The 57,671-nt window shown below is 68.7% G+C and carries 48 protein-coding genes (1 of these 48 running past the window's edge); 37 read left to right on the top strand and 11 right to left on the bottom strand.

What is annotated here, in order from left to right:
- Both fabG and JOD27_RS11250 read left to right on the top strand, forming a co-directional pair.
- Nucleotides 1-46, top strand: partial view of a 3-oxoacyl-ACP reductase FabG gene (fabG, locus tag JOD27_RS11255; protein ID WP_204762129.1) — the end only. 659 nt of this gene lie to the left of the window's left edge; the window shows 46 of its 705 coding nt (coding positions 660-705); its start codon lies off the left edge, out of view; its stop codon occupies nt 44-46.
- Nucleotides 46-678: a LuxR C-terminal-related transcriptional regulator gene (locus tag JOD27_RS11250; RefSeq protein WP_204762128.1), complete on the top strand. Its 633-nt coding sequence runs from the start codon at nt 46-48 to the stop codon at nt 676-678. The genes fabG and JOD27_RS11250 overlap by 1 nt, the downstream gene beginning before the upstream one ends.
- Here JOD27_RS11250 and JOD27_RS11245 read toward each other — a convergent pair.
- On the bottom strand, nt 662-1,942 hold the full coding sequence (locus JOD27_RS11245) for a beta-ketoacyl-[acyl-carrier-protein] synthase family protein (protein ID WP_204762127.1): 1,281 nt from the start codon (nt 1,940-1,942) through the stop codon (nt 662-664). The genes JOD27_RS11250 and JOD27_RS11245 overlap by 17 nt on opposite strands.
- Before the next feature lie 145 nt (nt 1,943-2,087).
- Here JOD27_RS11245 and JOD27_RS11240 point away from each other — a divergent pair, with 145 nt between their 5' ends.
- The 3 genes from JOD27_RS11240 (at nt 2,088) to JOD27_RS11230 (ending at nt 6,280) form a co-directional block, all read left to right on the top strand.
- A complete protein-coding gene (locus JOD27_RS11240) occupies nt 2,088-3,770 on the top strand; it encodes a fatty acyl-AMP ligase (protein WP_204762126.1) in 1,683 nt (560 codons plus the stop codon).
- The gene (locus JOD27_RS11235) at nt 3,770-5,539 is read left to right on the top strand and encodes a fatty acyl-AMP ligase (RefSeq protein ID WP_204762125.1); all 1,770 of its coding nucleotides are present in this window, start codon (nt 3,770-3,772) and stop codon (nt 5,537-5,539) included. Before JOD27_RS11240 ends, JOD27_RS11235 begins: the two co-directional genes overlap by 1 nt.
- A 126-nt stretch (nt 5,540-5,665) precedes the next feature.
- Nucleotides 5,666-6,280 carry a cysteine hydrolase family protein gene (locus tag JOD27_RS11230; protein WP_204762124.1) on the top strand — a complete coding sequence of 205 codons (615 nt, stop codon included), beginning with the start codon at nt 5,666-5,668 and terminating at the stop codon, nt 6,278-6,280.
- A 65-nt stretch (nt 6,281-6,345) separates the two neighbouring features.
- Here JOD27_RS11230 and JOD27_RS11225 read toward each other — a convergent pair whose 3' ends face one another.
- Nucleotides 6,346-7,293: a LysR family transcriptional regulator gene (locus tag JOD27_RS11225; protein ID WP_204762123.1), complete on the bottom strand. Its 948-nt coding sequence runs from the start codon at nt 7,291-7,293 to the stop codon at nt 6,346-6,348.
- Nucleotides 7,294-7,375: 82 nt separating this feature from the next.
- Here JOD27_RS11225 and JOD27_RS11220 point away from each other — a divergent pair, with 82 nt between their 5' ends.
- Genes JOD27_RS11220 through JOD27_RS11210 form a run of 3 tightly spaced genes read left to right on the top strand, consistent with a single transcriptional unit; the run spans nt 7,376 to nt 10,276 of the window.
- Nucleotides 7,376-8,650, top strand: a complete 1,275-nt coding sequence (locus JOD27_RS11220) for a CitMHS family transporter (RefSeq protein WP_204762122.1) — start codon at nt 7,376-7,378, stop codon at nt 8,648-8,650.
- Between the two features lie 17 nt (nt 8,651-8,667).
- The gene (locus JOD27_RS11215; protein WP_204762121.1) at nt 8,668-9,954 is read left to right on the top strand and encodes an acyclic terpene utilization AtuA family protein; all 1,287 of its coding nucleotides are present in this window, start codon (nt 8,668-8,670) and stop codon (nt 9,952-9,954) included.
- Nucleotides 9,941-10,276, top strand: coding sequence for an AtuA-related protein (locus JOD27_RS11210; RefSeq protein ID WP_204762120.1), 336 nt, complete (start codon nt 9,941-9,943; stop codon nt 10,274-10,276). Before JOD27_RS11215 ends, JOD27_RS11210 begins: the two co-directional genes overlap by 14 nt.
- On the opposite strand, the gene JOD27_RS11205 is transcribed toward JOD27_RS11210, so the two are convergent.
- Nucleotides 10,256-11,602, bottom strand: coding sequence for an alpha/beta hydrolase-fold protein (locus JOD27_RS11205; protein ID WP_204762119.1), 1,347 nt, complete (start codon nt 11,600-11,602; stop codon nt 10,256-10,258). The genes JOD27_RS11210 and JOD27_RS11205 overlap by 21 nt on opposite strands.
- Nucleotides 11,603-11,793: 191 nt before the next feature.
- Between JOD27_RS11205 and JOD27_RS11200 the strand changes: the two genes are divergently transcribed.
- Nucleotides 11,794-13,380: a carboxylesterase/lipase family protein gene (locus JOD27_RS11200; protein ID WP_204762118.1), complete on the top strand. Its 1,587-nt coding sequence runs from the start codon at nt 11,794-11,796 to the stop codon at nt 13,378-13,380.
- Nucleotides 13,381-13,568: 188 nt separating this feature from the next.
- Here the strand turns inward: JOD27_RS11200 and JOD27_RS46545 are convergent, their stop codons facing one another.
- Nucleotides 13,569-16,670: an RICIN domain-containing protein gene (locus JOD27_RS46545; protein WP_204762117.1), complete on the bottom strand. Its 3,102-nt coding sequence runs from the start codon at nt 16,668-16,670 to the stop codon at nt 13,569-13,571.
- A gap of 673 nt (nt 16,671-17,343) precedes the next feature.
- On the opposite strand from JOD27_RS46545, the gene JOD27_RS11190 reads away from it, so the two are divergent.
- Genes JOD27_RS11190 through JOD27_RS11180 form a run of 3 tightly spaced genes read left to right on the top strand, consistent with a single transcriptional unit; the run spans nt 17,344 to nt 22,664 of the window.
- A complete protein-coding gene (locus tag JOD27_RS11190) occupies nt 17,344-18,624 on the top strand; it encodes a family 43 glycosylhydrolase (protein WP_204762116.1) in 1,281 nt (426 codons plus the stop codon).
- A 16-nt stretch (nt 18,625-18,640) separates the two neighbouring features.
- A complete protein-coding gene (locus JOD27_RS11185) occupies nt 18,641-20,692 on the top strand; it encodes a family 43 glycosylhydrolase (RefSeq protein WP_204762115.1) in 2,052 nt (683 codons plus the stop codon).
- 28 nt (nt 20,693-20,720) lie between these two features.
- The gene (locus JOD27_RS11180) at nt 20,721-22,664 is read left to right on the top strand and encodes an alpha-L-fucosidase (protein WP_204762114.1); all 1,944 of its coding nucleotides are present in this window, start codon (nt 20,721-20,723) and stop codon (nt 22,662-22,664) included.
- Between the two features lie 227 nt (nt 22,665-22,891).
- Here the strand turns inward: JOD27_RS11180 and JOD27_RS46540 are convergent, their stop codons facing one another.
- The 3 genes from JOD27_RS46540 to JOD27_RS11165 form a co-directional block, all read right to left on the bottom strand.
- Nucleotides 22,892-24,319 carry a glycoside hydrolase family 43 protein gene (locus tag JOD27_RS46540; RefSeq protein ID WP_204762113.1) on the bottom strand — a complete coding sequence of 476 codons (1,428 nt, stop codon included), beginning with the start codon at nt 24,317-24,319 and terminating at the stop codon, nt 22,892-22,894.
- A 12-nt stretch (nt 24,320-24,331) separates the two neighbouring features.
- Nucleotides 24,332-25,768, bottom strand: a complete 1,437-nt coding sequence (locus JOD27_RS46535) for a glycoside hydrolase family 43 protein (protein ID WP_204762112.1) — start codon at nt 25,766-25,768, stop codon at nt 24,332-24,334.
- 893 nt (nt 25,769-26,661) lie between these two features.
- Entirely contained in the window at nt 26,662-26,823 is a 162-nt protein-coding gene (locus JOD27_RS11165) for a hypothetical protein (protein WP_204762111.1), read from the bottom strand.
- A gap of 58 nt (nt 26,824-26,881) precedes the next feature.
- On the opposite strand from JOD27_RS11165, the gene JOD27_RS11160 reads away from it, so the two are divergent.
- The 5 genes from JOD27_RS11160 (at nt 26,882) to JOD27_RS11140 (ending at nt 30,776) form a co-directional block, all read left to right on the top strand.
- Nucleotides 26,882-27,043: a hypothetical protein gene (locus JOD27_RS11160; RefSeq protein WP_204762110.1), complete on the top strand. Its 162-nt coding sequence runs from the start codon at nt 26,882-26,884 to the stop codon at nt 27,041-27,043.
- A 44-nt stretch (nt 27,044-27,087) separates the two neighbouring features.
- A complete protein-coding gene (locus JOD27_RS11155) occupies nt 27,088-28,128 on the top strand; it encodes a glycosyltransferase family protein (RefSeq protein WP_204762109.1) in 1,041 nt (346 codons plus the stop codon).
- Between the two features lie 3 nt (nt 28,129-28,131).
- Nucleotides 28,132-28,530: an STAS domain-containing protein gene (locus JOD27_RS47410; RefSeq protein WP_504739938.1), complete on the top strand. Its 399-nt coding sequence runs from the start codon at nt 28,132-28,134 to the stop codon at nt 28,528-28,530.
- A 660-nt stretch (nt 28,531-29,190) separates the two neighbouring features.
- Nucleotides 29,191-29,937: an endo alpha-1,4 polygalactosaminidase gene (locus tag JOD27_RS11145; RefSeq protein ID WP_204762107.1), complete on the top strand. Its 747-nt coding sequence runs from the start codon at nt 29,191-29,193 to the stop codon at nt 29,935-29,937.
- Nucleotides 29,938-30,380: 443 nt separating this feature from the next.
- Nucleotides 30,381-30,776, top strand: coding sequence for a nuclear transport factor 2 family protein (locus JOD27_RS11140; protein ID WP_204762106.1), 396 nt, complete (start codon nt 30,381-30,383; stop codon nt 30,774-30,776).
- A gap of 295 nt (nt 30,777-31,071) precedes the next feature.
- On the opposite strand, the gene JOD27_RS11135 is transcribed toward JOD27_RS11140, so the two are convergent.
- Nucleotides 31,072-31,905, bottom strand: a complete 834-nt coding sequence (locus tag JOD27_RS11135; RefSeq protein WP_204762105.1) for an endo alpha-1,4 polygalactosaminidase — start codon at nt 31,903-31,905, stop codon at nt 31,072-31,074.
- Nucleotides 31,906-32,069: 164 nt separating this feature from the next.
- On the opposite strand from JOD27_RS11135, the gene JOD27_RS11130 reads away from it, so the two are divergent.
- The 13 genes from JOD27_RS11130 to JOD27_RS11070 all read left to right on the top strand — a co-directional run bounded on the left by JOD27_RS11130 (nt 32,070) and on the right by JOD27_RS11070 (nt 45,635).
- Nucleotides 32,070-33,338: an ABC transporter substrate-binding protein gene (locus JOD27_RS11130; RefSeq protein ID WP_204762104.1), complete on the top strand. Its 1,269-nt coding sequence runs from the start codon at nt 32,070-32,072 to the stop codon at nt 33,336-33,338.
- The gene (locus JOD27_RS11125; protein WP_204762103.1) at nt 33,335-34,225 is read left to right on the top strand and encodes a carbohydrate ABC transporter permease; all 891 of its coding nucleotides are present in this window, start codon (nt 33,335-33,337) and stop codon (nt 34,223-34,225) included. The genes JOD27_RS11130 and JOD27_RS11125 overlap by 4 nt, the downstream gene beginning before the upstream one ends.
- Nucleotides 34,222-35,028: a carbohydrate ABC transporter permease gene (locus JOD27_RS11120; protein ID WP_204762102.1), complete on the top strand. Its 807-nt coding sequence runs from the start codon at nt 34,222-34,224 to the stop codon at nt 35,026-35,028. Before JOD27_RS11125 ends, JOD27_RS11120 begins: the two co-directional genes overlap by 4 nt.
- Nucleotides 35,029-35,051: 23 nt before the next feature.
- The gene (locus tag JOD27_RS11115; protein ID WP_204762101.1) at nt 35,052-35,969 is read left to right on the top strand and encodes an SIS domain-containing protein; all 918 of its coding nucleotides are present in this window, start codon (nt 35,052-35,054) and stop codon (nt 35,967-35,969) included.
- On the top strand, nt 35,966-36,847 hold the full coding sequence (locus tag JOD27_RS11110; RefSeq protein WP_204762100.1) for a 1-phosphofructokinase family hexose kinase: 882 nt from the start codon (nt 35,966-35,968) through the stop codon (nt 36,845-36,847). Before JOD27_RS11115 ends, JOD27_RS11110 begins: the two co-directional genes overlap by 4 nt.
- Before the next feature lie 4 nt (nt 36,848-36,851).
- Nucleotides 36,852-37,673: a class II fructose-bisphosphate aldolase gene (locus tag JOD27_RS11105; protein ID WP_204762099.1), complete on the top strand. Its 822-nt coding sequence runs from the start codon at nt 36,852-36,854 to the stop codon at nt 37,671-37,673.
- A 3-nt stretch (nt 37,674-37,676) separates the two neighbouring features.
- Nucleotides 37,677-38,963: an alpha-galactosidase gene (melA, locus tag JOD27_RS11100; protein WP_204762098.1), complete on the top strand. Its 1,287-nt coding sequence runs from the start codon at nt 37,677-37,679 to the stop codon at nt 38,961-38,963.
- Entirely contained in the window at nt 38,963-39,883 is a 921-nt protein-coding gene (locus JOD27_RS11095; RefSeq protein ID WP_204762097.1) for a carbohydrate kinase family protein, read from the top strand. Before melA ends, JOD27_RS11095 begins: the two co-directional genes overlap by 1 nt.
- A 61-nt stretch (nt 39,884-39,944) precedes the next feature.
- Nucleotides 39,945-40,703 carry a DeoR/GlpR family DNA-binding transcription regulator gene (locus tag JOD27_RS11090; RefSeq protein ID WP_204762096.1) on the top strand — a complete coding sequence of 253 codons (759 nt, stop codon included), beginning with the start codon at nt 39,945-39,947 and terminating at the stop codon, nt 40,701-40,703.
- A gap of 208 nt (nt 40,704-40,911) precedes the next feature.
- Nucleotides 40,912-41,595 (top strand): response regulator transcription factor, encoded by a 684-nt coding sequence (locus JOD27_RS11085; RefSeq protein WP_307830076.1) that lies wholly within the window; start codon nt 40,912-40,914, stop codon nt 41,593-41,595.
- Nucleotides 41,592-43,031 carry a HAMP domain-containing sensor histidine kinase gene (locus JOD27_RS11080; RefSeq protein ID WP_307830075.1) on the top strand — a complete coding sequence of 480 codons (1,440 nt, stop codon included), beginning with the start codon at nt 41,592-41,594 and terminating at the stop codon, nt 43,029-43,031. Before JOD27_RS11085 ends, JOD27_RS11080 begins: the two co-directional genes overlap by 4 nt.
- A 231-nt stretch (nt 43,032-43,262) precedes the next feature.
- On the top strand, nt 43,263-44,468 hold the full coding sequence (locus tag JOD27_RS11075; protein ID WP_204762094.1) for a monooxygenase: 1,206 nt from the start codon (nt 43,263-43,265) through the stop codon (nt 44,466-44,468).
- A gap of 213 nt (nt 44,469-44,681) precedes the next feature.
- Nucleotides 44,682-45,635: a Rieske 2Fe-2S domain-containing protein gene (locus JOD27_RS11070; RefSeq protein ID WP_204762093.1), complete on the top strand. Its 954-nt coding sequence runs from the start codon at nt 44,682-44,684 to the stop codon at nt 45,633-45,635.
- 201 nt (nt 45,636-45,836) lie between these two features.
- Here the strand turns inward: JOD27_RS11070 and JOD27_RS11065 are convergent, their stop codons facing one another.
- Nucleotides 45,837-46,502, bottom strand: coding sequence for a response regulator (locus tag JOD27_RS11065; RefSeq protein WP_204762092.1), 666 nt, complete (start codon nt 46,500-46,502; stop codon nt 45,837-45,839).
- Between the two features lie 2 nt (nt 46,503-46,504).
- Between JOD27_RS11065 and JOD27_RS44755 the strand changes: the two genes are divergently transcribed.
- Nucleotides 46,505-47,026 carry a KR domain-containing protein gene (locus JOD27_RS44755; RefSeq protein ID WP_239566946.1) on the top strand — a complete coding sequence of 174 codons (522 nt, stop codon included), beginning with the start codon at nt 46,505-46,507 and terminating at the stop codon, nt 47,024-47,026.
- Nucleotides 46,969-47,679, top strand: a complete 711-nt coding sequence (locus tag JOD27_RS11060) for a thioesterase domain-containing protein (protein ID WP_307830074.1) — start codon at nt 46,969-46,971, stop codon at nt 47,677-47,679. Before JOD27_RS44755 ends, JOD27_RS11060 begins: the two co-directional genes overlap by 58 nt.
- A gap of 83 nt (nt 47,680-47,762) precedes the next feature.
- Here the strand turns inward: JOD27_RS11060 and JOD27_RS11055 are convergent, their stop codons facing one another.
- Nucleotides 47,763-48,371: a hypothetical protein gene (locus JOD27_RS11055; protein WP_204762091.1), complete on the bottom strand. Its 609-nt coding sequence runs from the start codon at nt 48,369-48,371 to the stop codon at nt 47,763-47,765.
- 365 nt (nt 48,372-48,736) lie between these two features.
- Nucleotides 48,737-49,126, bottom strand: coding sequence for a hypothetical protein (locus JOD27_RS11050; protein WP_204762090.1), 390 nt, complete (start codon nt 49,124-49,126; stop codon nt 48,737-48,739).
- 828 nt (nt 49,127-49,954) lie between these two features.
- Between JOD27_RS11050 and JOD27_RS11045 the strand changes: the two genes are divergently transcribed.
- The 5 genes from JOD27_RS11045 to JOD27_RS11025 all read left to right on the top strand — a co-directional run bounded on the left by JOD27_RS11045 (nt 49,955) and on the right by JOD27_RS11025 (nt 57,170).
- A complete protein-coding gene (locus JOD27_RS11045) occupies nt 49,955-50,998 on the top strand; it encodes a hypothetical protein (RefSeq protein ID WP_204762089.1) in 1,044 nt (347 codons plus the stop codon).
- A 66-nt stretch (nt 50,999-51,064) separates the two neighbouring features.
- A complete protein-coding gene (locus JOD27_RS11040) occupies nt 51,065-52,162 on the top strand; it encodes an alpha/beta fold hydrolase (protein ID WP_204762088.1) in 1,098 nt (365 codons plus the stop codon).
- A gap of 2 nt (nt 52,163-52,164) precedes the next feature.
- A complete protein-coding gene (locus JOD27_RS11035; RefSeq protein WP_204762087.1) occupies nt 52,165-53,748 on the top strand; it encodes an FAD-binding oxidoreductase in 1,584 nt (527 codons plus the stop codon).
- Nucleotides 53,745-56,168: a GMC oxidoreductase gene (locus tag JOD27_RS46530; protein WP_204762086.1), complete on the top strand. Its 2,424-nt coding sequence runs from the start codon at nt 53,745-53,747 to the stop codon at nt 56,166-56,168. Before JOD27_RS11035 ends, JOD27_RS46530 begins: the two co-directional genes overlap by 4 nt.
- A gap of 3 nt (nt 56,169-56,171) precedes the next feature.
- A complete protein-coding gene (locus JOD27_RS11025) occupies nt 56,172-57,170 on the top strand; it encodes an NAD-dependent epimerase/dehydratase family protein (protein ID WP_204762085.1) in 999 nt (332 codons plus the stop codon).
- Nucleotides 57,171-57,671: the final 501 nt, after the last annotated feature.

Genomic DNA, 57,671 nt, shown 5'->3' with positions numbered 1-57,671 from the left:
CGGGGCCGTCATCCCGGTCGACGGCGGCCTGGGAATGGGGCACTGATGCCCGCCTCCGTGCTGCTGATCGATGACGAGGTGCTGGTCCGCAGAGGGTTCCGGCTCGCATTGGAAGAAGCCGCGGACGTCGTCGTGGTGGGGGAGACGGCCCGGGCGGCCGACGGATTGCCTCTCGCGCAACGACATCGGCCACACGTGGTGATCACGGCGGATGTCACGGAACTGGCGCGGCTGCGGACGTGCGTCGGCGGCGGCGTCATAGTGCTTGCCGCGGAAGGCACTGACGAGCAGCTGCACCGGGTGCTGACCGACGGTGCCCGCGGCTTCCTGCTCAAGCGGTCGAGCCACGAGGAGCTGCTCGCCGCGGTGTACGCGGTGGCGCGGGGCCACGCTTACCTGTGCGCCGAGATGACCGGGCGCCTGCTCGACCGGTTCGAGATCCTGCCCCCGCCCGAGGAGGCCGACCGCGGGCTGGGGCTGCTGAGCGAACGGGAACGCCAGGTGCTCGTCAGGATGGCGCGCGGCCGCAGCAACGACGAGATCGCGCGGGAGCTCTATCTCACCTGTGCGACGGTCAAGTCCCATGTCTCGCACATCCTCGCGAAGCTGGGCCAGCCCAACCGGATGCACGCGGCGCTTCTGGCGCAGCGGCTCGGACTGCTCAGCCGGACCGCGTGAAGGCGAGCACGACGTTGTGACCGCCGAACCCGAAGGAGTTGGAGATCGCCGCCCCTATCCGCGCGTGCCGCGGCCGGTCCGCGACGATCTCCAGCTTCACGTCGGAGTCCTGGTCGTCGAGGTTGCGGGTCGGCGGGATGACCCCGTCGCGCACGGCGAGCACGGTGAAGATCGCCTCGACGGCTCCCGCGCCGCCGATGAGGTGACCGGTCACCGACTTCGTCGCGGTGACCAGCGGGTGCGGGCCCAGCGCCTCGAGCACGGCGGCCGCCTCGACGCGGTCGCCGACCGGGGTGCCCGGTGCGTGGGCGTTGACGTGCGTGACGTCGTACGGACTCAGGCCCGCGGACCGCAGCGACTGCCGGATGGCGCGGATCTGGCCGTCCGGTGACGGTGCGGTCATGTCGTGGGCATCGGAGCTCATGCCGACGCCGGCGAGCCGGGCGGCGATCCTGGGCCCATGCGCACGTGCGAACGAGCCGCGTTCCAGTACGAGCGCCCCCGCGCCCTCACCCATGACGAAGCCGTCGCGGCCGGAGTCGAACGGCCGGGACGCGTCCTCCGGCCGTTCGTGCCTCCGGGACAGCGCCCCCATCCTGGCGAACGCGGCGATCGACAACCTGCCCAGACACGCCTCGGTGCCTCCTGCGACGACGACGTCGGCGAGTCCTCGTTGCAGGAGCGCGGCACCCAGGGCGATGGCTTCAGCGCCGGACGCACACGCGCTGGTTGGCGCGTGCGCACCGCCTCGCGCACCGAGATCCATGCTCACCGCGGCCGCCGGGCCGTTCGGCATGAGCATGGTGACGGTGAACGGCGACACGCGGTCGGGACCGAGCTCCTGGCACCGGTCGTACTGCTCGACCAGCGTGCCGCCACCGCCCAGCCCGGTGCCGAACACGACCGCCAGCCGGTCCGGCTCCACCTGCGGCGCTCCGGCGTCCGCCCACGCCTGCCGGGCGGCGACGACGGCGAGCTGCTGGCAGCGGTCCATCCGCCGGCGGGCCACGCGGTCGAGGAACGTCCCGGGATCCTCGCGGACCGGCGCGCCGATCCGCACGGGCAGGTCGGCCGCCCACGGCGCGTCGAGCAGCCGCACACCGGAGGTGCCCTCCAGCAGCCCGTCCCAAGTGGACTGGACGTCGCCGCCCTGAGGAGTCGTCATGCCGAGGCCCGTGACGACGATCTCCTCCTCTCTGCCCGGCAGTGGCGGCAGGGACGGGTGGAGCACGGAGAAGTCGAGGAACGTGTGTTCATGAGGCATGTGTCGAGAAGAACACCGCGACGTCCCCGGCGGCAGCGGTCGCGGGACTGATTCGCACCTCCGTCGCACGACCGATTACGTCGCCGCTTGATCTCCGTAACGTCCGCACCGCAAGGAAACCGGGATGAGCGGGAGTTGATGCGCGGTGTCAGCGGAAACGGCGGCGGACGTGGCGAACCTGGCGGACCTGTGCCGCACACAGGTGGCCCGCAGAGGCGGGGAACGCGCGTTCGTGTTCCTGGAAAGCGGTGTGGTGGAGTCGGCCTCGCTCACCTACGCGGAGCTGGATCGCCGGGCGCGCGCGATCGCCGTGCGGCTGCGGTCGCTCGCGATGCCGGGATCGCGTGCTCTGCTGTGCCATCCACCCGGACTGGAGTTCGTCGCGGCGTTCCTGGGTTGCCTGTACTCCGGCGTGATCGCGGTTCCGGCACCACCGGTGCGCCGAGCCGCCGGGGACGCGCGGCACGCCCGGTTGCTCGCCATCGCCGAGGACTGCGATCCCGAACTCCTGCTGTCCACATCGGACACCGTCGCCGGTGTGCACGCCGTGCTCGGAGACCGGCCGATCGTTGCGCTCGCGACGGACACCGTCGTGGACGGCGACACCGAGTGGACCGAACCGGGTGGGCGGCACGAGATCGCCTACCTGCAGTACACCTCCGGCACCACGGGCAGGCCCAAGGGCGTTGTGCTGACGCACGCGGGAGTGCTGCACAACCTCGAACTGATCGTCCGGGGCGGCTCGCGGCCGGACGAGGACTACGGGCGGCTCGCACCGACCGTCTCGTGGCTGCCGGTGTTCCACGACATGGGCCTCATCGGCGGTGTGCTGCAACCGCTCTTCCTCGGCCAGCTGTCGGTGCTGATGTCCCCGCAGTCGTTCGCGCGGGTGCCGGCGAACTGGCTGCGCGCGATCTCCCGTTACGGCGCGGAGATCGCGGCCGCGCCCAGCCTCGGCTACGAGCTGTGCCTGCGCCGAGTGACCGACGACCAGCGGGACGGCCTGGATCTGAGCCGCTGGCGCATCGCCGCGATCAGCGACGAGCCGCTGCGGGCGGCGACGATCGACCGGTTCGCCGCGCGGTTCGCCCCGTGCGGCTTCCGTCGGCAGGCCTTCTTCCCCAGCTACGGCATGGCGGAGTCCACCGTGCTGGTGAGCGGTGGCCCGCTGGAGGGTCAACCGGTGGTCCGGCCGTTCGACTCGGCCGAACTGGAACGCGGGCGAGTCGTCCGCGCGTCGAGCGGAGCCGGTGCGCGCAGCCTGGTCGGCTGCGGTGAGCCGGATCCGTCGCTACGGGTCGTCATCGTCGATCCGGAGACCTGCGTGCCGGTCAGGCCGGACGAGGTCGGTGAGATCCTCGTGTCCGGGCCGAGCATCGGTGCGGGGTACTGGAACGACCCCGCCGGCACCGAACGCACCTTCGGCGCGCTGGTGGACGGCCGCCGATTCCTGCGCACCGGCAACCTGGGATTCCTGTTCGAGGGTCAGCTCTTCGTCACCTGCCGGATCCCCGATCTGCTCGAGATCGACGGCCGTCAGCTCTACCCCTACGACATCGAGTCGACCGTGGTGAGCAGTCATCCCGCGGTACGGGCGGCGTGCGCGGTGATGGACGGCGCGGACGTCGTCGTGTTCGCCGAGGTCGATCACCGGCACCGCACCACGTCCCAGGAAGACATCAGGTACGCCGTCTCGTCGGCGGTGCACGCGGAGAACGGTGTCGTGCTCAGCCGGGTCGGGCTGATGTCACCGGGCACGCTGCCGCTCACGACGAGCGGCAAGCTCCGTCGCGCAGCCTGCCGTGCGCTCATGTTGGGAGGCCAGTGATGCACATCCAAGACGGAGTCAGGCTGCCGAAGGGCGTCGCGGGCGGCAGGCGCAAGTTCACCACCCTGGTCGACCTCTGCCGGGCCAGGGCCCAGGCCGAACCCGAGATGCGGGCGTACTCCTTCTACGCCGACGGCCGAACGGAGTGGGAAGCGCTGACGCTGGCCGACCTCGACCGCCGGGCGCGGGCGCTGGCGGCGCAGCTCACCGAGCTGGCGCCGCGCGGCACCCGCGCACTGCTGTGCTTCGAACCCGGCCTGGACTTCCACATCGCGTTCCTCGGCTGCCTGTACGCGGGCCTGATCGCGGTCCCGGTCGCACCCCTCGACGGCACCCGCACGAGCCTGAAGGTCGGCCGCATCGAGTCGATCGTGGCCAGTTGCGGGCCGGAGTTGCTGCTGTCCACCGGCCTCACCTTCGCCAAGTGCCTCGCGGTGGTCGAGGAGTCGCCCGCGCTGGCCGACCTGGTGCGCGTCGCGGTCGACGAGATCGATCCGGCACTCGCCGAGCGGTGGAGCCCTCCCGGCATCGGCATCAACTCGCCCGCGTACCTGCAGTACTCCTCCGGCTCCACCGGTGAGCCCAAGGGCGTGACGCTGACCCACGGCAACGTCCTGCACAACCTCGCGCTGATCCACCAGAACCTTTACCGCCCGTCCGACGAGGACGGGTTGCCCCGCCCGCCGAGCGTGTCCTGGCTGCCGTCGCACTACAACATGGGCCTCATCGGCGGTGTGCTCGACCCGCTCTACGCCGGCCGGTCCGCGCTGCTGTTCCCGGCCGGGGTGTTCGTCCGCAGCCCGATCAGCTGGCTGCGGCTGATCTCGCAGCTCGGCAGGGCCGACAGCTGCGCGCCGAACTTCGCGCTGGACCTGTGCGTGCGGCGCATTCCGGAGGTGCAGCTCGCGAACCTCGACCTGAGCGGCTGGGAGATGGCCCTCATCGGCGGCGAGCCGGTCCGCGCGGAGACGCTGGACCGGTTCTGCGAGGTGTTCGCCCCCGCGGGCCTGCGCAGGGGCACGCTGGTGCCGGGCTACGGCCTCGCGGAGGCGACGGTGATGGTCACCAGCGCGGTCGTCGGGGAAGGACCGGTGATACTGCGCTGCGACGCCGACGCGCTCACGAAGCAGCGGGTCCGGCCGGTCGATCCTCCCGGCGGCAGGCGACTGGTGAGCAGTGGCCCGGTCTCGCCCTCGATCACCGTGGTGGTTGCGGATCCCGGCACGTTCCAGGAGTGCGCGGACGGCGAGATCGGCGAGATCTTCGTGCAGGGCCCGAGCGTCGGCACCGGCTACTGGAAACGTCCGGACGAGGTCTTCCACGCCGAGCTGCCCGGCCGACGCGGCACCTTCCTGCGCACGGGCGACACCGGGTTCCGGTGGGACGGCGAGCTGTTCGTCACCGGACGCGCCAAGGAGGTGATCATCGTCGCCGGGGCGAACCACCACCCGCACGACCTCGAGACCACCGCGGAGGCCGCACATCCCGCAGTGGTCGCCTGCTGTGTGCTGGGCGTCGAGGACGGGCAGCGCGAACAGGTCGTCGTGCTGGCGGAGGTGCTGGGCGAGGTCGATCGCGAGGAGATCGCGATGGCGGTGCGCCGGACCGTCCACACCGGACACGGTGTGCGAGTGGACGAGGTCCTCGTGGTCGCGCCCGGATCGCTGCCGCGCAGCTCCAGCGGCAAACTGCAACGCGGGGGATGCCGGGACGCCTACACCGCGGGTGCGCTCGGCTCGGCCGGCATCGAGTCCGGGAGTGGGCGTTGACGTAGCCGTGGTCTGGTCGACGGCACGCCAGGCTTCGCAGACTGACACCCTCCAATGTCCAGGCCGAGGTGCTGAACACCCGGTCTGGTGATTGCGGCGGGTGTGTCGCGGACGTTGGATGAGCGGATGAGCGAGCTGACGCTGGACCCGAAGACGACCGCAGTGGTGCTGATCGAGTATCAGAACGACTTCACCAGCGAGGGCGGTGTGCTGCACGGCGCGGTGTCCGAGGTGATGGACAAAACCGGGATGCTCGACAAGACCGTCGCGGTCGTCTCCGCGGCCCGTGCGGCCGGGGCGACGATCATGCATGCGCCGATCACGTTCGCGCAGGGCTACCACGAGATCTCTGCGCACCCGTACGGGATCTTGAAGGGGGTCGTGGACGGCAACGCGTTCGTCAAGGGCAGCTGGGGCGCGGCGATCACCGACCAGCTCGCCCCGCAGGACGGCGACATCGTGGTGGAGGGCAAGCGCGGGTTGGACACGTTCGCCAGCACCAACCTCGACTTCATGCTGCGCAGCAAGGGCATCACGACGATCGTGCTCGGCGGGTTCCTGACGAACTGTTGCGTCGAGTCGACCATGCGCACCGGTTACGAGAACGGCTACCGCGTCATCACGCTGACCGACTGCGTGGCAGCCACCTCACAGGCCGAACACGACAACGCGATCACGTTCGACTACCCGATGTTCTCCCTCCCGGTCAGCGCTGATCAGGTCATCGCCGCACTGACCTGACCATCGTCGAACACCAACCGGTGCGGACGGTCGTTCGCGGCCGGTGCCGCCGCACAGGAGCCATTTCACCCCTGTGGCAGCCAACTGCTCTCCGGGGGCAGCGCAACGCGTTGGCGACCGGCGTCGGTGATCGCGGCGCGGAACGCCGTCGCGGCAGGGGAGAGCGGCCGGTGGGGCACGCGGACGATCGCGATCCGCCGTTCGGTGCGTGGTGTGCCGAGCGGCCGGTGTGACAGCCCGGCGAACCGGGTCAGCGGCAGCACCAGGCCGGGCACGGCCGACACGCCCAAGCCCGCGGCGACCAGGCCCGCCACGGCGCTGATGTTGCGTGCCTCGATCGCGTTCCTCGGGTGGGAGCCGGACTCGGCGAACGCGAGGTCGAGGTGCTGGCGGATGCTGGTCGTGCGGTCGAACGCGATGAAGGCCTCTCCGGCGAGATCCGCCCAGGCCACCTCGTGCAGGCGTGCGAAGGCGTGGTCGGGTGGGAAGACGCAGCAGAATCTGTCCGTGGCCACCGGGGTGACGTCGAGATCGTCGGTCGGCTCGGCCACCGCGGACACGACGGTGACCGCGAAGTCGACGACGCCCGCGCGCACCCGGTCCAGCACCTCGGTCGCCAGAGTGTCCTCGATGGACAGTTCGACGTCCGGACTGGCCTGCTGGTAGGTCGACACGATGGAGGGCAGCAGGATCGCGGCGAGCGACGGCAGCGCGGCCACGCGCACCCGTCCTCGCCGCCCGTCCAGGAATCCCGCGAAGTGCCGGAGGTTCGCGTCGAACGTCGCGAGGGTCGAGCGGGCGATCGCCACGAACTCGATGCCCTCCGCGGTCGGTTCCAGCCGGCGGGTGGTGCGCTCGAACAGCGCGACGCCGAGCTTGCGCTCGACCTCCAGCACCGAACGGCTCAGTGACGACTGGGCCAGCAGAAGTGTGTCGGCGGCCGTGGTGAAGCTCCCGGCGTCGTGCACGGCGACGACGACGCGGAGCTGCTGGACGGTCAAATCCATGCGCACAACGCATCAAACTATCGAAAACCGATGCTTGATCGCGATAGCGGTCCGCCAGAGGGTAAGGAGCACGTGAAGGAGGTGGACGATGCTCGCCGCGAGTGGCTTCATCACGATCGCCGTGTTCCTGGTCGCCGTGCTGTCCCGGCGGGTGTCGGTGCTCATCGCGTTGACCGCGTTGCCGATCCTGGCCGCGCTGGTGACGGGGTTCGGCGGCCGGCTGGGCTCGCTGATCGGCGACGGTCTGGTGAAGGTCGCCCTGGTCGCCATCATGATCACATTCGCGGTCCTCTACTTCAGCCTGATGGTCGACGTGGGCCTGTTCGATCCCGCGGTGCGGCGGGTGCTGCGCTGGGCGAAGGGGGATCCGCTCAGGATCACGGTCGGCACGGCGGTGCTGACCCTGCTCGTCGCGCTCGACGGGGACGGCGCGTCGACGTTCCTGATCACCATCTCGGCGTTGCTGCCGATCTACCACAGGATCGGCATGCGTCCGCTGGTGCTGGCCGGGGTGGTCTGCCTCGGGGCGGGCGTGATGAACATGGTGCCGTGGGGCGGTCCGACCGCGCGGGCCATGGCGGCGCTCAAGCTCGACAGTGCGGACGTGTTCGTGCCCGCTGTCCCCGCCATGGCCGCGGGTATCGTGTGGGTGCTCGTCGCCTCCGTCCTGATTGGACGGAGGGAACGCAGGCGGCTCGGCGTGGTGGAGCTGGAACCCGACGAGAACGAGACCAGCAGGACCCGGCCGGAGAGCGTTCGCTTCTGGTTCAACGTGGTGCTCACGCTCGCGTTGATCGCGGTGCTGCTCGGACAGTTCGCGAAGCTCGAGGTCGCCTTCGTGATCGCCTTCGTGGTCGCGGTGATCGTGAACCGGCCGACCTGGGCCCAGCAGCAGGAGTTGTTCGCCAAACACGGCGGCAACGTCGTGCTGGTCACCTCGATGATCTTCGCCGCGGGCGTGTTCACCGGCATCCTCACCGGCACCGGGATGATCCCCGCGATGGCGCGTGCCCTGGCCGGTGTCATCCCGGACGGCGCGGGCGGGCTGCTGCCGGTCCTGGTCGCCGTCACGAGCATGCCGCTCAGCCTGGTGTTCACGCCGGACGCCTACTACTTCGGTGTGCTGCCTGTGCTCGCGGAGACGTCGTCGGCGTTCGGTGGCAGTGCGGCCGAGATCGGCACTGCGGCGATTCTCGGGCAGATGACGACCGGTTTCCCGCTGAGTCCGCTGACCGCGTCCACGTTCATCCTCGTCGGGATGAGCGGGGTGGACCTGGGCGCGCACCAGAAGTTCGTCTTCAAGTGGGCGTTCGGCACGACGATCGTGATGACCGTCGTGGCCCTGCTCACCGGCGCGATCTAGGGCGTGAGGGGAGAGGTGTGCAGACGACCAGGATCGGTTGCGGGGCGGGGTTCGCCGGTGATCGGATCGAGCCGGCGGAGGACCTGCTGCGCCGCGCCGGGCTCGCCGACCTCGTGCTGGAATGCCTGGGCGAGCGCACGATCGCGCTGGCCCAGCTGCGCAGACTGGCCGACCACACCGCCGGGTACGACCACAGGTTGCCCGCCCGGTTCGCCCGGCTGCTGCCGCCGGCGGTCGAGCACGGCGTACGGGTGCTGACGAACATGGGCGCGGCCAACCCGCTCGCCGCGGGCCGGGTGACCAGGGCGTTGCTGGACCGGATCGGCGCACGGGCCGCGGTCGCCGTCGTGACAGGGGACGACGTGCTCGCCGAGATCGATCTGGACGCACCCGCCTGGGAGAACGGCATTCCGCTGCGCGAGCACGGCGAGATCGTCTCCGCGAACGCCTATCTCGGCGCGGACGCGATCGCGATGGCGCTGGAGACGGGCGCGGACGTGGTCATCACCGGACGGGTCGCGGACCCGTCGCTGTTCCTCGCGCCGCTCGCGCACCGGCTCGGCTGGGACCCCGGCGACGTCGCGACGACCGCCGCCGGAACCCTCGTCGGGCACCTGCTGGAGTGCGCGGGCCAGCTGACGGGCGGCTACTTCGCCGATCCCGGCTACCAGGACGTGCCGGACCTCGCGCACCTGGGTTTCCCGTTCGCCGACGTCGCCGCGGACGGGACCGCGGAACTGGGCAAGCTGGCCGGCACCGGCGGAGTGCTGTCCCGTGCGACCGTGCGGGAGCAACTGCTGTACGAGATCACCGATCCGGCCGCGTACCGGACACCCGACGTCGTCCTCGACGTCCGCGCCGTCACCGTCGACGAGCACCGGGGCGGCGTGCGGGTCGCGGGCGCGCGCGGGGCCCCGCGGCCTGACCGGCTCAAGGTGAGCGTCGGGTACCGGGCGGGCAAGAAGATCGAAGCCGAGATCTCGTACGTGGGCCCGAACGCCGCCGCGCGGGCCGCGCTGGCTGGGGAGATCGTCACCACCCGGCTGTCCGGCCGGCCGCTGCGGGCCGAGGTGCTCGGCGGCGAGACGGACTGCCGGCTGCGGGTGGCCGCGATCAGCCGTGACGACGCGGTGCTCGACGCGATCGGTGACGAGGTCGAGTCGTTGTACACCAACGGGCCCGCCGGCGGTGGCGGGGTCCGGGTGCACATCGGTGAGGTGCTCGGGATCGCGTCGACCCTCATCCCGCGGGACCTCGTGCGACCCGTGGTCACCGTGGTGGAGGCCGCCGATGCTGCTCCATGATCTCGCCCACTGCCGCGCCGGTGACAAGGGCAACGTCGCCACCCTGTCGGTTTTCCCCTACGAGGAACACCTTTTCCCGTTGTTGTCGCGCGAGGTCACCGCCGAGCGGGTCCGCGAGCACCTGGCGGAGTTCGTGGCCGGTGAGGTGGTCCGCCACGAACTGCCGCTCCTGTCGGCCCTGCACTTCGTGTGCCACCAGGTCGTCGACGGCGGTGTGACGACCTCGCTGGCACTCGACACGCACGGGAAGTCGTTGAGCTCCAGGCTGTTGTCGTTGCCCATCGACGTGGCCTGGACGCCGTTACCGCGGGCGGCGACGTGACTGGGCGAACAGCCAGTCGAGGACAACGTCGTTCTCGTAGGTCTGCGCCCACGCGAAGTGCGGGTTCACCGCCGTTGTTCCAGGTGAGTAGCTGGTGAACAGGACATGACCGCCTGCCGCGGTCGCCGTGCGCAGCAGCTCCCGTGACCGTGCCTCGAACTCCGCCTTCGGCAGGTTGTTGGCCCACTCGCCACGGGTCACCTTCGCGCCCGCCGCCTCCAGCGCGTTCATGAGCGTCCAGGTGCCGGGTTTGCCGAATCGGCCCTCGCGATACGGGACGGTCGCATCGTCGACCGAATGGTCCGCCCACAGCGGGACGTCCACCATCCGGTCCATTGTGGAGGGATCGCCCCAGCCTGCGGTGGGCACGGCCGCGGCGAACTTGCCTGGGTACTTCGGCAACAGGCTGAACACGCCACGACCGCCGGACGACAGACCGACGAGGTAGATCCGATCGGCGTCGACCGGGTACAGGGCCGTGACCGTGTCCATGAGCTCGACGGTCGCCTTCTGCACCCGCGGGTCGGTCCAGTCCGTGCCGTCGGGACCCTGCATGGGGCGTGGCAACGGGATCTGCGGCGCGAGCACGAACGCCGGGTGGCTGCGGCGGCGCTCCGGCGTGGCGAACGTGACCGCGACCCGGTTGGCGGTCAGCTGGGTCATGTTGTTGTCGGCGACTTCTCCGCCGCCGTGCAGGGTGACGACCAACGGATACCTGGTGCCGGCCAGGACATCCGGCGGCTGGCAGAGCCGGAAGCCGAGTTCGAAACCGGTGGAGTCGACGAACGAGCCTGCCGTGAAGTCGTCGACCACCGGGTTGAGCACGCCGTCGTTGCGAACGGCGAGTGGGTTGGACGGCAGGACGACGTCGCCCGCGGGGGTCGTCAGGTCCGCCACCTGCCGGATCGCGTATTTCCGGTCGAGCGGGAACGGGTCGGTGCCGGCCGCGAGCGCGTTGGCGTCGTCCACGGCCAGTTCGATGATCAGGTACTCGCCCGGCCGGCCGCGATCGGCCACCTCGGGGGAGGTGTTCGGATAGACCCTGGTCACGGTCCGCGGCGCGGTCTGCCGGTTGACGGTGGCGGTGACCTTGAACGCGGCCACCGGGATCGTGCCGCCGCGCAGGTCGATGCGTGCCGCGTACCGGATGGCCACGGCGGTCACCCGCCAGTTGCCGCTCGGTGTCACGGTGGTGATGAGGTCGGCGTGCACGACGGGGTTCCGCCCGGACGCCGTGTGTGCCGCGGACGCCGTGGTGCCCACGGCGGGAGAAGCTGCCACGCTCGCGGCCAGGGTGAGTGCGGTGCGCCTCGAAATCGCTCTCATGGGCCCTCGTCTCGTCGTCGAGCGGCGGCGTGACCTGAGTGTGTGACCGGACGATGCGCGTGGTCCAACAGCAATGTTCGATGTATTGATGCGTTCAGATCATCAGTGCGTGCGGCATTGATGTTGGACACGGCCATGCCGGGCGCAGAACGATCAGGTAACGCCGCCGGTCGAACTTCCAGGAGGCGAGGATGCGAAACCGGATCATAGCGGGACTGATCGCGGCAATGCTCGCAGCGCCGATGTCCGACGCCGCCGCGGCGGCGCCGGACACGGATGTCGAGGCGGCCCACGGGGCACCCGTCGCACGGGTCGACACCGGAGTCCTGCGCGGCGCCCGAAGCGGCGGAGTGGACAGCTTTCTCGGTGTGCCCTATGCGGCCCCACCTGTCGGCTCGCTGCGATGGCGACCACCGCAGCCTGCCCGAACCTGGCCGGGAATGCGCTCGGCGACGTCCTACGGCAACCGGTGCCCGGCCGCGGCGAGTTCCAACGGGCCGCGGTCGGAGAACGAGGACTGCCTGTTCCTCAACGTCCAGCGCCCCTCTTCGGTCCACAGTGGACGAAACCGGCCGGTGTACGTCTGGATCCACGGCGGCGGCCTGCGCAACGGCAGCTCGAACCAGCACGACGGCAGCCTGATCGTCAGCCGCACCGGAGCCGTCGTGGTGACGATCAACTACCGGCTGGGCGCGTTCGGTTTCCTGTCCCATCCCGGTCTGACCGCCGAAGGTCGCGGGCAGTCCGGCAACTACGGCCTGTTCGACCAGCAGGCCGCGCTGCGCTGGGTACAGCACAACATCGCCGCCTTCGGCGGAGACCCGCGGCAGGTGACCATCGGCGGTGAGTCGGCGGGCGGCTGGTCGGTCTGCACTCACCTCACCGCGCCCGGTTCCCGCGGCCTGTTCCGCGCCGCCATGATCCAGAGCGGTTCGTGCTACAGCCAGACCCTCGCCCAGGCCGAGACGTCCGGCACCGCGGCCGCGCGGGCACTCGGCTGCACCGACCCCGCGACCGCCGTCACCTGCCTGCGCGCACTGCCGCCCGGCCGTCTGGTCGACACCCAGGTGAACGCCGGGTTCGTCGACGGTGTCCCGGCGCTGCCGCAGGCCCCGGACGCCGCCGTGCACAGCGGAGCCTTCGCCAGGGTCCCGATCGTGATCGGGGCGACCCGCGACGAGGGACGCTCGTTCGCACTGGGGTTCGCGGGCCAGGACCGGAACGCGTACGAGGCGTTCGTACGGGCGAGTTTCCCGAACCAGGCGGAAGCGGTGCTCGCGCGCTATCCCTGGCCGGCGGGCGCCGACAGGTTCACACCGGTGTACCTGGTCGGCGCGATCATGACCGACGCCGGTCTGATCGCCCGCGTCGGCGGCTGCCCCAACCTGGAGCTCACTCGCGTCTTCGCCCGGTACACCCGCACGTTCGCCTACGAGTTCGCCCACCGCACCGGGCCCGGCCTCACTCCCATCCCCGGCTTCGTCTGGGGCGCAGGCCACGCCGCCGAACTCGCCTACCTGTGGCCCAGCTTCGACAACGGCACTCCGATCGCGCCCACGTTCACCGCCGCCGAGCGGCGCCTGGCCACGACCATGGTCGACGCCTGGGGCAACTTCGTGCGCACCGGCCGGCCCGGCACGGCGGGACGAACACCCTGGCCCGCCTTCACCGGCACGGCACGGGTGATGTCACTCGACGCCGGCGGCTCGACTCTCGTCTCCGCCCGAACCCTTGGTGCCCAGCACAACTGCGACCTGTGGGTCCAGGGCACGACCTGACGATCCCGTTCGGGCTGCTTCCGGGCCCATCGGCTGCTGCGTCACTGCTTCGGAGTCGAGGCGAACGGGTCAGCCGGACGGCTGTGAACGCCCCCATCGAGGCCCTGTCGTCAACAAGGTCGAGCAACGCTCATGATGTAGGGCGCCTTCATCCACCACAGGTGGATGAAGGCGCCCTACATCCCGAGCTAGTTCACCCGGACGATCTGCCACTGCTGGTTGTTCGCACCGGTGTCGGTGACCTGGACGATCCGGCCACCCGCTGTCGTCGACGAGCCGGACACGGCGAGAACCTTGCCGCTGTTGGCGTTTGTCAGCTTGCTGTACCCGTTGCCGGCGTCGACCAGCTGCCAGCGCTGGTTGCTTTCGTTCTTGTCGGTCCACTGCACCACGGCCGCGTTGTCGGCGGTGGAAGCACCGTAGACGTCGATCAGCTTGCCGCTGCGGCGGCAGGAGATCTCGAACACGCCCTCGCTCACGGGCTCGAACTTCCAGTTCTGGTTGTCAGCGTTGTTGTAGGTCCACTGGATGACGCTCGCACCGTCCGAAGTGGAGCCGGAGGACACGTCGGCCGCCAGCCCGCTGTTCCTGTTCACGATCTTGTAGTAGCCGTTCGGCGCGAACCCCACGCTGGAGAAGGCGTCCAGCGCGCACACCGCGCTACTTGCGGCCGGGTTCTTCGTTCCCTTGCACACGACCTTTATCGTGTGTGATCCGACGGACAGGTCCGTCTTGCGGAACAGCGCGACCTGCTTCGTCACGGACGGCGCATAGGCGTCGATGTCGGACTGCACGAGCGTGCCGTCGAGATAGACGTCGACCTTGCCCATGTTGGGCTGGGTCATGCTGACGTACTGGACGTCGGTTCCGGTGAACGTGTACTCGGCGGAGTTGCCGGCCTGCGCGGTGTAGCTCTCCGACCCGTGGAAGTCCTGCGTGTCGTTCCAGTTGTTCCACGTGCCCGTGTACGTCACGCGGGCGTCCTTGTCGTCGACGTGGGTCCACTGCTGCCGGACGACCGACGCCGACTCCGCGGACCGGTTGCCCTGAGCGTCCACGACGTACAGCTTGTAGTCGCGGGCCTGCTCCGGGATGGCGATGGTGGTCGCGGTGCCGCTCGCCCTGGTCATCGTCGGGCCGGGGGTGAAGCTGGTCGTGCCCGGCGGGGCCAGCCAGATCGTCTTGGTCGCGTCGCCGGTGCTCCTGATCGGAACGGACGATGCGCCGGTGTCGTTGAACGTGCTGGCCGGCAACACCCGGTCGGGAGAGGATGCGCCGTTGCCGGGCAGGATGTCCCGGTACGCCGGTTCGATGCCGGAGTTCACCGTGATCCGGTACGCCGCCGACGGCCAGACGTTGTCCGGGTAGGCACGCACGTCCTCGATGGTGCTGTTCGGCACGTTCTTGTTGGCGATCTTGCCGATGGTGCCGTAGGTGTTCCTGATGGTCAGGTCGTGCTGGCGTCCCCAGGTGCCCGAGTTGATCGCGTACGCCGTGTCCGGTGACAGGTGCAGCACGTTGTCGTGGTGGTTGATGAACGCCGAGCCCTCGTCGGGGTGCATCCCGTACTTGTGCCCGGCTGGAACTCCCTGGAGGTAGTTGTTGCCGATGGTGGTGTTGGGCTGGCTGCCCAGCGTGTAGATCGGCGCCGAGTCGTTCAGGCGCTGCATCGTGTCGACGATGTGGTTGTAGCTGATGTTGTTGTTCCTGGCCGTGGTGGTCGGCACGTTCGGCATGACGGAGTTCGTGGAACCGTCGAAGTTCCACCAGCCCCAGCCGAGTGTGATGCCGTTCCACGGCGCCTTCTCGATCAGGTTGTGGTGCGCGGACAACGTGTCGACGAAGTAGGCCGAGATCGGGCTGCTCCCGTTGAAGAGCACCGCGCTGTCGTGCAGGTAGTTGTTGCTGATCTCGATGTTCTTGCAGAGACCCTCGGCCGAAGCCGGGTACTTCTCGTTGTTCGTGCCGGTGTGGTCCCCGATGTAGATGTGCTGCGGATGTCCGACGTTGACCGCCGAGCCGCCGATGTCCTCGGTGTGGTTGCCGATCAGCTTCGAGTCCCGGACGTCGTTGTTCAGGGTGATGCCGTCGGCTCCGGTGTGCTGCACCTTGTTGCGCTCCAGCACAATGCCGTCCGCGTTCTCGAGCTGGACGATCCCCGGCGGCAGTTCGATGTTCCGGTAGAGGTAGGCGTGGAAGTTCTTCTTCCCGTAGAAGCGGTCACCGCCGTTGCCCTGCTGAGCCTGCTTGAACGACGAACCGGCTACGTCGAACAGGTTCCAGTCCGAGTGCTGGACCGTGATGCCGCTGAAGGTCAGGTTGCGGACGTGGCTGGAGGTGGAGGTGCCGGCGATCTTGAGCACCGTGGCCACGTTGTTGGGCGCCCAGACCGACGCGGTCGCCATGTTCTCGTTGTCGGCCTTGTAGTAGTAGACGGTCTGGTTGGCCCGGTCGAAGAAGAACTCGCCCGGCGTGTCCAGGAACTCGCGGGCGTTCATGATCTTCTGACTGCCGGTGGCCTGGAAGTCGCCGTTGTACGCGCCCTGGGCGATGGCCGCGCCGGGCTGCTGGAACAACGCGACGCGGCCGGTGCCGTCAGCGGTCGTGGTGACCTGCCGGACGCCCACGATGGCAGTCGTCCACGTCGTCGCCGTCTCGATCTCGATGTCGTCCTGGTTCGCCGCGATCACGGGCAGGTCGGACAGGTTGTACCGGGACCCGTCGCACTCCGACCCGGACTCCCACGCCCACGGCGCCTGCCCGGCGGTGACGGTGTAGGTCCCTTGGCAGCCGAGTGAGTTGATCGTCTTCGAGGCCATGGACGCGCGCTTGTCGTTGACGTAGAGCGCGCGGAGCTTGTTCGCGCGGCTGAGCGGAGCCTTCCAGATGTTGCCGCTCTGCTGCGTCCACCCGGTCACCCTGACGCCGGCGTTGAGAACCGGCGTCTCACCTGGATAGGCGGAGTAGAGCACCCGGTGGCCGTTCGTCCCCGAGTCGTCCGGCGCGAACTCGATCGCGCTCGTCACCGGGTAGTTGCCGCCGCGCAGATACACCTGGATGTCGCCGGTCATGGTGTCGTTGACCGTGCGGACGACGTCCCTCGCGCGCTGCACCGTCCGGAACGGCGCGGCGATGGTCCCCGCGTTGGTGTCGTTGCCGGACGGTGAAACGTAGAACGTCGCCTGGACGGCGGCTGCCGCCGACTGCGCGGAACCCACAAGCAAGAGCGCGAACAACGTCAACGCCAGCGAGCACGACAGTGTTCGCCGGGCAGCACGAAGTGAAGCCACACTGGTTCCTCTCGTCGATCTACGTTGATCGGGCAACCGCAGGCATCCCAGGGGTGACAGCTGCGCTGAAACGTAAGACGTATTACGTACCAATGTCAATGGCGGGGATCGTCGGCCGTGTCGTCCGAGGCGAGCTGGACCATCGCGTTCTGTCCATAGTGGATGGATGTCGGTTCAGGGGTGAAAAGCGTTGACACACTTCGGGTTCGGTGTCGGACCTCGGTGATCGAGAGCGGTTTTGGACGCCTCAGGCCTGCTTTCTCATGGTTCACAAGAGTTGCCAATCGGCGATCGCCTACCTGCTCGAACGGAGATGTTAGCGCTAACATTGGTAATTGCCGACCTGAATCGGTGGAGTTGTGACCGACGAAGTCCCTGCCCTGATCATCAGGCGCGACACGGCGTCCGGTTTCACAGAAGTGCTGCTCCAGTAACGATACTTGCGGCGCACGGGCGTTCCGGGTGCGGACATCGTGTCCCCCGAATCGAGGTATTGGGCTTCTCGCCGTCGCCTGTTAGCGTTAACGTGCCCTGCGTTCGATCAGTGCTTCGGAGTCCACAATGGACACAACTCGCACATCGCAGATGGGGAGTGATCAGCATCGAGACTTCACGCGTTGGGAGCCGGAATGTCCTGCGCGGCGTCCTGGCCACCGGTGTGCTCGTGGGTTCAATGGTGATAGGTGTACAGCAGGCGAGCGCCGCGAACCCGATCATCCCCGACCGTTTCGTCGCGGACCCGTCCGCACACGTGTTCAACGGACGGGTGCACCTCTACCTCACCGATGACCAGACCAACAGCGGCACGTACTGGGACTCGAAGTCGTGGCGGTCCTACTCGTCGTCGAACCTGGTGGACTGGACCGACCACGGCGACATCTTCTCGATCTCCGGCTTCTCCTGGGCGAGCCAGTACGCGTGGGCGCCCGGCGCGACGGAGCGCAACGGCCGCTACTACCTCTACCTCCCCGTGGACCGCACCAAGATCGGTGTGGCGGTCTCGTCCTCGCCGCAGGGCCCGTTCACCGACGCGCGGGGCAGCGCGCTGGTGGACAAGGCCAGGGACGCCAACACCGGCGAGGAACCCATCGACCCGATGATCTTCACCGACGACGACGGGTCGTCCTACATGTACTTCGGCACGCGCACACCGAAGGTGGTCCGGCTGGGCGCGGACATGGTGTCCACGACGGGGCCGATCATGGACGTCGGCCTGTCCGGTGCGACCAAGTACGGCGAGGCGCCGCACCTGCACAAGGTCGGCGACACCTACTACTTCTCGTACTCGACCGGCTGGCCGGGCCAGATCCACTACGCCACCGGCACGTCACCGGTGGGCCCGTTCACCTACCGCGGCGTGCTCCTGGACTACGTCAACGTCAACACCAACCACCACTCGCTGTTCCAGTACGAGGGCCAGTGGTACGTGGCGTACCACAAGAACGCGCGCGAGGGCGGTGGCAACCACAAGAGGTCGGTCGTCATGGATCGGCTCTTCCACAACCCCGACGGCACGATCCGCACGGTGACGCAGACCGCGGGCGGCGTGGGACCGTTCGCCACTTTCACCGCCCAGCACAGCGGCCTGCGGCTGGACACCTCGGGATCGGAGGTCCAGCAGGCGACCGCGTCGGCCGCGGAGTCCCAGCAGTGGCAGCTCCGCGCGAAGCCGGGCGGCTATGTCGAGGTCGTCAACCGCGCCACCGGCTCATGCCTGGACGTGTCCGGCGGTTCGGCCGCGAACGGCGCGAGTGTGCTGCAGTGGCGCTGCCACGGAGGCGCCAACCAGCAGTGGACCGTGCGCACCGTCGACGCGACCACCGTGTCATTGGTCAACCGCGCCAGCGGCAAGTGCCTCGACGTCCCCTCGTCCAGCACGACCAGCGGGACCCGGCTCATCCAGTGGACCTGCACGGGCAGCACGAACCAGCGCTGGCGTCAGGCGTCGGCCTGAAACCGAGGACAGCACCGTGGACTTCACCAGACGACAGTTCGGCCGGCTCGCCGCGGCCGGCACCGGGGCGCTCGTCCTGCCGGGCCTGCTGCCACCGGGAACGGCGGCGGCAGCCGTACCTTCGGCCGGGACGTGGGGCGACCAGGGTGACGGCACGTACGTCAACCCGATCATCCCGGCCGACCTCAGCGACTGGGACTGCATCCGGGTCGGCACCGACTACTACGGCATCACCAGCACGTTCGGATACTCGCCCGGCATGGCCGTCCTGCACTCGACGGACCTGGTCGACTGGCGGACGCTCGGCGGCGCGGTCGATGACGTCACCCGCATCGGTCCGGAGCTGAACTGGGACCGGATGAACCGCTACGGCCGTGGCGTGTGGGCCGGGTCCATCCGCCACCACGCGGGGCGGTTCTGGGTGTACTTCAACACGCCCGACGAAGGTTTCTTCATGACGTCGGCCCCGTCGCCGACCGGGCCGTGGGAGCCGTTGCACGCACTGTGGCGAACCTCCGGCTGGAACGACGTGTGCCCGTTCTGGGATGACGACGGCCAGGGCTACCTGGTCACCACCAACTACGCGGACGCCTACAAGGTGCACCTGTTCAAGCTGTCCGCGGACGGCAGGTCACTGGTCGGTCCGTCCACGGTCATCCACCAGTCGCGGGGCAGCGAGGCCAACAAGCTGTACAAGATCGACGGCACCTACTACCACCTCTTCAGCGAGGTGAAGTCCGAGGGCCGCGTGGTCATGATGAACCGAGGCAGCAGCCTCACCGGCCCGTTCGAGACCAGGCAGTTGCAGCACGTCTCCCGTTCGGTGGACCGGGAACCCAACCAGGGCGGGCTGATTCAGGCACCCAACGGCGCCTGGCACTGGGTGACCCACCACGGGACCGGGGCCTGGGAGGGACGCGTGCTGTCGCTGCTGCCGGTGACCTGGGTGGACGGCTGGCCGATCCTGGGTGAGGTGGGCGCGGACGGCATCGGCAACATGGTGTGGACGGGCCGCGTGCCTCCCGGCGGCACGCCCGGTCTGCCGGTCGACGCGCTGCCCGCCGTGGTGACCAGCGACCTGTTCACCGACACGCGCCTCAAACCGCAGTGGGAGTGGCACTACCAGCCACGTGCGGACCAATGGTCACTGACCGAACGCCCCGGTTTCCTGCGGCTGAAGGCGTTCGCACCGTTGGTGGCCGACAACCTGACCAAAGCCGGGAACACGCTCACCCAACGGGTGCTGCGCACGGCAGGCGGCGCGACGGTCACCGTCCGGCTCGAACTGGCCGGCCTCGCCGACGGCCAGCACGCCGGGCTGTGCCACTACGCGGCGACCTATGCGGGGCTGGGTGTCCGCCGTTCCGGGACCACGACCACGATCGCGCACAACGTCGGCGGCACCGTGACCAGCGGCCCGGTGATCACGCAGAACGTCGTGTGGCTGCGCACTTCGTGGGACGTCAACGGGGTCAGCCAGTTCTCCTACAGCCTCGACGGGAGCACGTTCACCTCGTTCGGCGGCACCTACCAGCTCACCTGGGGCGGTTACCGCGGTGACCGGGTCGGCCTCTACACCTACAACCCCAACGGCACCGGCCACGTCGACGTGGACTCCGTGCACTACACCATCGCGCCCACCAGGGCGTACAAGTTCGTCAGCGCGCGCAGCGGCAAGGTCGCCGACGTTGCCCGCGCGTCGAAGGCCGACGGTGCCGCCGTGATTCAGTGGCCCGACACCGGTGCCGTCAACCAGAAGTGGGCCTTTCAGTCCACAGTGGACGGCTACCGCACGATTGCGTGCCTCGCCAGCGGCAAGGTGCTCGACGTGGCTGGATCCTCGTCGGCGGACGGCGCGCGGGTCGTGCAGGCGACCGCCGACGGCCGGGCGAGTCAGCAGTGGCAGTTGCGCCCGCAGCCCGGCGGCGAGTTCCTCGTGGTCAACCGCCACAGCGGCAAGGTGCTCGATGTGAGCGGCGGCAGCACGGCCGACGGTGTCGCACTGATCCAGTATCGCGACACCGGAGGTTCCAACCAGCGGTGGATCTTCCATCGCGTCGCCGACTAGGAACTGGTTCCCCAAGACTGGAGTGTCAATGACGACATCAGGGACGACATCGGGAATGTCCCGCCGGGGTTTTCTGGCAGCCACCGGCATCGCGGCGGCCTCGGCCGCGGTACCGGGTCTGACGGGCCTCTCGCCGCTGGCTCACGCGGCGGACCCGCAAAGCGACCTGGCGAACCTGGTCAACCTGCGGTTCGGCATGTTCAACCACTTCAACCTCGGCACCTTCACCAACGAGGAGTGGGCGGCGGGCGGTCAGAGCCCGGCGAAGTTCGCTCCGTCCTCTGTGGACTGCGCGCAGTGGGCGGCGGCCGCTGCCGCCGCGAAGATGAGCTACGGCGTGCTCACCACCAAGCACCACGACGGCTTCTCTCTGTGGCCCACGGCGTTCGGTACGCAGAACGTGGCCTACTCGGGCTACCGGCAGGACGTCGTGCGCCAGTACGTCGACGCGTTTCGTGCCAAGGGCCTACGGGTCGGGCTGTACTACTCGGTCTGGGACCGCACTCACACCGTCCAGGCCTACAACGGCACTCACGTCAAGGATCCGTACCAGGCCATCGAGCCGGGCGACATGACCGTGGTGCTCGGCCAGATCCGCGAGCTGCTGACCAACTACGGCACGATCGACGTGTTCGTCACCGACGGCTACGCCTGGCAGATGGGCCAGCAGCAGATCTCCTACCAGGAGGTCCGCAACCTGGTGAAGTCGTTGCAACCGAACTGCGTCATGGTCGACCACGGCGCCCTGTCGCAGCCCTGGCTCGGCGACGCGATCTACTTCGAGGCCCCGATGGGCATCCGGGCACCGGAGGGGAACACGTTCGCGGCCATTCAGGGCGAGACGATCAGCAGGGGCTGGTTCTGGCACCCGCACACGGCAACGGACGCACCACGTAGCCGTGACGCCATCCTGGCCGACCTCAGGGAACTGGAGCCCAAGTACACCTCGTACCTGTTGAACTGCCCGCCCAACCGCCAGGGCAGGCTCGACACCAACATCGTCAACCGGCTCGCCGAGGTCGGCGCGGCCTGGAGCCCGAACCCCTCGCGCGCGCCGCTGCCCGCCCAGCCGCTGCGGGTCGAGTGGCCGGTGAACGCGGTGGCGGCCTACGCCTCGTCCTACAACCCCGGCGAGTTCGCCTACCACGCGATCGACAACCGCAGCGACCGCAACGTCGAGACGTGCTGGTCGACCTGGGGCGGCGGTCGCACGCTGCCGCAGACGATCACGATCGACCTCGGCGGGGTGTGGAGCAACGTCTCCACGCTCGAGTACCTGCCGAAGCAGTGGAACCGCACCAACTCCACCGACGGCGACATCACCGCTGCCACCATCGCCACCAGCACCGACGGCGTCACCTTCACCACGGTGGCCACCGTGAACTGGGCCGCGAACGGCCGGGTCAAACTCGCCGAGTGGACCAACCGGAACGTCGGCTTCGTGCGCCTCCACGTCACGGCCGCCACCGGTGGCTACGTCAACGTCGGCGGTGTGCACGTCGGAGGCCGGAGCGCCCGCCCCCAGCTGGTGTCGCGCTTCCCGGTGGCGAACACGGTCTACCGCATCGAGTCCCGGGCCAGCGGCAAGGTGCTCGACGTGCGGAACTCCGGCACGGCCGACAACACCCCGGTGCAGCAATGGCCGTGGCTGAACAACGCGTGCCAGAAGTGGACCTTCATCTCCACCGGGGACGGGTACTTCAAGATCCGCGACCAGAACAGCGGCAAGCTGCTGGAGGTCGGTGGCCGGTCCCGGGCCAACGGCGGAACCATGAACATCTGGGGTGACTCGAACGTCTTCCAGCAGCACTGGGCCGTCACGCCGGTCGACGGCGACCACTTCATCCTCACCAACCGCCTCAGCCAGCGAGTGCTCCAGGTCCCCGGAGCATCCACTGTGGACGGCACCGTCCTCGACCAGTGGGACCACACCGGCGAGGGTCACCAGCAGTGGCGGTTGGTCCGGTCCTGACGGGAGTCCGTCCACACCTGGCCCCTTGGTGAGCGGTATCTGTGGTGTGGGATCGGCGCGTCAACACCCACCGCGAGCCCTGTTGCGACGAGGCGGCAGTCAGCGGGCCGGAGAAGTCGCACCGTGATCGTTTCCGTTCGCGCCCTGCCGGTTTCTTGATGTGCAGCCGCCACACCGTGCCCGAAGGACCTTCGGGCACGGTGTGGCTTCACCGTGAGACGGCCGAATCAACTCGTCACGCGGAACGTGGCGTCGCTGCGGCTGGTCGCGGTGGTGATCGGGTCGAGCCGCAACTGGTACGCGTAGTGCCGGAGGTAGCGGTCGGGGTAGTTGTACGACTGGAAGGACGACCAGGTCGCGTCGGCGAGCCCGGCGACCTGCCGGAAGGTGGCATCCGCCGCGAACTGGGCGGTGCCGTCGTTGTAGGCCAGCTGGAAGTCGAACCCGAAGTGCCGCAGGAAGTATCCGGGGTAGTCCACCGACTCGAAGGACACGGTGCCGGAGCCTGCCAGGCCGTTCCTCAGCCGGAACTGGGACTCGTCGACGGGGCTGACGTTCGCGTCGATGCGCACGTCCATGTTGGTGTTCCTTACGTACCTGTCCTGGAAGTTGTACGACTGAAGCCGCTTGGGCGGGGTGTTGGGCCAGCGCGCGAGCACGCGGCTCTCCTCGGCGGCCGTGAGCGTCGTGATCGCGCCGTGGCGCTTCGCGGTGCCGCCCATGTCGTAGTTTTCCGGAGCCTGCAGCCGGTAGGCGCCGACGTCGAACGGGTTGGTCGTGAGGATCGGCCGGTACTCGCGCACGCCGTTCGTGCCGAGGTGGTCGATGTAGAGGGCCCACTCGTCGCGGTCGCGGAACTTCATCCACACCGGGCCCTCGACCACGTTGCCGGTGAGGCCGATGCTGGAGAGGGTGCCGAGTGTGGTCCACGTGCCGAGGATGGAGTTGCTGCCCTCGACGGTGTTCTGGCCGTCGCCGGAGACGCGCACGTAGCGGTACTGGCCGCCGCCGGGCACCTCGGTCATCTGGGTGTCGACGATCGGGGTGGTGCCGGGCGGGTCGATCCAGACCTGCGGGGTGGTGATGGTGCGGAAGTCCTTGGTGCGGGCGGCGTAGATGCGGTACTTGAACACGCCGTTCACCGTGGCGTTCGTCGCCCAGTACAGGACGTAGTCGCCTGTCTCCGGGTTCCAGATCGCCTCCGGTGCCCACGCGTTGCGCCCGCCGGGGATCGCGCCGGCGACGTTGATCAGCCGCGGCTGCGACCAGGTGACCAGGTCCGTCGACTCCCACACCACGAAGCTGGGGCTGCCGTTGGTGTACGTGGAGCCGCAGCGGATGCACAGGTCGGTCGCGATGATCCAGTACTTGCTCCCGTCGGGAGAGCGCACCAGTGCGGGGTCGCGCACGCCCTTCGTGCCGACCGTGGAGCGCAGGACCGTGCCTCCGCCGTTGAGGTCGTTCCAGTGCAGGCCGTCCGTGCTGTGCGCGAGGTAAAGCCGTTGACCGGTAGCGGAATCGCCGGTGAAGTGCACCATCAGGTAGCCGGGGTCGGCAGCGGCAGCCCGCTTGGGTGTGACGACGACCTGGGAGGTGAAGAGCAGGGCGACGGCGACACAGATCGCTGCCAGCCGGGGGAGACGAGTGCGTAACACGTGCTTTCCCTTCTACCCGGTCACGCGGAACGTCGCGTCGCCGCGGCCCGTCGCGGTGGTGATCGGGTCGAGTCGCAGTTGGTAGGCGTAGTGCCGGATGTAGCGGTCGGGGTAGTTGTAGGACTGGAAGGAACTCCACGACGACGACGCCAGCCCTGGGACCTGGCGGAAGGTCGCGTCGGCCTGGAACCGCGCCGTGCCGTCGTAGGGCGCGAGCACGAAGTCGTAGTTCTGGTGCCGCAGGTAGTAGCCGGGGTAGTTCAAAGACTGGAACGACACGGCCGAGGAGTCCGCCAGGCCGGGCATGATCCGGAACTGGGAGTCCTCGATCCGGCTGACGTTCGCGTCGATGCGCACGTCGAAGTTGGCGTGGCGGACGTAGCGGTCGGGGAAGTTGAACGACTGCAGGCGGTTGGCCGGTGTGGTCGTGCCCCACTTGGCCAGCACCCGGCTCTCCTCGGCGGCGGTCAGGTTGAGGACGGAGCCGTGGCGCTTGCGCGCGGTGCCGAGGCTGTAGTCGGAGAGCCTCCGGAAGTTCTGCGTGCTGCTCAGGTCGGTGGAGGCGATGGGCAGATAGCCGTCGCCGCCGGCGTTGTCGAGCCACAGTGCCCATTCGTCGCGGTTGTTGAACCGCATCCACATGGGACCTTCGACCTGGCCGGCGGTGAGGCCAAGGTGGGACAGGTTGCCGACGGTGGTCCAGGAGCCGAGGATCGAGTTGCTGCCCTCGATGGTGATCTGGCTGTCCTTGGATGCCCGGTAGTAGCGGAAGCCGCTGACGTCGCGCGACGACTCGACGATCTGGGTGTCGATGATGTGCTGCGTGCCTGACCGCTCGATGTAGACCTGCGGTGCGGTGATCGTGCGGAAGTCCCTGGTGCGCACGTAGTGGATGCGGTGCTTCCGGACGCCGTCGATGGTGGCGTTGGTGGCCCAATAAAGGACGTAGTCGCCGGAGACCGGGTCGTGGATCGCTTCGGGTGCCCAGGCGTCGCCCGCGGTCGGGATGCCGCCCGCGACGTCCAGCAGTCGTGGAGCGGACCAGTTGACCAGGTCGGTGGACTCCCACACGACGAGCGACGTGCTGCCGTTGTTGGACGCGTCGCTCCACGACCTGCCGCTGCCGGACATGCGCAGGTCGGTTGCGATGATCCAGTACCGGTCACCGGCGGAGGAGCGGACGATCGCGGGATCGCGCACGCCGCGATCGCCCACAGTGGACAGCAATACGGGCGCGCCGTTGTTCAGCTCGGTCCAGTGCAGGCCGTCTTTGCTGTGGGTGAAGTAGATCTGCTCGCCGTTCGCGTGCTCGCCGGTGAAGTGCGCCATGAGGTAACCGGTGAACGGGTCGGCGGCCGAAGCCCGGTCCACGGCGACGAGGACGTGGGCGGTGAGCATCAGCAACGCCGTGACCAGGGCCGCGCCTACACGCGACGATGTTCGTTGCACGGTTCGACTCCTCCGGTCAGAGGTGGGGACGATCGGGCGATGGTGCGTCGCTCGGGAACCCCGGCGTGGTGATCGTGCGCCGGTGCGTGTGGAAGGCGTGACTTCCCGGAAATCGGGGGAAGGAGCCTAATGTCCTCTGTGGACAGAAAGCCGGTGTGGCGAGGGTGCGATGCGCTGAACCTGCTCGGTACGGTAGGCGAGCTCGGTCGCGGCGACGGTGCAACACGTTGATGCCATGTCTGCGTACTCCCTGCGTCGTTGCAGCGGCAGCTCCGAGCCGCCAATTGTTAGCGTTAACATTTGGCGGCTGAGCTAAATGACAACATGGCGATGATCGGGAGTCAATGGGCTGTTTCAGCGAGATGCTGCTGTGTGAGCGATAACAGGAAGACTGCTCGCTTTTGTGCGGGCGGCGGCTTCCGTTGCGCGGTAACACGTTCTGGGAAGGCCCACGCCGCGATCGAACCGAGGCCGACGATCACGCAGTGTAGGAGATGCCCTGGCGGTAGAAGCGGTTCCGGTCGACGTCGCGGGCGTGGCGAGGACCAGGGCGCCGTCGGTGGAGAACGGTGAGACGTCGACGGGTCCGCGACGACGGCGTCGCGGACCTCGATCTGAACGTGCTCTCCCGCGCCGACGGCGACAAGCGGTGGTCGAACTCGGCGATCGCCGCTACGAGCGGCTCGGCGGTCCCACAGCGACACCTGGGTGAAGCCCTGGCGCGGTACCCGTCAGCAGTGCGCCCGTCTCCGGCCTGTGCCGGCACCCCGCCAACTGGCCGGAATCGCAATGAGTCCGAAGTGGACGCTCTCGACGACGAGTGCGACAACCGAGGTGCCCACGACGATCCGGCCGGACCTGCCGGCCCGACGGGCTCGGTCCACTGTGGCCGGTCAGGCGCGGCTGATCATCTTGGCGGCGAGGCGGAAGCCTCGGCGCGGGGTGATGTGGGGCAGGTGGGCGCGGCTGACCGCGTTCGCGATGGGAGCGCGGCGGCCGGGCTGGAGCTGCGCCCTGAACGCGAACAGCGAGCTTAACCCGTAGACCTGTTCCATCACCTGTCCGGGGCACCGCAGGGAAGAGCTCGACGCGTTGTTCCAGCACGAGGTGAACGTGGGGTTGTGGGTGAACACCCGCCCGCTGTACGCGCTGTGCTTCTACGACCTCGACCTGTTCGACGGTGACGTGATCGTCACGATGGTGAAGGCCCACTCGCAGATCTGGATGACCGGCGTGCTCGTCGACACCCCGTACCACCAGCGGCCCGCGGCCTGACCAGGAAGCGCTTACCTGAGCTCTCCCGGGGTACTCGGCCACGCATGCAGAAGACCGTTGTGCTCGGTCTGCTCGCCGATCCAGGGCTGGCCACCGACATCGTGGAGGACCTCGCGGAAGACCTGCCGCAGCGGCTGTGCCGTGACGTGGACGGCGATGTGGAGTGGCGAGTGGTGTCTGTTTGCGACCAGTTCGCCGCCGACGAGCATGGCACCGTGCGGCACGTCGTGCAGGCCGTGCGCGATCAGGTCGTCGAGGAGCGCTGTGACCTCTGGGTGTGCCTGACGGACCTGCCACGCAGGGCCGGCACCGACCCGGTGGTGGCCGACGCCAGCGCCGACGACGGGCTGGCTGTGGCGTCACTTCCGGCACTCGGCGGCTGGGGCCTGCACCGGAAGACCGGGGACGTGGTCAGTGCGGTCGTCGCCGAGCTCACCGACCGTGAAGCCCCGATGAAACGGCTCGCCCGGCGGGTGGACTCACCCACCGACGACACCGGTGTGCGGTTCGTGGCACCCGGTCTGCGCGGCCGGTTGCGGCTGCTCGCGGGCATGGTCAGGGCGAATCGGCCGTGGAGGCTCGCGATGGGGCTGTCCAGCATGCTCGTCGCCGCGTTCGGCACGGGCGCGTACACGTTGATCAGCCCGACCATGTGGATGCTCGGCACCCACTCGAGCGTGGTCAGGCTGGTGGCGGCGATGCTGTTGTCGATCGCGGCCATGGTGGTGTGGCTGATCCTCAGCCACAAACTGTGGGAGCGCCCGTCCGACGTGGTCGGGAAGGAACGTGCGCGGTTGTACAACATCACCACCGTTCTCACCCTGGTGCTGGGGATCTCCACCCTGTACCTGGCGTTGCTCGTGGTGGTGCTCGCGGCCGGCGCACTCGTTCTCGAACCGTCCGTGATGGCGCAGCAGGTCGGCCATCCGCTGACCATCGGTGACCACCTCGGCCTGGCGTGGCTCGCCGCGTCGGTCGCGACCGTGGCCGGTGCGTTGGGTGCGCGGCTGGAGAGCGACGAGGCGGTGCGCAACGCCGCCTATGGCTACCGCCAGCAGGAGCGCCGCGAGAAGCTCCAGAAGTGACCCCTGCGGGCCTACCGCCTGCCGGGCAATTCCGCCTCGCGGACCGAAGCGCCGCAAGCGTTCGGTGCGGGACCGTCTTCACCTCGAAGGTCCGCTGGAGGTGAGCATGGTGGTTCCCGTCACCGTGGCGAAGATGATCAGGGTTCGGTGATTCATCTGAGCGGGGAGATCGATGCGTCCACTGTGGACCTGCTGGCCCGCGCGATCGAGCCGCGTCTGGACATCTCGAACGCCACGATCGTGGTGGACCTGAGCGAAGTCACGTTCCCGGGAACGGCCGGCTTGAGGGCGCTCGCACGGGCCGAGCAACACGCGAGCCGGATCGGGTCGAAGCTCTATCTGGTCAGCGCGACCAAGGCTGCCCAGCGGCCCCTGGCGATGCTGAACCTGTTGCGTGTGTGACTCACCTGGCCCCGAACACGGGTGCTGTCAAGGCTTGAGCACGACCTTCTCGCAGTCGTCCTGCTTGTTCTTGAAGATCTCGCGTTCGACCTCTTGCAGCGCGTCGCTGGGCTGGATGTCGCACGTGTCGGCACCCATGCGATCCCCACTCGAGACCGCCACGGACGTCCGCGCGTCGAGGCTGATGATCTCGATGACTGGCCCGCAGCCGCCTCGTCAGCTCTGGCTCAGGTCGAAACTTCCCAAACAATCCATGCCTCACCGGCGGTGAAGCTGCTGCTGGCGATCACGGTGGCGATGCGGTTAGGGTCCCCGGTCGAGCGAGAGATGTCTCAGAACGGCATCGCTCACGACACGACGAGGTAACGGATGCTGAAGCGAGTTTCGCTTGCCCTGGCAGTAGTGGTGACCGCATCACTGGCCACGCTTGTGCTGGCACACAGTGATGCCAACGTCAGCACGGTCGCCGTGAGCTGCCTCACCACGGGCAACGGTCAGGTGTCGCCCAGGGCCGGTCGCCACTGCACGCCGACCACGACTCCCACCAGCGAGACCTCGTCCACGACGGCACCGACCACGACCGCCTCGTCGACCAGTACGACGAGCAGCGCCACGACGACTGTCGCGCCACCAGCTCAGGTGACGGCCCCGTCATCTCCGGTGACCACGACCGCGACCACCGCGCCGGGTGGCTGGTGGCACCCGAAGCCCGGGTTGACGTGGCAGTGGCAGCTGAGCGGGACCGTGGACCTGTCCGTCGCGGCAGACGTCTTCGACATCGACTACCAGAACCCGCAGGCGGCCGATCTGGTCGGCAAGCTGCACGCCCAAGGCAAGCACGCGGTCTGCTACCTGGAGACCGGCGGCTGGGAGAACTACCGGCCGGACGCCGGCGCCTACCCGGCCTCCGTCCTGGGTGCGTCGATGTCCGGTTGGCCGTCGGAGCGCTACGTCGACGTGCGCCAGCGGTCGGTGCTCGAGCCGATTCTGAAGGCGCGGTTCAAGCAGTGTGCCGATGCCCACTTCGACGCCGTGGAGACCGATATCGACGACACGCACGTCGAGAAGACTGGCTTCCCGCTGACCGAGCAGGACCTCAAGGCGTTCAACACCTGGGTGGCCGAGGACATTCACGCGCTGGGCATGGCGTGGCTGCTGAAGAACGGCATCACCGGCGACTCGTTCCTCACCGACATGCTGCCCGTCGCCGACGGCACGGTGAACGAGCAGTGCTGGCAGTACAACGAATGCGCCGCCGTCAAGCCGTTCATCGCGGCCGGGAAGCCGGTGTTCAACGCCGAGTACAACCTCGACCCGTCGGCGTTCTGCCCGGCGGCGAACACGGCCGGTTTCTCCTCGATCCGCAAGAACGTCGACCTCGGCGCCTGGCTGGTCGAGTGCCGGTGATCCGCCCTTCTGGACCTCTGTCGTCGAGACGCAACGAGTCGCAACAGGACTGAACAGGCAAACACGTCGATGGGGCCATCTTCGGAAGTTGTCCCGAGAACGGTCCAATCGTGGCCCGTCAGGTCTGGTCGGTTCACCAACTCCTCGACCAGGTTCTGTGCCAGGCGCAGTTTCTCCGCGTCACTCGACATGTGAATCACCCGCCGCGGATTCGCGGGACAGGTTCGCGAGGAGCGAGGTGGCAACGGCGATGAGAGCGGCAGCAAGGAGTACTGGCGGCATCGAGGCGACCCGCTGCCCGCCAGCCGCTCGGCTCGCCCAGGCGTCACGTCCCCGCTGGTTCCGCGTGGCCGGTTGTGGGCTGCTTGTCGTAACGTCCGTGGCTGTAACGGGTGTGCGGCGGGCTCCGAAGTAGACACCAGTCTGCCGTTGAGGAGGTCGTCGTGTCGGTTGCCGAGAACATCGCGACGGTGCGCCGCTTCTACACGGCGGGACCGGCCGACGACGACACGTTGCGGCACTCGTTCGCGCGTCCTGATGTCGTGTGGCACGTGCCCGGCGACAACCCGGTGTCCGGGCGGTACGAGGGGCAAGCCGCGGTCTTCGAGGCCATTCCGAAGGCGATGCGGCCGCTCGACGAGTGGACCATCCGGGTCGACGACGTCATGGGCAACGCCGACCTCGTCGTCGCGACGTTCCACGTGGTCGCCAGGCGCGGCGACACAAAGGTGGAGACGTCCGGCGCGCACGTCTTCCGGTTCGACGACAGCGGCCTGGTCGCGGAGGCTTGGGGGTTCGCGGGGGACCAGTCCGGACTGGACGCCGTGTTCACGGCCTGACAACCCGGCGGCGGGATGTCCCAACCCGGCCGTGAGAGGCGGCGGGCGTGGATCCCGCGGCGTCGCAGTCTGGACGGCGACGCCCGATCAGCACGCCTGGCCGCTGACAGCCGTAGTTCTCACTCCCCGCTCCGAAGGTGCTTTCAGCCGCCTCCACCGCCTCGTCGACGAGGTTTTGAGCAAGCTGAAGTCGGAATCGTCGACCGTCCATCGCCCAGGGCGCTCTACACGCAGTCGCACGATCTGGTGTGATCACGCGGCCGTGAGGCGACAGGCACCTCACGGCCGCGGATGATCAGCAGTGGTCGAAGCGGTAGGCGGAGTCGTCCGGCCCGACCAGGTAGTGGTCACGCAACGTCGTGGTGCGCGGGGTGGCCGGGTCCTTGCAGACGTCCTTGAACGTGCCGCGCAGGTTGTCGGTGTACTCGATGTCCATCACGTTCGAGCCGTAGACCTTCGAGTAGGCCGAGCACTCCTTCCAGCGGTGGCACTCCTCGGAGACGGCGAAGTCGAAACCGACCTCCGAGCGGGCCTGAGAGGCCTGCTCGGGGGAGTTCTTCTGCCCGATCGCGAGGTTGCGGCTGTGCGTGCGGTCGGCGAGCAGCTTGGCGTAGGCCAGGTTGTTGCTCACCGTCAGCTTGCCGCCCGACCGCGAGAAGGAGTCGAGGTTGTCGATTTCGACGGCCTTGAAGCCCTTGGTCGCGCATTGGTCGATGACGGTGCCCATGATGCCGGCGAGCTCCGTGCGCTTGGCGGCCGTGGAGGTGTCGACCAGGTACTCGCCCGGCCAGTCCGGGTCCTCGACCGGCTTGCCGGAGGAGTCCTTGAGCAGCAGGTGCTTGCGCTGGTTCAGCCAGACGTTCTTCTCGGAGGGCTGTGTCTGGAACCCGTTGACGTAACAGATGCTGTACATGCCGGCCACGGGCGAGGCGGTGCTGTCGCGGGTCACGAGCGTGACGCCCGCCGGCGGCGTGTAGGCGGCGCCGAGCTGGTAGTCGAGCACCGCGCCGACAGGGGGAAGGGTCACTGCCGCGGCGGACTGGCTGCTCGCGGACGACGACCCGACGCAGGCCGCCAAGGCGGCCGCGGTCAGCGCAGCCGAGGCGAGAGTGCGCGCAGGGAAGCTCATCTAGCTCCTTGATCGCTCAGAAGTGGTGATTGAGTGTGAGCGACAGTACCGATGGGAACGCGCCCATGCCAACATTCGATCTCAATCGGTCACGTGGCTTGCTTGTTTGAGCGATTTCGGCTTAGTGTGCCCGACCACAGAGCAGCACTCACCAGGGAGTCGACATGGCACACGGCCGAGGACTGAGCCGCCGCGCGGTGCTGACGATGGGCGCCACCCTCGTCATGACAGCCGCCTGCGGCACAGGTTCCGGCGCGGACGGCAAGGCGAAGGTGTGGCACGGCTACACCGAAGACGAAGCCTCCGCACTCGACAAGCTCGCCGCGCGCTGGAACTCCACGCATCCGCAGCAGCAGGTCGAGCTGGTGTTCAACGGTGGCAACGACAACGCCCTGCAGAAGACGCTGGCGTCGTTCGCGTCGGGCAACCCACCCGAGGCCGCCTACCAGTACGGCTCTTCGATCACGGGGCTGACCGACCGTCCGCAGACGCAGGACCTCACCGACCTCTTACGCGGTGACAAGGATTTCGACTGGGACGATCTGTTCGCCGCGGGACGTGAGGCCGCGACGGTGAACGGGAAGATCTACGGCGTCCCGGCGCTCGTGGACAACCTGTCGCTCGTCTACAACAAGAAGCTGTTCGACCAAGCCAAGATCTCCTACCCGACCGCAACGTGGACGTGGGAGGACTTCCGGACGGCCGCGAAGAAGCTCACCGCGGACGGACGGTTCGGCTGGGCATACGTCAACGATGGCAGCGAGGACACGGTGTGGCGCTTCCTCGCCCTGCTCTGGCAGGCGGGCGGCGATCTCCTCTCGAAGGACGGCAAGAAGGCCGCGTTCGCCTCGGAGGCAGGCAAGCAGGCCATGCAGCTGTTGCGGGACATGTCCGTGACGGACAAGTCGGTGTACCTGGATCAAGGCGACCAGCAGTACCTCAACCTCTTCAACTCCGGACGAATCGGGATGCTGTGGACGGGACCATGGGACCTTGGGAACCTCAACAAGGACGTGTCCTACGGCGTCCAGATCCTGCCGGGCAAGGTCACCCACGCGACGATCGCGGGACCGGACACGTTCGTGGTGTTCGGGGAGAAGGGCCGCAAGGACGCGCTGCCGTTCCTGAAGTGGCTGCTTTCCCCGGAAGTCCACCTGGAGTTCGCGATGGACACCGGTCACCTGCCGATCCGGCAGTCCGAAGTGGACCTGGCGGGCTACGCGGAGTTCGAGGCGAAGTACCCGGGTACCAACGTTTTCGTGGAGAACTTGGCGAAGAACGTCACGAAGTCACGGCCGAACATCCCGCAGTACCCGAAGATCTCGCAGGTGCTCGGCACCGCCGTGCAGTCGGTCCTGCTCGGCATGACCGAGCCGGAGGCGGCACTCGGCCAGGCGCGCAACGAGGTAGATCAGGCGCTGGCGGGTTCATGACGCTGGACAGGCGCAAGCTCGCCGACCACACCGCCGGGTGGGGGTTCGCGGCGCCCGCCGTGATCCTGATCGGCGCCTTCGGCCTCGTGCCGGTGGTGTGGTCGTTCTTGCTGTCCTTCCAGCGCACCGACCTCACCTCGCCGGGGACGTTCATCGGTGGCGACAACTACGCGAAACTCGTCGCCGATCCGCTGTTCTGGGACGCGGCTCGGCGCACCCTCGTCTACGTGGCGCTGTTCGTGCCGATCACGCTCGTGCTCGCGCTGCCGATCGCGGTGATGCTCAACCAGAAGATCCGCGGTGTCCTGCTGTACCGGCTCGCCGTGTCCGTGCCGCTCGTGACCTCGACGGTCGCGACCGGCATCATGTTCAACTGGCTCGCGAACCCGCAGTTCGGCCTGGTCAACGCCGCGCTGGACGCGGTGGGCCTGCCGAAGCAGGGCTTCTTCACCGATCCTGGCCAGGCGTTGTACGTCGTGGTGGCGATGACGGTGTGGGGCTGGCTCGGTTTCGCCGTCATCATCTACCTGGCCGCGTTGCAGAACGTGCCGAAGGACCTGCTCGAAGCGTCCTCTCTGGACGGTTGCGGGCGGGTCCGGTCGTTCTGGCACGTCGAACTGCCCCTGGTGGCGCCCGCCACGGGATTCCTGCTGGTGTGGCTCACGATCAACGGCCTGCAGCTCTTCGACGCCGTCTACGTGACGACCAAGGGCGGCCCACTGCGCGCGACGACAGTGCTCGTCTACCACCTCTACAACGAGGCGTTCGTGAGCTTCGACGGTGGCTACGCGGCCGCGATCGGCTGCGCGGTGTTCCTGGTGATCGGCGTGTTCACGCTCGTCCAGCTGCGGTTCAACCGCCGCACGTCCCACTTCGAGGTCCGATGAGAAGGCCCAGCGCGCTGCACCTGATCCTGCTGCCGCTCTCCGTGGTCATGGTGACGCCACTGGTCTGGATGCTGCTCGTGTCGGTGTCCACGCAGGAGGAGTCGCGGCGGTTCCCTCCCGGTCTGCCGAGCGGGATCGAGTGGGAGAACTACCTCGCGGCGATGCGGGACGCACCACTGGGATCGTGGCTGACCAACAGTTTCGTGGTGTCTGTCGTCTGCGTCGTGGGAAACCTGCTGCTGTGCTCGTTCGCGGGCTACGCCTTCGCGCGCATCCCGTTCTTCGGCAGCAAAGTCGCGTTCTTCCTCATGCTCGCGACGCTGATGGTGCCGTTCCAGATCGTCATGCTGCCGTTGCTGATCATGATGCGATCACTGGGCCTGGTCGACACTCTCGGAGCGTTGATCGCGCCGAATCTGGCGACGGCGTTCGGCGTCTTCCTGATGCGGCAGTTCTTCACCACGTTGCCCCGTGAGCTGGAGGAGGCTGCGAGGATCGACGGCGCCAGCAGGCTGCGGACGTTGCTGCAGGTGCTGCTGCCATTGATGCGGCCCACCCTTGCGACCCTCGCCGTGCTCACGTTCCTGCAGACCTGGAACGACTTCCTGTGGCCGTTGCTCGCCGTGCAGAGTCCGGGCACGATGACGGTCCAAATCGGACTGCAGAGCTTCCAGGGCGCGCACACCACGAACTGGCCCAAGCTCATGGCCGGCACGGTGCTGAGCCAGCTGCCCGTCCTGCTCGTCTTCTTCTTCGCCCAGCGCTTCTTCGTGCGGTCGGTCGCCGCCGCGGGCATCAAATGACTGAACAACCAAAGGAATACGCCATGCACACCAGTTCCGCCGCGCAGCTGCACACCACCGCCGAGATCGCCTCACAACCAGACTGCTGGCGCCGGGCGATCACGCTGGCAGAAGAGCCGGAGGTCGTCGCGGCCCTGCCCGCGGCCGGTGAACGCGTCGCCGTGATCGGCTGCGGCACGTCGTGGTTCATGGCTCAGGCCTACGCCCGGCTGCGTGAGGACGCGGGCCTGGGGGAGACGGACGCCTTCGCCGCGTCGGAGTTCCCGTTCGGCCGCAAGTACGACCGCGTGGTAGCGCTGTCGAGGTCGGGCACGACCACCGAGGTGATCGACGTCCTGCGCAAGCTGCGGTCGAACGTGCCCACGACGGCCGTGATCGGCGCGCCCGGCACGCCCGTGACCGAGCTGGCAGACCAGGTCGTCCCGCTGGAGTTCGCGGACGAGCGCTCGGTCGTGCAGACGCGGTTCGCCACGACCGCGCTCGTGCTACTGCGCGCCCACCTCGGCGAGTCTTTGGAGCGCGTGGTCCTCGACGCGGAACAGGCGCTGTTCGAGCCGTTGGCGGCCGATCTCGCGAGGAGCGAGCAGTTCACGTTCCTCGGCGGCACGGCCTGGACCACCGGTCTCGCCGCCGAGGCCGCGCTGAAGATGCGCGAGGCGTCGCTGAGCTGGGCCGAGTCGTACCCGGCCGCCGAGTACCGGCACGGCCCGATCGCGATCACCGACGAGGGCTCGCTGGTCTGGGTGTTCGGCACCCCGCCCGTGGGCCTGGACCTCGACGTCGCCGCCGTCGGAGGCCGGTGGGTCGCACGGGACAGGGACCCGCTCGCCGAGCTCGTGGCGGTGCACCGGCTCGCCGTCGAGGTGGCGCAGCTGCGGGGACTCGACCCCGACACGCCGCGCAACCTCACCAGGTCGGTCATCCTCGACGGCACGCCGTGAAGGTCCTGACCGTCACCCTCAACGCGGCGCTCGACGTCACCTACCGCGTCGGCGCGGTGCAGCCGGGATCCACTCATCGGGTCACCGACGTCGCGGTGCGCGCGGGTGGCAAGGGCGTGAACGTGGCGCGGGTGCTGCGCGAGCTCGGCGTGCCGGTGCTCGCGACGGGACTGGCGGGAGGCGCGGCAGGGGCCGCGCTGTGTGACGACCTGACGCGATCCGGTGTGCCTCAGGCGATGTTCGCGATCGAGGGGGAGACCCGGCGCACTGTCACCGTGGTGTCCGGGTCGGGTGAGGCGACGCTGTTCGCCGAACCGGGCCCTGTCGTCACTCCAGAGGAGTGGAACGACTTTCTCCGCCACTTCGCCGCACTGGACGCTGATGTCGTCGTGCTGTCGGGATCTCTGCCGCGGGGACTCCCGGTGGACGCCTACGCGACGCTGGTCCGTGCCTCCGCGGCACCGGTCGTGCTGGACGCGGACGGACCTGCGCTGGCCAGGGGAGCGGCGGCCGCGCCTGCCGTGATCACCCCGAACCGGGCCGAGCTGGCCGCGGCGTCCACTGTGGACGATCCGCTGGCGCTCGGCGCCGAGGCCGCGCTCGTCTCGGACGGCGCGCGTGGCATGACCGCGTACACGTCGGACGGCGTGTGGACGGCGGCTCCACCGGAGGTGCTCTCGGGCAATCCGACCGGTGCCGGTGACGCCGCGGTGGCCGCCCTGGTCGCGGCGTGGCACCTGCCGTGGCCGCGGCGGCTCGCCGAGGCGGTGGCGCTGTCGGCGGCCGCGGTGCGTGCGCCGCTCGCGGGCGACTTCGACCGCGCTTTCTACGACGAGCACAGGGCGTCCGTCGCGCCCAGACGACTTTCCGGGGACTAGAACAATGCCATTGGTCCAGCTTCGCGAGCTGATCGACGGGCCCGCGCAGGTGCCCGCGTTCAACGTGATCCAGGTCGAGCACGCCGAGGCGATCGCCGCCGCGGCCGAGGAAACAGGCGCCCCCGTGGTGCTGCAGATCAGCGAGAACGCGGTGCTCTACCACGGCTCGCTGCGGCCGATCGGCGTCGCCGTGCTGTCCGTCGCCGCCACGGCTCGCACGCCGATCGCGGTGCATCTCGACCACGCCACGTCCGAGGGTCTCGTGCAGGAGGCCGTTCGGATCGGGTTCGGGTCGGTGATGTTCGACGCCTCCGCGCTGCCGCACGGTGAGAACATCGCGCGCACTGCCGAGGTCGTGCGTCGCTGCCACGAAGCCGGTGTCGGTGTCGAGGCGGAGCTCGGCGAGATCGGCGGCAAGGACGGCGTGCACGCACCGGGTGCGCGCACCGACCCGGACGACGCGGCGGCCTACGTCGCCGCGACAGGAGTGGACTTCCTCGCCGTCGCGGTGGGCTCGTCGCACGCGATGCTGACCCGCGACGCCGAGCTCGACTTCGAGCTGATCTCGTTGCTGCACAAGAAGGTGCCGGTGCCGTTGGTGCTGCACGGTTCGTCCGGTGTCGCCGACGAGCACCTCGCGTCCGCCGTGCGGGCCGGCATGTGGAAGATCAACATCGCCACGCAGCTCAACAAGCACTTCACGGCGGGTGTGCGGACCGTGCTCGACGACGACCCGACGCTCGTCGATCCCCGGCGCTACCTCGGCGCCGGTCGTGAGGCCATGTCCGCCGAGGTCGCTCGGCTCATCCGGGTTCTGGAAGGCTGATCAATGTTCACCATCGCGTTCGTGGGCGCGGGTTCCGTCGAGTTCACCCGTCAGCTGCTCCGCGACGTCCTTTCGTTCCCGGAACTCGCCGACTGCAAGATCTCGTTGCACGACATCGATGCCGAACGGCTGGAGGTCGCGGCCGCGCTCGCCGGGCTGGCCGGTGCCAAGAGGGTGCGCACGTCGCTGTCGCGCTGTGAAGCGCTGGAGGACGCGGACGTCGTCGTCAACATGGTGGCGATCGGCGGGCACACGGCGACGCTGACGGACTTCGACGTGCCCGAGTCGTTCGGGCTGCGCCAGACCATCGGCGACACGCTCGGCATCGGCGGCATCTTCCGCGGCCTGCGCACGTTCCCGTTCCTGGAACAGCTCGCGGCCGACATGCTCGCCGTGTGCCCGGACGCCTGGTTGCTCAACTACACCAACCCGATGGCCATGAACATACAGTACCTGGCGACCATCGCGCCGCGGCTGAAGGCGGTCGGCCTGTGTCACTCGGTGTACTGGACGATCCACGACCTCAGCGCGCTGGTCGGGGTTCCGCACGACGAGGTGGACTTCCTGTCGGCGGGGGTGAACCACCAGGCCTGGATCCTGCGCTGGCAGCACGAGGGCCGCGACCTGTACCCGGCGCTCGACGCCGCGATCGCCGCCGACCAGGAACTGGCCCGGCGGGTGCGGGTGGACCTGTACCGCAGGTTCGGCCGCTATCCGACGGAGACGAGCGAGCACTCGTCCGAGTACGTGCCGTGGTACCTACGGCATCAGTCCGAAGTGGAGCGACTGCGCATCCCGGTCCGTGACTACACGACGATCAGCGCGGAGAACATCGCCACGTACGAGAAGACCCGTGACGCCCTGGCCGCCGGAGACGCGCCGCCGCCGCTGACCGAGGACGCCGTCGAGTACGCCCCGCAGGTGATCCACAGCCTGGTGACCGGCCGTAAGCGCACGATCCAGGTCAACGTCGCGAACCACGGCCTGATCTCCAACCTGCCCGAGGGCGCCGCCGTCGAGGTGCCCGCGACGCTCGACCGGCTCGGCGTGCACCCGCACCGCGTGGGTGCGTTGCCGCGTCAGCTCGCCGCGCTGAACCGCGGCTTCCTCAACGTGGTCGACCTGACCGTGGCGGCCGCGGTCGAGGGCGACCCGGACCACATCCGGCACGCGGCCCTGTGTGATCCGGCCACCGCGGCGACGTTGCGGGTCGACCAGATCGACGACCTCGTCGCGGCGATGAGGGCCGCGCACGGCGACCTCCTGCCCGTCGCGCTGCGGAGTGCCTGATGCTGGACCTTCTCGTGATCGGCGACGCGAACCCGGACGTGCTCCTCTTCGGCGCCCCCGGCACTCCCGCCTACGGGCAGGCGGAAACGCTGGTGGAGCAGGGAATTCTCGCGCTCGGCGGCTCGGCGGCGATCGTCGCGCACGGTGCAGCGCGGCTGGGCCTTGCGGTCGGTTTCGCGGCGATGGTCGGCAGGGACGCCGCCGGCGACTTCGTGCTGGACGAACTGAAATCCGCGGGTGTGGACATCAGCGCGTGCGTCCGGCACGAGTCGCTGCCGACGGCGTTGACCGTCTGCCTCAACCGGGACGACGGGGACCGCGCGATCCTGACGGCGCAGGGTTGCCTGGCCGCGTTCGGTCCCGAGCACGTTCCCGACGTCGCGGCACGGCACCTGCACGCGGCCTCGTACTTCCTGCAGCCCCGCCTCGCCGCCGGCCTGCCCGAGTTGTTCCGGTCGGCGCGCGGTGACGGTGTCAGCACTTCGCTCGACACCAACGACGACCCGTCCGGTGCCTGGAACCTGCCGCTGGCCCTGGTGTCGCGGTGCACGTTCCTGCTGCCCAACCAGGACGAGGCGATGGCACTGACCGGCACCGCCGACCCGTTGCCCGTGCTCGCGGCCGCGGGCTGCGTTCCGGTCGTCAAGACGGGCAAGGACGGCTGCGTGACGTTGTCGGGCGGGGAACGGATCACCGCTCGCCCGCCCGTGCTGGCACCCGTGGACACCGTCGGCGCTGGTGACTCGTTCGACGCGGGGTTCCTCGCGGGGTGGCTGGAGAGCGGGGACCTCGCCGCCGCCCTGGCGCTCGGTGCCGCCGCGGGTGCGCTGTCCACGCGCGGAGCCGGCGGAGTGGCCACGCAGCCGACCCTGGCCGAGGCGGCGGCACTCGCCGAGCGTGTAGAGATAACGCGCAACTAGTTGCGCGTTTGACGGCCAAAATATCCCAAAGCGAGCACCCTTCGTGCGTTATACTGATCGGATGCGTCAAGAGCAACGACTTGCTGCGATTCTGGGCAAGCTCGCGGACACGGGCTCGGTCACGGTGACCGGCCTCGCGGACGACCTCGGCACGTCGGTCGCCTCGATCCGCCGCGACCTTCAGGCGCTGGAGGAGCAAAAGCTGCTCAAACGGACCCACGGCGGCGCGGTGGCGGTCGAGGTCATCTACGAACTGCCGCTGCGCTACCGCGTTGGCCGCCGCGAGGAGAAACGCCAGATCGCCGAGGCCGCCGCCCAGCTGTTGACCGAGTCCGTCCACTCGGTCGGCTTCAACGGCGGCACGACGACCACCGAACTGGCCCGCCTGCTGGCGACCACGAGGTCGTTGAAGGTCGTGACGAACGCCCTCAACATCGCCTCGGACCTCTGTTCCCGCCCGACCGTCGACCTGGTGGTCACCGGCGGCGGTGTCCGCCCGGAAAGCTACGAGCTGGTCGGCCCGATCGCCGACCGCGCACTGGCCGGCATCAGCCTGGACCTCGTGTTCCTGGGTGTGGACGGCATCGACGCCCGTGGCGGCATCACCACGCACGACGAGGTGGAAGCCCAGACCGACAACTGCCTGCTGCGCACGGCCCACCGCGTGGTCGTGCTCGCGGATGGCTCCAAAGTGGGCAAACGCGCCTTCTCCCGCATCGCCGCGATCAGCGAGGTGCACATGGTGATCACCGACTCGTCGGCCCCTTCCGACGAGCTGGACCGGCTGCGGGCGGCGGGCGTCGAGGTCGTCGTCGCCTGACCGCGAGAACCGCGTTCTTCGTCGCGATATCGCGGCCCCTGCCCACGATCGAGGACAGCCTCGGCTCCACGTCGCGGCCGCGCGGACCACTTGGGCATGCGTAAGAGCACGGCCCTCTGGCACCACAGCGGCGGCGCTTTAATCCTGGCCTCAGGTTGATCGGGGACGATGAGCGGCAAGAGCATCGACTGGGAGGGGGCGGGCCGGCGTGCGGATCATGATCGCGGATGACGAGGCGGCCATCCGTGAGTCCCTGGAGCGGGTGCTCCAGGTCGAGGGTTACGACACCAGCACCGTCGCCAACGGTCTCGCCGTGCTCGACGGGGTCGGTGCCGACGCGCCGGATCTGCTGATCCTCGACGTGATGATGCCTCGCCTCGGCGGGGTGGAGACCTGCCGGCGGTTGCGGGCGGCGGGCCGGGATCTGCCGGTGTTGATGCTGACCGCCCGGGATCAGGTGTCCGACCGGGTCGCGGGGCTGGACGCGGGCGCCGACGACTATCTGCCCAAGCCGTTCGCCATCGAGGAGCTCCTGGCCAGGGTCCGCGCTCTGCTGCGCCGCCGAGCGCCGGGTGACGACGAGTCGCAGATCCTGACGTTCGCCGACGTCCGCGTCGATCCCGACAGGTTCGAGGCGTGGCGTGGCGAGCGGCCGCTCGGCCTGACCCGGACCGAGTTCTTCCTGTTGGAGGTCCTCGTGCGCAACGCGACCCAGGTGTTGACCCGAGGCGAGCTGTTCGAGGCGATCTGGGGCTTCGACATGAGCGTCACCTCCAACAACCTCCAGGTGTACGTGAGCTACCTGCGCCGCAAGATGGAGGCCGAGGGTGAGCCGCGATTGATCTTCACGCTGCGCGGCTTGGGGTACACGTTGCGGGAGACTCCTCCGTGAGCAGGCCCGCCGACGGGGGCTCGCGCCGGCTGACCCGGTGGTGGCGCCGGCGGTCCCTGCGGACCAGGCTGACGGTGATCGCGGCGACGGCCATCGCGGTCAGCGTGTTCGTGGCCTTCCAGATCGCCAGCGAGCTACTGGCCTGGGAGCTGCGGGACACCGCGGAGGATCAGTTACGCGCCGACTCCCGCGTCCTGGCGGCGAACGCGGAGCGCGCCGGTCTGGCGCAGGTCCAGCTACCGCCGTATCCCGGATCCGGTCAGCTGGTGCGGGTCATCCTGCCCGACGGCTCGATCCGGACGCCGGCCGGCCAGCCCGCGCTGCCCCCGGTCAGCGAGCACGCCGGGCGCGTGGCGCAGGGCGCGTCGGCCGACCTGATGGAGGCGGGCGACACCGACGAGGACGGCTACCTCGTCTACACGCTGCGGGCGGGCGGCGGCGCGGTCCAGGTGGTCCGCGTCGCCGACGACAGCCCGATCAACCGGTTCGGGTTGGGCATGCTGCTGATCGGGCTGCTCTGCGTGGCCAGCGGCGCCCTTGTCGGGCGAGCCGTGGCGCGGACCGGGCTGGCACCGATCGACCGGCTGACCGCCGCCGCGGTCCGTGTCGCGCGCACCCGGGATCTCGACGCCGACATCCCCGATGAGGGCGGTGGGGAGATCCGGCGGCTGATCCAGTCGATCAACGACATGCTCGCCGCGCTCCGGGACTCCCGGCGGGCCCAGCGGCTGCTCGCCGAGGACGCCGCCCACGAGCTCAAGACCCCGCTCACCAGCCTGCGCCTCAACATCGAGCTGCTGATCCGGCTCGATCGGCGCGGCACGTTGGACAGCGCACTGCCGGCGGAGAGCCGAACCCGGCTGCTCAACGATCTCGGCGCCCAGGTGGCCGAGTTGAGCACCCTTGCCGCCGAGCTGACCGATCTGGCGCGAGGTGACGTCAGCGACGAGAGCACCGAACTGCTCGACCTCGCCGATGTGGTGGTGGCCGCCGTGACCCAGGCGCGTTCCCGCGTGCCCGACATCGAGGTCGCGCTCGACGTGACCTCCGTGTGGGTGAGCGGACGTCCCGCTGCGCTCCAACGGGCGGTGCTCAACCTCATCGACAACGCCGGCAAATGGTCCCCCGCGGACCAGCCGGTCCGGGTCCGGCTCCGTGCCCAGGGCGCGTCGGCGGTGCTCGAGGTCGACGACGCCGGGCCGGGTATCGACGCCGCCGACGTACCGCGGGTGTTCGACCGGTTCTACCGCGCGGACAGCGCCAGGGCGTTGCCGGGATCCGGTCTGGGGCTGTCGATCGTGCAGCGGGTCGTCGATGCCCACGGCGGCCGGGCCACCGTCGCCCGCTCTCCACGCGGTGGCGCGCTGCTTCGGGTCGATCTTCCGGCCGCCCCGATCGCGAGGCTCACCGCCGGCGAGGACACCGCGGTGCGCTGACCCGCCCCGCGTCCCGGATCTCGTCCGTGCCGCCGCGCTCAGCGTTGCAGCGCGGGCTCCGGCTGGATGGTCCACTGTGGACATCCGTCTCGTCCCAAGTTGTGACGGGCCTTGATTCTCGTGCGCGTGCCGAACGGCGCTCCGGAGAGAAGTACCGTGGTACCACCCCCTACCGGGAATGACGACCGCAGTACGACGAAACGGGACGGAATCGGGCCTAGCGTTCAGGTTATGACAAAACCTGGTAGTCCACTGTGGAGGTTCGGGGCGGCCGCCGTGGCGCTGGCGACGGCGTTCGCTGCCGTCGCCTGCGGGTCGAACGCCGGCAACGGTGCGGCGCCCGTCCCGACCGGCTTGCACGGCGCGCACGCGGGCGAGTCAGCGGCTCCACCGCAGCCGCTGCGCGCCGGCGAGCGGTTCGTCGACCTGAAGATGGCCGAGGCCTACACGCCCAAGCCGCCGGAGGGCGGTGGCACGGACGAGTACCGGTGCCAGGTGATCGATCCGGGCCTGACCAGGACGGTGTTCCTGACCGGGACGCAGGTCACGCCGGAGAACGTCGCCCTCGCGCACCACGCCATCGTGTACGCGGTGCCGCCCGGCGGCGCTGCCGCGGTGCGCGAGCAGGACGCGAAGACCCCCGGACTCGGCTGGCAGTGTTTCGGCGGGACCGGCGTGGACGGCGCCGAAGTGGAAAAGGGGGAAGCGGCGTGGGTGGACACCTGGGCGCCGGGTGCCACGGAGACGCTGTTCACCGAGGACGCCGGCTTCAAGCTGGAGCCGGGCAGCCTGATCGTCCTGCAGATGCACTACAACCTGCTCGCGACCGACGGCAAGCCGGCCGGGTCGGACCGCTCGGCGGTGCGGCTGCGGCTGACGGACGGCACGCCGCAGACCCGGGAGTTCGAGACGTTGCCGCTCGACGCGCCGACTGACCTGCCCTGCGCCGCCGACGAGTCGGGTCCGCTCTGTGACCGGGCGGCCTCGATCGCGGACGTGACGAAGCGGTTCGGTGAGGACGTCGGCGGCACCGCGGACCGGCAGGTGCAGGAGTGCGGCCAGAGTGGGCCGAAGCCCGGTGACGTCCAGACCTGCGACCACGAGGTGCCGGCGCCGATGACGCTGTTCGCTGGTTTCGGCCACATGCACCTGCTCGGGCGGGCCATCAAGGTCGAACTCAACCCAGGCACGCCGAACGCCAAGGTCGTGCTGGACATGCCGCAGTTCGACTTCGACAACCAGCGGCTGGTGAAGCTGCCGTCGCCGGTGGAGATCGGTCCGGGGGACACGCTGCGGGTGACGTGCACGCACGACGCCGGGCTGCGCAAACGGCTGCCGCAGCTGAGCAAGCTGCCGCCGCGTTACGTGGTGTGGGGCGACGGCACCAGCGACGAGATGTGCACGGGCATCATGACGGTCTCTCCCCGCAAGTCCTGACGAAGCGTCGGACGTGTGTGAGCTCACTGGGGTCAACAAGCCGGAAACAGCTCTGAGTTCACACACGTCCGCAGTGAACTCACACCCGTGCGGCGTCGTGGCTGTCGGACGGGCGGTGACGTGGGCGGCCGCAGCCGGACCCGGCAGCGGAGCGGTCGATCGAAACGTGCACCGGGATTCTCATCGCCATTGCGACATGAAAGGCGACTTCTCTTGTCCTCCACGCCTTCCCTCGGCGAGACAACGCCGCGGGCCGATGCGCCACTACGGACACCGATCTGGGTACTCCTGCCGCTACGCGTCTTCCTCGGCGGCACGTTCCTCTACGCGGGCCTCTCCAAAATCCTCGACGCCCACTACCTGGACCACACCTCACCCCTCGGCGTCCACGCTCAGATGCTGCAGGCCGCGACAACCTCCCCGATAGGCCCGATGGTGTCGTTCGCGGCCGAGCACCCGACCGTCACCGGCCTGGTTGTCGCCGTCGGCGAAGTCGCTGTCGGGCTGGGTACTCTGCTCGGGCTGTTCACCCGCATTGCCGCACTCGGAGGGTTTCTCCTTGCGCTGAGCTTCTTCCTCACCGTGAGCTGGACGACCCGCCCGTACTACTTCGGCGCCGACATCGTCTTCGCAGCCGCCTGGACCCCGTTGCTGGTTGCCGGCGACGCAGGCCTGTTCTCCGCGACGGCCCGCCTGCGTGCCGCGATACGTCGCCGCCAGCCGAACTCCACCCCAGACGACGTCGAACGGCGCATTCTGCTCTGGGGCGGCCTGATCACCGCGACGGCCGCTGCCCTCGGCGGCGGCGTCATCGCCCTCACCCGTCGCACCACCAACCCGAAACCAAGCCGGCAGACAGACCCAGAAACGAACTCCCAGACCGTGATCGCTGCGGTCTCTGCCGTCGCCGTCGGTTCGTCGACAAGCTTCACCACACCGAACGGCTCCGTCGCATACCTGTTGCGCCCCTCGGCCGACACCTTCATGGCATTCCTCGCCACCTGCACACACCAGGGCTGCCCCATCACGCCCGCCGGCTCCGGCTTCCGCTGCCCGTGCCACGGCTCCGCTTTCGACGGCAACGGCCAAGTCACCGGAGGGCCGGCCACAAAACCCCTGACCAAGGTGCCAGTGCGAGTCGTCGACGGGCAGGTCACCACCGCATGACCGGGCCCAATCGTGTCCACAAAGGATCGAGTGGCTGCATCGGGCAGGTTCGGCAGCGACGACCTCGGCCGCCACCGAACCGCTGGCAACACCGGTGGTGCAGGCTCCGATCGAACTACCTTGCGCCGTCGACGAATCGGCCCGCTGTGCGACCACCCGTTCGTCGGCGTCGCGCCGACGACGGACGGGCGAGATGAAGCGCTAGATCGGTCGCGTGAGTCTCAGGTCGTAGGCGAGGATGACGGCCTGGATCCGGTTCCGTGCGCCGATCTTGGCGAGGACCCGCCCGACGTGGGTCTTCACCGTCGACTCCGCCAGCGTGAACCGTTGCGCGATCTCGCTGTTGGTGAGGCCTTGGCCGATGGCGACGAGGATCTCGCGCTCGCGGCCGGTCAGGGAGTCCAGCCGGGGATCCTTGCGCACGACCCCGCAGAGGTCATCGCCGAGCTGGTCGGCGAACGCGTCGAGCAGCCGCCGAGTCAGCGCCGGCGCGATCACCGCGTCCCCGGCGGCGACGGCCCGGATGCCGGCGAGCAGCTCCTCCGGGCGGATGTCCTTCAGCAGGAAACCGCTTGCCCCGGCCCGCAGCGCGGCGAGCGCGTACCGGTCGACGTCGAGCGTCGTCAGCGCCAGGATTCGTGAACGCCCACCGGCGGCAACGATGCGCCGGGTGGCCTCGATCCCGTCGACGCCCGGCATGGGGATGTCCATCAGCACCACGTCGGGATGCAGCTTGCTGGTCCACCGAACGGCTTCGGCGCCGTTCTCTGCCTCGCCGACGATCGTGGTGTCGGGGGTGCTCTCGAGCAGCATGCGAAACCCGAAGCGCTGCAGCGGCTGGGCGTCCACCACGAGCACAGAGATCATGAATGGCTGCCTTTCAGGGCGCGTTCGGTCATGCCGGCGAGGCCGAATACCCGCGTCGCCCGGCGATGCCTACTTCTTATCGAGCGAACCTGAGACGACTGTTAGAACAGCGCTCAGGCCGGCCACCCGCCGCGCGTGATCTCATCCGGCCACTCCTGGAAAGACGATCCCTCGATCTCGACCAGCAGAGCGGAGCGGCAGAGGTCCACGTCGAGGAGGCGATGTCGGCGGCCGGGCTGAACGCCTTCGACGCGCTGGCCAGGCACCGGACCGCACGCGGACTGCCCGCCCAGTCCCTCGCCTGGGGCCTGTGGGAGTCGGACGGTGGCATGGGCGGGAGCACGCCGCGGCAGCACGACGGTGTGCTCCCGCTCAGCGCCGCCGCCGGCATGGCCGCGTTGGACCGGGCGATGCGCACCGCCGAACCCGTGCTCGTGCCCGTCCTTCGGCGGGGGACGCCGAGCCGGTGTTGCGCTACCTGCCCAGCAACCTCGCGGACGGCGACCCGGTACCTGTCCAGCTGAGCAAGCGGTTCGAGGGCGAGTACGACCTCTTCCTGTTGGGTTCTCCCGGTTTCGGCGCCGACCGAGGCATTCCGGAGGACGTGCAAACACTCGTCCGCACCTTGGCCGACTCGGTGCGCGCGGTGGCCGAGGACCGGCCGACCGTCCTCATCGGACATCGCGCCGGCGGCCTGGTGGCACACGCTCTGGCAGCCCACCTGGCCGCGACCGGTGGGGCTCCGGCAGGTGTGGTGCTGCTGGAGCCCGACCACGGTGTGGTGAGCCGTGACGACGCCCGCGCGCTCGCGGTGCCGGCCGCTGAAACACGTCGTGCCAGCGAGCTCCACGACGATCCCGCCGCGGACCCGGTGGCGCTCGCGGGTGGTGGTTACCGCCGGATCTTCGACGGCCGGCGGTCCGAGGCCTCTCCGGTGCCGACCTTGCTGGTGCGCGGCGGCCCGACACCGGAGATGGCAGCGGCCGACCCGGCGCGCGACTGGAAGCCGCGCCGGCCGTTACGGCATTCCTCGGTCGACGTGCCGGGTCACGACGACACGGTGCTCACCGAACCATGCAGACACCACCGCCGAGGCGATCCGGGTGTGGGTCGATCAGTCCATGTCGAGGTGGCGGATTCGGAGTTGAGTAACGCTGCTCGGGCGTGCTCGTCGTGAGCCGGGCCGTCTGGCGGCAGCTGTCGATCGCACAGGCGAGATCGTGTGTCCTCGCTGGAGATGGTGCCTCACCCCAGACGGGTTCAGCGTGGTGAGTACATCCAGGGGTTCTTGAGGTCGAAGAACTTCGGAGGTTCCGCCGTCATGGCCTGCAGCTCGTCCATCTGGGCCTTGAGCTCCGGGGGCGGCTCCTTCTGCTCGCCCTTGCGCGCGTCGGCCTCGTTGGTGAAGAACATCTCCATGGCGTACCGGCCATCGGCGAAGTTGGCGCCGATGCTGCCGAGGATGTCCGGCCGGAACTCGGCCCACTTGTCCGAGTTCTCCATGGACAGCTCCAGACCCCTGGCCGCGTCGGTCGCGCGCCCTTCGATGATCTGCACGAACTGGGCCTTCGCCGGGTCGCCCGGCGTGTCCTCGGTGACCTGCTCGCTGTCGAGGAACTCCGCGCCTTGCGGGAACAGCCTGGACGTCTCCGCCCACCAGGCACTCTGCTCCGCCCGGTCGCTGTTCTGCCGGGCGTGCTCAGCCGTGTCGAACCGGACAAAGCACACGCAGGTGCCGTCGTCGGTCACGCCACAGGTCGAGCCCAGCCACCCCGTCGCCGTGGGGGCCAGGTCCTGCATCCACTTGTCCAACTGGGCGTGCAATCGCTCGGCGTCGGACACCTTGCCCTGCACTACCTGCACAAACATGGTGAACCTCCCGATCCCGCCGCACCCCGGCCGCCGGTGGCCGGGCCTGCGCAGCCACCGACACTACGATCCTCTGGAGCCCACCGCTCGCCGATCATCGGGCATCCACAGTGGACCTGGGCCCTCATCCGCGGCAGGTCATGGCGCCGCGGGGCAGACGGCATCCGGTTGGCCGGCAAACCCTGGCCGCTGTACCGACGGCGGGCTGGCGCACGGCCCGTCGCGTGCTCGAATCGACGTGGCAGCAACGGTCGCTCCTCTGGGGCGAGCCCATTACGTGCGGACTGCTCCAGGCGCAACGTGAGAGGTCACCCTCGGCGAGCAAGATCTCTGCTGCGCTGAGAGCTGAACAAAGCACCGGTGGATCAAGTCCTCCGGCGTCGGGGAAGGAAGGCGCCGATGACCATGAGAATGCCGCCACCAGCGAACATCCAGAGTCCTGGGCCCACGTGAGCGGATACGTATTTAGCCATTTTTGAATACGTGTTGGCGCTGTGCAGTGCACTCGGGCCATAGATGAGGAGAAACGCTGCATATCCGGCGGCCGTCAGCCCTGCCGAGGCGGGAAAGATCCTGCCGACTGGGTGGTCTCGAACCACTGCGGCGAGGATCGCCGAGATCCCGCCGGCAATGAAAATCGCCATTACCACGGCAGTAACAACCTTGCCGCCGACGCCCATGAGGTCCAATAGGCTGAAGCTGAGGCTGCCGATGAATGGAGCCTTGATATACACCCAGGACAGCAGTGGAGACACTGTGACCAGTACCGCACCTTTAGCTGTTATCAGGTTTGGATGCCAGATGCGGGATCGTTGCGCTGTCAGGGAGGGTGCGCCCGAGAGGTGTCCCGCGGAATCGGAGTAGCCGACATGCCTCCTCGCCTGCCGTCCCAAGATCTCCGAGAAATTACTCATCGCGCGCTCTCCATCTCCGAGGGATTGCTGACAGGTAGGCGTTACTGCACGATGTCGCAGTCGGTCGCCGCAGCGGACCCCGTGCAAGCCATCGCATGCATTCCGAGTACGCCATTTGACGGTTCCAACTGCAGTTGCGACGCGGTAGCAAGTCAGTTGCCAATCGCCGCCGCACGGAGCAGGACCGCGCCTGTCAGAACTCATCCGCCTGGTGGCATGAGACGCTGTGGGGTGCCAGCAGTCCGCCAAACGTTCTGACCTGCGGTTGGCCTGCTACGGGTTCGTACTCGTTGATCAGGCCGCCGAGGGCCGATCGGCGCGTATCGAGGTGCGGCCCGGCTCTGCGGTTGACCGGTCAGCTCGTGGCGGCGTGTGTTGCAAGGAGCCTGACCAGCACGATCATTCAGCTCGCCGCAGCAGTCCTGGTTCACCCGACCTGGTGCGAAGTCAACTCTGTGTGTGTTTCGCGGGTCCCCGCTACACGAAAGCGATTCGCACGATCTGGGCGGCAGGCATTCCGGATGGCCGCAGAGTCACAATTGTTTCCACATTCGAGTGATCGTCTCAGCCGTCGCCGCCTGATAGCTTTGGGCGTCGCTATTGCGGAACGTGCCTGCCAACGGTGATGGGAACAGTGTGAGCCGCAGCAAAACTGCCACCAAGTTGGCTGTGATCTTCGTTCACGGTGTCGAGATCAACAATCCGCGCTTCGCCGACGGCGCCACGGCCAGGCTGAAGAAGGCTTTTGCCCGTCACTCCGGCGCCGACCCGGACGAGGCACTGGTCATCAAGCCCGCGTTCTGGGCGCAGGAACTGGACGCAGGCCACGACGAGCTGCTGAACCGCCTCGGCGGGGGCGGAGCCACGTCGTTCTTCCGCATGCTCAGCCGGTGGGCGACGGCGACGGACGCCGGTTCCGGCCTCGCGCTGGCGGCGCTGGTTCTCAGCGGCCTGGTACGGCGCCTGCCCTGGGCGCGCGATTTCCAATTTCCGACGATGCGCTGGCTCGCGGTCCACTACGTCGGCGACGCGGTCGCGTACCAGATCAACTCCTCCGAGCGGGAGCTCTACGACCGGGTGCACGCCGTGCTGGCGCGAACGTTGACCGAACTGGCCGCGGAGGCCGGTGAGAACGCTCCGCTGTGCGTCATCGCGCACAGTCTGGGGTCGGTGGTCGCCAGCAACTTCTTCTACGACCTCGAAGTGGAGGCGGGCTGCTACGGAGAACCGCGGCAGTTGAAGGGCCGCCGGGTCGCGAGCAGCCTCGGCTCCAGTCCGGTCGAGCGCGGTGAGACGCTGAGTTTCCTGTACACGCTCGGCAGCCCGATGGCGTTGTGGGCGGCCCGACTGCCCGACTGCGGCACGCCGTTGATCGTCCCGCACCCGCGTGCCGTCCACCACCACCCGCGGATCGAGGGCGAGTGGGTGAACGTCTACGCCCCCGACGACGTCATCAGCTCCCCGCTGAAGCAGTTGAACGAGCGGTACGACCGGCAGGTCGCCGAGGACCGCGCGCTGCCGGTGGGTCCGTGGTGGTTGTCCTGGAGTCCGCTGTCGCACCCCTGGTACTGGAACGACGACAGGGTCATCGACCCGATCGCCAAGTCCCTGGCAGGCGCCTGGCACACGTTGCGAGCCGAGGGCAACGGAGCCTCGGGAACGAGGGGGGTGGATGCCGCCGTCACCACGCTGCCGTTCGGCCGCCGGCGCTGACCGACGGCTCCGCGGCAACCCGTCCCGTTGTCGTAACAACCCTCTCCCAAGATTGCGGTGGTAGCCGTGCAGCGTGAGATTCCGTTGTTCACCCTCACCGGCGTCCAGGACGCCGAGATCACCGAGCATCCGGTCACGACAGCCGACGGTCTCGGGCTCAACCTCACCAGATTCCACCGTGACGAGTCCGACGACGTCGTCCTCGTCATCCACGGACTGACGACCTCGACCGACATGTTCATCATGCCCGAGCACGAGAACCTCGTCTCATACCTGCTGGGCAACGGATTTCCGGACGTCTGGACGCTCGACTACCGGATGAGCAACCGGCTTCCGTACAACCGCTCGATGCATCGCTACACCATGGACGACATCGCGTTGTACGACTATCCGGCGGCGTTGGACGAGCTGCGCCGCGTCGTCGGTCACGACCGGCGGATTCACGTCATCGCGCATTGTCTGGGCTCGGTGTCGTTCATGATGAGCCTTTTCGGCGGTGTGGTCGACAACATCGCGAGCGTCATCGCCAACAGCGCCGCGCTGACGCCACGGGTGCCGAACTGGTCGCGGATCAAGCTCGCCGTCGCGCCGAACCTCGTGGAGTGGGTGCTGGGGCAGCCGTACCTCGATGCCGCGGCCGGGTCCGGACCGCGTTTCTCCCGCGGTTGGCTGCTGTCCAAAGTGGTCGATCTCGTCCACCAGGAGTGCGACGTTCCGGCGTGCCACATGCTGAGCCTCATGTGGGGCACCGGCTGGCCCGCGCTCTACAGCCACGACAACCTGTTGCCCGTCACGCACCGCCGCGGCGGTGACCTCTACGGCGCGACCGGGCTGCACTACTACCGGCACGTGGCGAAGATGGTCAACGCCGGCCGGGCCGTGAAATACGACGACAACAACCCGGCGCACGCACGTCTGCCCCAGGACTACCTGGCCGGCGCGGCGGACATCACGACGCCGGTGCTGCTCACCACCGGCGACGACAACCGGGTCTTCGCCAACTCCAACATCGTCTGCTGGCAGCGGCTCAACGAGGTGGCGCCGCGCAGGCACGAGCTCAGGGTGTTTCCCGGCTACGGGCACCAGGACGTGTTCATGGGCAAGGACGTGAGCCGGGAAGTGTTCCCGGAGATGCTCGAATTCCTCAAGAGGCAGGGGAGCTGACCATGGCAGGCAGGAACGGTGCCGGCAGGGGCACGAAGCCGAGCAACCACCGGAAGTACGTGCCGACGAGCCACGAGGGCATCAGTCACGACTCCCTCGCCAACCTGGGCCAGGACTGGTCGCTGGTCGCCGACCCCGGCATGGAGCCGCGGCCGCCGTTCAAGGTCTACCTGCCGCGCACGACCGAGGACGTGGTGACGGCCGTGCGTGAATGCCGTGACGCGGGCGTCCAACTGGTGGTGCGCGGTCATGCCCATTCGAGCAACGACCTGGTGACTCCGGACCACGGCACGGTCCTGCTCACCGATCTGCTGAACGGTGTGCTGGACGTCGACCCGCTCGAGCTCACGGTCACCGTCCAACCGGGAGCCCGGCTCGCGATGGTCGACCAGGTGCTGTCCGAACACGGTTTCGGCCTGAAGGTGATCGGCGACCACGACCACATCACGGCGGCCGGCTTCGCCTCTGTGGGCGGCATCAGCCCCGCCTCGCACCGCCACGGCATCTTCCTCGACACCGTCCTCGCACTCGAGTACGTCGACTGGACTGGCGAGGTGCACCGTTGCGGACGGGAGCAGGACCTCGACCAGATGCTCAAGGTGCTCGGGGGGACCGGGCGGCACGGTGTCATCACCGAACTGACCCTGACAGTCGAGGTGGTGGACAAGTACCGCACGATCCTGCGCAACGAGCGCCACATCACGACCTCGCTCGACGAGTTCGTGCGCTACTCGTCGCGCATGATCCGGGATCCTGGTGACGCGATCATGGAACGCGGGGTGTGGGCAGACTTCGAGGTCCCCGGCCTCCGCGACGTCAGCGAGCTCAGCCTGCGCGTCGGCCAGTTCTCCTCCTACCACCCGACCTCGCAGAACCCGGTGAAGACGCTCTGGAACCGCGTCGCCTACGGCTACCAGCAGGCGATCGGGGCCGTCGCAGGCCGGCTTCCGGCGGCGATGGACAACCTGCTGAAGTACGTCGGCATGGGCTGCATCATCCTGAGCCCGCGCTACGGCAACCACAAGAACATCGAGCGGTTCACCGACCAGATCCTCGACTCGACGGTCGGCGACCCCACCCGGATGTTCGTCGTGCTCGGGCCGGTCGAGCGGTACGAGAACCTGTTCTACGCGCTCAACGACGTCGTCGTGAAGGAACGGCGCCGCAGCGGGGCGATCACGTTCATCTCCGTCTACGTGAAGTCGATCCGCTCGCGCTATCTCACCGGCCCCGAGGCGTGGGGCCTCACCGGCGAGGAGCAGGAGCCGCGGCGCTTCTGCGAACTGATGCTCTACGTCGGGGTGCGGCCCGAGAAGATGACGCGCGCCGTGACGGACCGGCTGGTCGCGGAGGTGGACGAGATCTGCCTCGCCCACGGCGCGTTCCGCTATCTGCACTCGCTGACCAGCACCGACCCGGCCAAGCTCGCCCAACTCGATCCGAACGCGCTCTACGGCGGCCGCGAGATGCCCGCCGGGCGCCGCAACGGGCAGGCCAAGGTCGCCAAGCCGGGCGGACGGCGGATCGCCGCGGTCAACACCCGCACGCCGCGCGGCCGCAAGCAGGTCGAGGAGGCGGTGGGGTGACCGGGCCGCGGGAGCGAACGCGCGTCGAACACGTCAACACGGTCGTGGTCGGTTCCGGTTTCGGTGGCTCCGTCGCCGCCTACCGGCTGGCCGAAGCGGGTCAGTCCGTGGTCCTGCTCGAACGGGGCAGGCCGTACCCGCCGGGGAGTTTCCCGCGCACGCCCGCCCAGATGGGCAAGGCGTTCTGGGACCCCGGTGCCGGCCTGCACGGGTTGTTCGACGTGTGGCGCTTCGGCGGCTTCGACTCCGTGGTGTCCAGCGGGCTCGGGGGCGGCTCGCTGATCTACGCGAACGTGTTGCTGCGCAAGGACGAGAAGTGGTTCGTCCGGGAGGACCCGCTGCCCGGCGGCGGCTACGAGCACTGGCCGGTCACGCGGGCCGATCTCGACCCGCACTACGACGCCGTCGAGAAGATGCTCGGTGCCACGCGTTACCCGATCGACGCGGCACCCTACCGATCCACCCACAAGACTCACGCGATGATCCAGTTCGCGGAAAGGAACGGGCTGGACTGGCAGTTGCCTCCGCTCGCGGTCAGCTTCGCACCGGCGCAGGGCGCCGAACCCGGCATGGGGCTACCGATCGCCGAGCCGGCCTACGGCAACATCCACGGCGTGCCGCGCCGGACGTGCCGTCTGGTGGGGGAGTGCGACATCGGTTGCAACGACGGGGCGAAGAACAGCCTCGACCACACGTATATCTCGGCTGCCGCTCACCACGGCGCGGACGTGCGCACAGGGTGCGAGGTACGAGGAATCGCGCCGCTTCCCGAGGGCGGATACACGGTGGCGTTCGTCCGCCACGACTTCGACGGCGACGGTGCTCCCGCTCCGGCGCGCAGCCTGCCGGTGCACCGCATCACCTGCGACCGGCTCGTGCTCGGCGCCGGTGCCTACGGCACGACGTTCCTCCTGCTGCGCAACAGGGCTGCGCTGACCGGTCTGAGCCCGACCCTGGGCAGCCGGTTCTCGGGCAACGGCGACCTGCTCACCTTCGTCGTGCCGGAACCGGGCAAGGTCAGCGCGCCGCTGGACGCGAGCTTCGGCCCGGTGATCACGACCGCGGTGCGCGTCGACGACGCCCCCGACGGGGCAGGCCGTGGCTTCTACCTCCAGGACGGCGGATATCCGGGCTTCACCGACTGGCTGCTCCAGTCGACCGACCTGACCGGCTCCGTGTTCCGGTTCGGCGAGTTCGTCACCCGGTGGGCGTTGAACGTGCTGAGCCGGTCGCCGCAGAGCAACGTCAGCAAGGAGGTCTCGCGCCTGATCGGCAGCGGTGCCCTGTCCGCGGGTTCGTTGCCGTTGCTGGGAATGGGACGCGACGTGCCGGACGGGCGGATGCGCCTGCGCGAAGGGATGCTCGACATCCGGTGGAGCACCCGGACCAGCAAGGAGTACTTCCGCCGGGTCCGCGACACGATGCGGGAGTTGTCCGACTCGCTCGGCGCGGGGTTCCTCGACAACCCGATCTGGTTCTTCCGGCGCGTCGTCACCGTGCACCCGCTCGGTGGTGCGCCGATGGGCCGCGGTGACGGCGAGGGGGTCTGCGACTCCCACGGCGAGGTTTTCAACCACCCAGGGCTGTTCGTGGCCGACGGCGCCGCCATGCCCGGACCGGTCGGCGCGAATCCGTCGCTGACCATCGCCGCCCACGCCGATCGCATGGCCGAGCACATCCTGCGGCAGCCCAAGCGGCGCAGGCCGGCACCTCGTCGGCAGGCACAACGCCGCCAGCCCGTGCCGGCGCGCAGGTCGGTCGTGATCCGCACCCCGGCGAAGGCGGGGCGTTCGACCTCGCTGGCGTTCACCGAGGAGATGAAGGGGTTCTTCGACTTCGGCGCGGCCGACCCCCGCACCGGCCTCGACTCGGGCAAGGCCAAGGACCAGGCGTTGATGTTCCGCCTCACGATCGCCACCGACGACGTCGACTCCTTCATCCGCGTGCCGAGCCACCTCGCGGAGGCGACCGGATACGTGGAGTCGGACGTGCTCGGCGGGCGGCTGCCGGTCCAGGCGGGCTGGTTCAACCTGTTCACCGCGGGCGCCGCGGCGGACTCGCGGTCGATGCGGTATCGGCTGCACTTCGCCGACGGTGTGGGCAATCCACTCACGTTGAGCGGGTTCAAGGACATCCGCCACGGCTCGCCGCTGCGGATCTGGCCCGACACCTCGACGCTCTACTACCGCGTCCTCACCGGGCACGTCGACGAGAAGAACGAAGCCGACGCGCCGGTCGTCGGCGCGGGCGTGCTGCGCATCCTGGAGGCGGACTTCCTTCGCCAGCTCACGACGTTCCGCACCAACGGCCCGATGGCACTCCCGGCGCTGACCGAGTTCGGCCAGTTCTTCCTCGGGCAGCTCTGGAGTGTCTACGGTCCCCAGTTCAGGGCCAACGCCCTGCAAGTCGCGACGGGGTAGCCGATGCACGTCTTCCTCACCGGCGGATCCGGCTTCGTGGGAGGTGCGGTGCTGCGCGCATTGCGCGAGCGAGGCGACACCGTGGCCGCGCTCGCCCGCTCCGAGAACGCCGTCAACGCGGTCCGAGACTCCGGCGCGACGCCCGTCGAGGGAGAACTCGACGACCGTGCGGCCCTGCGCCTGGGTTGCCGCAACGCCGATCTGGTCGTGCACGCGGCCGCAAAGCTGAGCGGCGGTCCCCGCGAGCACACGGCGTTTCATCGGACCAACGTCCTCGGCACCGGGAACGTGCTGGCGGCCGCACGTGCCGAGAAGGTCCCCACGCTGGTCCACCTCTCGACCGAACAGGTGGTGCTCGGCCGCCAGCCTCTGATCGACGTGGACGAGACCACGCCATATCCACGTCACCATCCCGGGCTGTACGCCCAGACCAAGGCAGAGGCGGAGCGCCTGGTGCTCGCCGCGGGCGACGACGGCTTCCGGACGGTGGCGGTCCGGCCCCGCCTCGTGTGGGGCGCGGGCGACCGCACCGTGCTGCCGGCGCTCGTCGCCGCGGCCCGGTCCGGGCGACTGCGCTGGGTCGACGGCGGACGCTATCCGACATCGACCTGTCACGTCCGCAACGTCGTGGAGGGCGTGCTGGCCGCTGCCGAGCGCGGCGCGACGGGTACCGCCTACTTCCTCACCGACGGCGAGCCGGCGGAATTCCGAACGTTCATCACCGCGCTGCTGGACACGCAGGGCGTGCCCGCACCGACGGGCTCGATGCCCCGTCTGGTCGCGAGTGCCGCGGCGACCGTGTGCGACGTGGCGTGGCGCCTGCTGCCCCTGCCGGGCGAACCCCCGCTGAGCCGGACCCTGCTGCTGGACGTCCTCAGCACGTGCACGGTTTCCGACGCACGTGCCCGCGCCGAACTCGGCTACGCCGGCCGGGTCAGCGTCGCGAACGGCCTCGCGGAACTGCGCGGGGACCCGGTGACCGAGCCCGGCGCCGGTCGTTGAGGCTTCAGGCCGTCGACCCCGAGTTCGGGTCCGTAGCAGGATTTCTTGACCGCGCTGAAGGGGGCCGCTCGGTGACCCCAACTTCGACCGTCGCGACGGCGGCGGCGTCGACTTGGTCGACCACATCTTCGCAAGCGACGCGCTCGTCCACCCGTTGCCGAGGTCCGGCCGATGGACACCGAGAATCCGGTCGAGCGCAAAGGTGGGCCCGGTTCGGATCACGTGCCGGTCGTGGCCGCCTTCCCCCAGGCACGAACAACTCCGAGGTGTGCACGACCGCCTGCATCGGGCTCGAAACACGCTTGTAGGCCGATCGCGCCGAGCGTCAGATCGCGTGCTGCAGCTCGTGTGCCGCCCACACCGGCAACCGCCAGTGCTCGGCGTTGGGGATCATGCTGCCGGTGGAATTCGGCGCAACCGTAGCGCAACCGAGCGCGACCGGGTCGCGCTACTCGGGGCCCGGAACCTTGTGACATCGAAGCGGACGATGCGCACAAGGGA

The organism is Lentzea nigeriaca (assembly GCF_016907955.1).
GTDB classification, from domain to species: Bacteria; Actinomycetota; Actinomycetes; order Mycobacteriales; family Pseudonocardiaceae; genus Lentzea; species Lentzea nigeriaca.
This window is presented reverse-complemented; position numbering and strand designations above follow the sequence as displayed.

Bases quoted from the DNA above. Each gene is read 5' to 3' on its own strand.
- JOD27_RS11155 (WP_204762109.1), top strand. From the start codon at position 27,088: ATGCAGAAGACCGTTGTGCTCGGTCTGCTCGCCGATCCAGGGCTGGCC.
- JOD27_RS11200 (WP_204762118.1), top strand. From the start codon at position 11,794: ATGCGAAACCGGATCATAGCGGGACTGATCGCGGCAATGCTCGCAGCG.
- JOD27_RS11105 (WP_204762099.1), top strand. From the start codon at position 36,852: ATGCCATTGGTCCAGCTTCGCGAGCTGATCGACGGGCCCGCGCAGGTG.
- JOD27_RS11130 (WP_204762104.1), top strand. From the start codon at position 32,070: ATGGCACACGGCCGAGGACTGAGCCGCCGCGCGGTGCTGACGATGGGC.
- JOD27_RS11125 (WP_204762103.1), top strand. From the start codon at position 33,335: ATGACGCTGGACAGGCGCAAGCTCGCCGACCACACCGCCGGGTGGGGG.
- JOD27_RS44755 (WP_239566946.1), top strand. From the start codon at position 46,505: ATGGCTGCCTTTCAGGGCGCGTTCGGTCATGCCGGCGAGGCCGAATAC.
- JOD27_RS11210 (WP_204762120.1), top strand. From the start codon at position 9,941: ATGCTGCTCCATGATCTCGCCCACTGCCGCGCCGGTGACAAGGGCAAC.
- JOD27_RS11095 (WP_204762097.1), top strand. From the start codon at position 38,963: ATGCTGGACCTTCTCGTGATCGGCGACGCGAACCCGGACGTGCTCCTC.
- JOD27_RS11165 (WP_204762111.1), bottom strand. From the start codon at position 26,823: ATGGAACAGGTCTACGGGTTAAGCTCGCTGTTCGCGTTCAGGGCGCAG.
- JOD27_RS11075 (WP_204762094.1), top strand. From the start codon at position 43,263: ATGACAAAACCTGGTAGTCCACTGTGGAGGTTCGGGGCGGCCGCCGTG.
- JOD27_RS11065 (WP_204762092.1), bottom strand. From the start codon at position 46,502: ATGATCTCTGTGCTCGTGGTGGACGCCCAGCCGCTGCAGCGCTTCGGG.
- JOD27_RS11055 (WP_204762091.1), bottom strand. From the start codon at position 48,371: ATGTTTGTGCAGGTAGTGCAGGGCAAGGTGTCCGACGCCGAGCGATTG.
- JOD27_RS11190 (WP_204762116.1), top strand. From the start codon at position 17,344: ATGGTGATAGGTGTACAGCAGGCGAGCGCCGCGAACCCGATCATCCCC.
- JOD27_RS11180 (WP_204762114.1), top strand. From the start codon at position 20,721: ATGACGACATCAGGGACGACATCGGGAATGTCCCGCCGGGGTTTTCTG.
- JOD27_RS11245 (WP_204762127.1), bottom strand. From the start codon at position 1,942: ATGCCTCATGAACACACGTTCCTCGACTTCTCCGTGCTCCACCCGTCC.
- JOD27_RS11235 (WP_204762125.1), top strand. From the start codon at position 3,770: ATGCACATCCAAGACGGAGTCAGGCTGCCGAAGGGCGTCGCGGGCGGC.
- JOD27_RS11220 (WP_204762122.1), top strand. From the start codon at position 7,376: ATGCTCGCCGCGAGTGGCTTCATCACGATCGCCGTGTTCCTGGTCGCC.
- JOD27_RS11115 (WP_204762101.1), top strand. From the start codon at position 35,052: ATGCACACCAGTTCCGCCGCGCAGCTGCACACCACCGCCGAGATCGCC.
- JOD27_RS11120 (WP_204762102.1), top strand. From the start codon at position 34,222: ATGAGAAGGCCCAGCGCGCTGCACCTGATCCTGCTGCCGCTCTCCGTG.
- melA (WP_204762098.1), top strand. From the start codon at position 37,677: ATGTTCACCATCGCGTTCGTGGGCGCGGGTTCCGTCGAGTTCACCCGT.
- JOD27_RS11090 (WP_204762096.1), top strand. From the start codon at position 39,945: ATGCGTCAAGAGCAACGACTTGCTGCGATTCTGGGCAAGCTCGCGGAC.
- JOD27_RS11135 (WP_204762105.1), bottom strand. From the start codon at position 31,905: ATGAGCTTCCCTGCGCGCACTCTCGCCTCGGCTGCGCTGACCGCGGCC.
- JOD27_RS11035 (WP_204762087.1), top strand. From the start codon at position 52,165: ATGGCAGGCAGGAACGGTGCCGGCAGGGGCACGAAGCCGAGCAACCAC.
- JOD27_RS11250 (WP_204762128.1), top strand. From the start codon at position 46: ATGCCCGCCTCCGTGCTGCTGATCGATGACGAGGTGCTGGTCCGCAGA.
- JOD27_RS11230 (WP_204762124.1), top strand. From the start codon at position 5,666: ATGAGCGAGCTGACGCTGGACCCGAAGACGACCGCAGTGGTGCTGATC.
- JOD27_RS11025 (WP_204762085.1), top strand. From the start codon at position 56,172: ATGCACGTCTTCCTCACCGGCGGATCCGGCTTCGTGGGAGGTGCGGTG.
- JOD27_RS11205 (WP_204762119.1), bottom strand. From the start codon at position 11,602: ATGAGAGCGATTTCGAGGCGCACCGCACTCACCCTGGCCGCGAGCGTG.